This window comes from Dichelobacter nodosus, assembly GCF_001263335.1.
Taxonomy (GTDB): Bacteria; Pseudomonadota; Gammaproteobacteria; order Cardiobacteriales; family Cardiobacteriaceae; genus Dichelobacter; species Dichelobacter nodosus.
Genome location: NZ_LGVW01000006.1, coordinates 1 through 56,948, shown reverse-complemented (window position 1 = coordinate 56,948; position 56,948 = coordinate 1). Strand labels below are relative to the sequence as shown.

The window sequence follows — 56,948 nt, the reverse complement described above, 5'->3', positions numbered from 1 at the left end:
CGCTTTTGTACGCGATTTTGCCCAACATCACGCGCAACCGGTCGCCGTTGCCATCGATGCTCGTAATGCGCAAGATATCAGCGCGTTATCTGATAAATTGCAAACGATGAAAAGCGTAACGCGCATTCAAATTTTATTTCTCAACGCGCAAACAAACGTTTTAGCGCGCCGTTTTAGCGAAAGCCGCCGACCGCACCCGTTGCGCAATTTCGGCAGCGAACAAATTATTGAAGCGATTGAAAAAGAACGGAAATTACTCGGTTCTTTAAATAATATCGCCGACATGCTTATTGATACCAGCAATTACCGCGCCGCCGATTTGCGGCAGCAATTGATGCAATTGCTCAATACCACGGCGCCGCATTTATTAATCACGCTGCAATCGTTTGGTTTTAAACACGGCATTCCGGTGAACGCGGATTTTGTGTTTGACGTGCGTTTTTTACCCAATCCTTATTGGGAAGCGCGTTTGCGCGCATTTAACGGCAAGGAACAACCGATTATCGATTGGTTGGAACAATTCGCCGAACCGAGGCAATTCGCCCAAGAAACCGCGCATTATTTACAACATTGGTTGTCTTATTTCACCGGACAAAATAACCGCGCTTACCTTAATATCGCGATTGGTTGCACGGGCGGACAACATCGCAGCGTTTTTATTGCCGAATCAGTGGGCGCCATTTTGCGGCAAGATTTTCCCGATTTGCATATCGAGCACCGCGATATTGAAAAAAATTGAATTTAAAATAAAAAAGGCAGCGATTTTGCTGCCTTTTTCCGTTTTGTCGTTAAACCAGCAACATGCTGGCGGCAACTTTTTGCCGCGTTGCTTTTCCTGCCAAATGCTCCACTAATTGCAAAGCAAAATCAAAAGCACAAGCCGGCCCGCGCGCGGTGATGATGTTGCCATCAACAACGACTGCGGACGTTTGCACCTGTGCGCCGTCTAAATAGCACTCAAAACTGGGATAACACGTGGCTTTTTTGCCGCGTAATAATCCCAAATTGCCCAAAACCATGGGCGCGGCGCAAATTGCCGCAATTGTTTTGCCGCGATTGGCGTGCTGCATCAATTGGTTTTTAAATGCAGCGTGACCGTTAAAAGCGGTGGTGCCGCCAGGAATAACGAATAATTCGGCGCCGTCGTCAATATCTGCCAGCAAACAATCTGCAGTAACGGCGATGCCGTGCGCGCCGGTGACGGTTAAATCTTCTTGCAAAGAAACGGTTGCCACGTTGATTGCCGCGCGGCGCAAAATATCAACGGTTGCCAGCGCTTCGATTTCTTCAAAGCCGTTGATTAAAAAGAGATAAACTTGCGGCATTATTGTTCTCCCGCCGATTCTAAAGCGGCATTTTGTTGATCTAAACCGCTGTTGAGCGCTTTTTCGGCTTTGTGAACGGTTTCCTCTTGTTTTTTCAGCAAAATATTGTCTTGCGCGGTTTTTTGTTCTGCCTGATCGCAGGCGTTTAAAAATCCTAACGCAAATAAAATGGTGATGAGGTGACGATGCATAAAAAACTCCTTTTTTAAAAAGAAAGGTGATTGATTTTATTCGCTTTCTTCAGGATACGCTTCCATCGATTCCAGCGATAAATCATTTTGTTTTTTACTTTGTTGCTCGGCGGGATCAGAATCCAAAGATTCTAATTGCAGATCCAAAGCTTTTTCGAGGCGTTCGGTGCGATTTGACGGGTGAAAAATATCATTTTCATTTCTTTTGGGAATGACGCCCACGGTATCCGGATTATTTTCAATATCAATTAATGCGCGGATATTAGCGGGCAATTTGCTCACGCCCCAATCGGCTAATTTAATAAAATGCGGCACGAGCGTTGATTCTTGCCAAAATTTTTCTTTGGTTAACGCCGGCACGAAAACGCCGAAAAATACGATTAACGAACAAATAATTGCCCCGCGCGCCAAACCAAACAAAACGCCTAATAAACGGTCAAACCCCGTCAAACCCACAAAATCGAGCAAAGACGACAGCAAAATATTAAGCAATCCTACGGCGAATAATGAAAGAAAAAATAATCCGCCAAAAGCGGCAACGTAGCTGATTAAACGGTCGGAAATAATTTGTTGCACATAATTTGTTGCCACTGGTTCAGCGAAATGGTAAGCAACCCATATTGAAGCCGTCCACGCCACCAGTGATAGCAATTCTTTGATTAAACCGCGGCTGATGCCAACCAGCGCGGAAAAAAGCAAAATGCCTCCCAAAATTAAATCCATACCATTCATGCCTTGTAGAAATTGCATTCTCTGCTCCTTTTATCGTGAAACTGCTCGTCCATTAATACCCATGACCGACAAACGATTCAGTAAACCGTCAACATCGCCGCCGCGCACCGGTCCAATATAGACGCGGTGATAAGTTTTTCCTTGCACGGATACCGTTTCCATTTCCGTCGCCAATCCTGCTTTTTTGATTTCTTGCATACGGCGCTGCGCATTTTCCGGACTACCAAAAGATCCCGCTTGAATCCATATTTTTTGCGCTGATTCGCGGGCGGCGGTTGGTTCCGATGTTGTTGCTATTGTTTCTGCCGTTTTTGTTGCCGCCGGCGTATTCATCGGTTGATTTTGTTGTGGCGCATTTTGATTGACGAGTTTTGGCGCTGCTTCTTCAGGCGCCGTTGTGCGTTCTGACATTTCGCTGGTTTCCAAAGAAGTCAGCGTAATTGTGGCGCTGCCGTTTTGTGGATCGATTAACGGCGCGGTGGTGTCAGATTCGTGTTCTGCGGCGGTTTGTTGGGGTTCAGGTTGCGGTTGTAATTGTGGCGGAACGGGCGGTGAAAACCACAATTGAAAAAATACCACCATAAATACCGCTAAAAATAAAACGCCTAAAATGCGTGCAATCCATTGATTATTCATAATTTCTATAATTTCTCCGCCGATAAAATCTGCTGTACCGTATGAAAAGAACCCATCACAACGATAGTATCTTGAGTATCTTGCGCGTGGGCTTTTTGTTGCGCTGCCCGAAATGCTTGAATCACATCGGGACAAGTGGTGATGGCGTTTTCAGGAATACCTGCCGCTAAGGCATGCATTGCCAGCGTTGGCGCATCGGTTCCGCGCGCGCCCGTAAGTCCACCTAAAAACCAATGCTGCGCAAGCGATTGTAACTGTTTGAAAATAGCGTCGTGATCTTTATCGCGTAACATGCCGCAGACGAATAAAAACCGTTCGGGCGCGTCCAGCGTAGTTAAAAAATGCGCCAATATTTCTGCACTGTCGGCATTATGCGCCACGTCGATAACGATCCGCGGACGGGTATTTTTAACCATCAAACGCGCGAAATTATGCGCTTCTTTTACCGCGCGTTGCATTAATTCTGGTTTTAAATCAAACCAATGTGCCAAAATCACCGCCGCCGCCGCACAATGGCACAATTGATGCTCACCGCGCAACAGCGTTGGCAACGGCAAATCAAAATGATAATGCGCCCATTGAATATGAAAACGATCGTTTTGCGATTCCACGCGATAAGGGCATAGCTGCGCCTGCATACGTTTAACGGCATCAGCTAAAACGTTTGTTGGTTGTTCGGCTGCCATCGCCACCCATTGTTTTGCTCGCAAAACGCCGGCTTTTTCGGCGGCGATTTTATCGATGTGATCGCCGAGCCAATCCGTATGATCCAAACCAATGCGGCTAAAAATCACGGCATCAGCATCTAATAAATTCACCGCGTCTAATCGTCCGCCCAAACCCACTTCTAAAACGGCAATGTGCGGTGGACGTTGTGCCATCAAATAAAACGCCGCGAGCGCCGACCATTCGAAAAAAGTCAACGTGATAGTGCCGCGCGCGCGATCGATTGCTTCAAAAGCGGCGCACAATTCGGTTTCTCTGACCATGTGATCATTAAAACGAATACGTTCGCGGTAATCGATGACATGCGGGGAGGTAAAACTGGCAACTGAAATGCCGTGCGCCAAACAAATCGCTTCTACCCACGCCACGCACGATCCTTTGCCGTTCGTGCCGGCAACGGTAATGATGTGTTCGGCGATTTTGGGCGCGCCCAATTGTTGCCAAACGCGTCCGATGCGCTCCAAACCTAAATCCCACGTTTTAGGGTGCGCGTTTTCTTGCCAAGCAAGCCATTCGGATAGATTGCGTTTGCGCGGCAGCTCGCTCATGATTTTTCTACCTCGGAAACGTTTTCATCGGCAGCGGGTTCATCATTATTTTCGGTTTCCGTTACTTCGGTTTGCGGCGCGCCGTTTTCTGGTGCTTCTGATGTTGATTCATCGGTATCTTCAAGTTCGGCGGGCAAAGTTTCGCTTTCATTTTCTGAGATAAACGGCATTTCTTTTTTGCCCAACATTGCCAACAATAAAGCCAATTCCGCGCGCATATCGCGCCGGTCAACAATCATATCGATTGCCCCTTTTTCCAACAAAAACTCGCTTTTTTGAAAACCTTCGGGCAACGTTTCGCGCACCGTTTGCGCAATAACGCGAGGGCCGGCAAAACCAATTAAAGCATCAGGTTCGGCAATAATAATGTCACCCAACATTGCCAGCGATGCCGAAACGCCGCCCATCGTTGGATTCGTTAACACGGTGATATAAGGCAGTTTTGCTTGGCTTAATTGCGTTAACGCGGCTGCTGTTTTTGCCATTTGCATTAAAGACGTTAAACCTTCTTGCATACGCGCGCCGCCGCTGGTGACAAAACACACAAAAGGCGTTAAATGCGCAATAGCGTGTTCTACGGCGCGCACAAAACGTTCCCCCACAACCGATCCCATCGATCCGCCCATAAAATCAAAATCAAATGCGGCGGCGGTCAGCGGTTGACCGTATAAAGTGCCTGCCATTGCCAAAAGGGCTTCCGTTTCTCCCGTTGTTTTTTGCGCTTGTGTTAATCGGTCTTTATAACGTTTTAAATCTTTGAATTTTAAGAAATCATTGGAACGCAACGCGGCGCCGATTTCGAAAAGTTCGCCGTTTTTGTCGAAAATTTCTTGTAAGTAATTGCGCGCGGAAATGTGCAAATGATGACCACATTTTGGGCAGACTTGTAAGTTATATTCCAAATCTTGGGAATACAAAATTTCCTGACAGCCGCTGCATTTTTGCCATAAACCATCGGGAATTTGCTGATTTTTTCTTCTGGTTTTAATGCGTGAAGGCATTAAATTATCAAACCAACTCATAACGACTCCATCGTTTGTAGAAAGGAATATTTTGTTCAAAAGGCGACTATTTTCGAGAGTTTCGCGCAATTTCGCAACATAAGCCGTAAAACGTTCATCTCATTTGAGAAAATGATGACGCGAAACAATCGCAGTTTTAGGGAAAAATCGTGTTACAGTAACCGCGAACAATCATCTATTGGGTTGATGGTACCCAAAGGTTTTTTATGAAAAAAGTATTATTTTTATCCGCGCTGTTTTTGTGTTTGCCGGCGTGTCATTGGGATTTCAATGAAAAAAACGCGCTTGTTGAGGCGGCGCATCAGAAAAGTGCTGAAGAAGTGGCGCAGATTTTTTTAAAAGAATCTTTAAATGGCGATGTAAAAAAAGCGGTGCAATACGTTGATTTAACGGGACAAAATGAACAACAAATTGTTGCCGATTTCACCGAATTTCAACAATTGATTAAAGAAGCCGGCGGCGTGGATCGGATTTTGTTGCATCGGCGTTTATATGATGAAGACGCAAATCGCGCGGTGATTCCGGCAACGGTCACTTTTGTGCGTCCGCTGCATGATAGTTATTCTTACGATGTGACGTTGAATTTGGTCGCACAAAACGATACGTGGAAAGTAATGTTTCGTGAGGGCGAAATCGATACGGAACCGGTCGCCATGATTGATTTGACGACGCCGGTGGCAAAAAAATCCGAAAAAACAGTTTCTCAATCGCCGCGCGTGGCATCAACGAAAAAAGACGCGAAAAAATCGGTAGTTGCACATAAAAAAGCTTCAGCAAAAAGCAAAGTTGCGCAAAATAGTAAAAAAGCGGTCGCTAAAAAGGCGGCAAAAAATAAAACGGTGAAAAAATCGGCAGCCAAAAAACCGGTAACTCAAAAAACACCGCAAAACAAAGCCGCTAAGAAAAAGGCGAGTAAAAAAACGCCGGCGCCCGTGAATAAAAAACCAGCGGTTAAGAAAAATAAAACCAGCGCTAAAAAGAAATAAGCATAAAAAAACGCTGCCCAACGGCAGCGTTTTCAATTTTCCGCGGATTATTTCACGGCTTTTTTGATTTCATGGCTGGCTTTATCTGCCGCGTGAGAAACGCCTTGACCGGCTTTTTGTACGTCTTTACCAAAGCCGCCAACGGTATTGCAGCCAACCAATACGAACATTCCTAAAAGACAAGCAAACATCGCTTTTAATTTCATTAAATTTCTCCGGATGTGAATTATTTATTGTGTGCACGAAAAAAATCGTGCACGAAAAAAATCGTGACGAGTTTTTGGAATCATCTGGCTTCAAAAGCCGTCGTTATTCCTCGTAGAATTATCTACGATTCTATGTGTGGAATCCAAATTTTTTGCTGATCGTTAAAATCAGCCATCAAAAGCGTTTTAAAAATGAAAATAAGAAAAAGGAAAGCATCATGCCAATCAATGATACGGACAAAAATCATTTTATCGGCGCGTTTTTAGCACAAAGGGCGGGCGGTTGTTCGGAAAATTTTGTGCCTCATTTTGAACGCGTGATGACGGCAATCGCTGCCGGAAATACGGTAGTTGCCGCAGAAAATGCGATTGCCGACGGCGCGTTAATTGTAACGGCAGATGCGGCAAAAAAGGGCGCGGTGGCGCCGTTGGTTAGTGATGGTACTTTTTTATGGCTTTATCGGCTGTGGTTTCAGGAGTGGCGTTTGGCGAGTTGCATTCAAAAAAAATTAAATGCCGCCGACGATTCTATTTTGGAACATAATTCATTTGATGACGGTTTAAATGCCGAACAAAAGCAAGCGCTTAAAATGGGATTGACGCGGCAATTAAGCATTATTAATGGCGGGCCGGGTACGGGAAAAACGTTTACCGTGGCGAGAATCGTTGCCGCTTTATTGGCACGAGATCCCGATTTAACAATTGCATTAGCCGCGCCAACGGGAAAAGCGGCTCAACGTTTGGAAATCGCGTTGCATCAGGCTTTTATAACGGCGCAATTAACGCGTCCGACGCAACTTACCACCGCGCAGACGGTGCATCGTTTATTGGGCGTGGATAACACGGGAACGGCGCGTTATCACGAACATTATTTTTTACCGTATGACGTGGTGATTATCGATGAAGCTTCGATGCTGTCGCTAGAATTAGCCGCGCAATTGTTTCAAGCGCTGGCGCCGCATACCCGCATCATTTTATTAGGCGATGCGCAGCAATTAGCCGCGGTGGAGGCGGGCGCGGTGTTGCATGATTTGGCGCAACAATCAGCGTTAAATCATCATGTGGTGACGTTACAAGAATCACGGCGTTTTCATCAAACATCGGGCATTGGGATTTTGGCGCGGTGCACACAAAATGCATCGCAAACGGCGTTAACCGCGGCGTTAGAGCACGAAGATATTGCTTTATCACCGTTGGCGCGGCGCCCGAATTATGATCGTTTATATGAACCATATCGCGATTATGTGGCAAAGGTGGCGGCGGGCGCGGCGGTTGATGTTTTATTACAACAGTTTGATAATTATCGTATTTTAACGAAAACACGTTATGGTGCGTACGGAACGGCGGCGGTGAATGAGCAGATGAAAAAGCGGCATTTAGCGCAGATGGGCGTTAACGGAAAACGCGCTTTTTATCAGGGCGCTCCGGTGATGGTGACGCGCAATAATTATGCGCACGGCGTTTTTAATGGCGATATTGGCATTTGTCTTGCCGATGAGCGGGGACAGATGTTGGTTTATTTTCGTGAAGATTTCGCTGTGCCGTTATTGTTTTTAAAATCGGATGATTTGGATTTTGCTTATGCGTTAACGATTCATAAAGCACAGGGGTCGGAATTTGAGCAGGTAGCGTTATTGTTGGATAAACAGGAAGAAGGTTTGACGCGGGAATTAGTTTATACGGGCATTACGCGGGCAAAAAAACAATTATTGCTTGAGACGACGCCGGCAATTTTATTAAAAGCCATGCAAACACCCACGCAACGTTTAACAGGTTTATCCACTTTTTTTTAAAATTTAAATAATGATAAAACAATAAGATGATTGAAAATGGACTTTATTTTTAGAGAAAAACTTGCCGCCGCGGAGAAAATCATTATAATGCGCCATCTCGATTCATGATAATTGGATGCTTAGCTCAGTTGGTAGAGCAACGCCCTTACAAGGCGTGGGTCATAGGTTCGAGTCCTATAGCATCCACCAGTGCGGAGTGGTAGTTCAGCTGGTTAGAATACCTGCCTGTCACGCAGGGGGTCGCGGGTTCGAGTCCCGTCCATTCCGCCAATTTTTTCTCAATACTTGATTTAGTCAGGTATTTTTTTATGCCTCAATTTTTGGAGTGGTAGTTCAGCTGGTTAGAATACCTGCCTGTCACGCAGGGGGTCGCGGGTTCGAGTCTCGTCCATTCCGCCATGATTTCAACCGTTTGTGTTCATTAAGTGTCGCAAGCGGTTTTTTTATAAGTGGTTTTTGGAGCATATGTTCCGCTGATATTCTGATACTGTTTGGATTTAGCATTTTATATCACCGTATCGCAATAAAAGAACGATCAATCAAATTTAATTGAACAATTAATATTCTGACGGTTTGGGCAGCGGTAGCATATTTTGCAAATAACTGAAATGACTGTTACCCAGCAATTTTTAATTGATGATTTTTAATCGTGAGCAATACGCGATAGATCGTTGATGACTGCTTCAGTAGCGTGCACGACATAACACCCACACTCAATATCGGTAATGTTTTCATTGAGCAGCCGCACTATTTTCGTTGAATTGATAGGTTATTTTTTTATTTTGAGACCAAAATCTGCGTTGAGATTATCGTTCATCGTTATCATTTCTTTATTTAAAAAGATACACCCCACCAGTTGTGGGGTGTGAAGGCAATTCAGAGTGTCAAAAAATCCAGTTGAATAAATATCCCGAAAGGATGATGCACAGCGTTGTGACCCCGAAAAATATTCCTATCAGACGCCAAGTCATAACTTTTTTGAGCATCGTAGCTTCCGGTATGGATAAAGCAATGACTGCCATCATAAACGAAAGCGCAGTACCAAATGGAATCCCTTTTTCTACTAAAACTTGCATAATTGGAACTACGCCTGCAGCGTTGGCATACATCGGAACTCCAGCAAAAACGGAAAGTGGCACAGCGTACCAAGTTTTTTCAGAAATATAAGCTTCGAAAAAACCCGTTGGGATGAAGCCGTGCATAATAGCGCCAATAGCAATTCCGATAATGACATAAATGAGCACTCCGCCAACAATACTCCATGCTTCACGAATAATGGGAATAATGCGTTGACGAAATGGAGTTACAAAGGTATCAGTTTCTGCATGAGGAAGTTGTTTTTCGTACACTGCTTGTTTTGCCCAATCGCTCAAATAGGGTTCCAAATTCATTTTTCCAAGAATGCCCCCCGCAACAATACTCAATATAAATCCGGAAAAAGTATAAATTAACGCTACTTTCCAGCCGAATGTTCCCCAAAACATAGCAATAGCGATTTCGCTAACAAGCGGAGAACTGATAAGAAAAGTCAGCGTTATTCCCAGTGGTAATCCACCTTTTACAAAACCAATAAAAAGGGGAACCGATGAACAAGAGCAAAACGGCGTTACCAACCCTAGAAATGACGCGATGAAATAGTCAAGCCCATACATTTTATGCGTTGCTAAGTAACGCCTCATTCGATCAACAGGAACATATGAATTAATGATCCCCATTAAAATACTGATGCTGAATAACAGGATCAAAATTTTAATCGTATCGTAGAAGAAAAAATTAACGGCTTTGCCCCAATGACTTTCAAAACCCATGCCTAAAACACTGTAAACAAGCCAATCGGCAAAATTTTTAATCATAAACTCAAACTACTTTAATAAATCTACAATTTCCTGTTCAGAAGGTATTCTACCTTTGATTTTTACTTCACCATTAACGGCTACTGCTGGCGTGGATATTGCGTTGTATTTCATAATTTCCATGACGTCTTCCACTTTTTCAATCGTGGCATCAATACCCAATTGCGCCACTGCTTTTTTTACGATTTCGTGTGTTTTTACGCATTTTGAACAACCCGTTCCTAAAATTTGAATTTTCATTCGTATCAACCTCAATATTTTCAAACACAAATGCATCACGATTTCCATAAAATGGGCAACAACATATTTAGCCATTTTTCGAGCAATTTCATATCGTTACAATGTTTAAAGTCAATTTATGGAGATCGCCCACCGAAGTATAGCACCGTACAACACGACAAAGTAATATCACGTTTGTCAGTTGAAAAAGCAGCTTTATTCAGCTGCTTCTTATTGGTATTGATGAAAAAATATTTGCTGGATAACGCGTTTGCCCAAAAATTAATCTTGAATTAAAGAATACACGGCAGCCGTTCCCAACTTTTCGCGTCCTTTTAATGCCGTCAATTCGAGTAAAAACATCGCGCCGATAATTTCCGCGCCCAAAGATTGCAGTAAATTCATACACGCGTGCATCGTGCCGCCGGTTGCCAAAACGTCGTCAACCATCATAATGCGCATGCCTTTTTTAATGTCTTGTTTATGCACTTCCAAACAATCTTCGCCGTATTCCAAACCATAATTAATGTGCGCGACTTCCCGCGGCAATTTATGCGGTTTACGCAGCGGAATAAATCCGATTCCTAAACGATGCGCCAAAGCTGCAGCAAAAATAAAACCGCGCGCTTCCGGACAAGCAAGCACATCGGGAATCGCATTTTGGCGCTCGCAAATCATCGCCATTTCTTCAATTGCTGCTTTAAAACCCGCACCGTTAGCAAGCAGCGGCGTAATATCCTTAAAATTAATGCCGGCTTTAGGATAATCGGGAATATTAATAATGAGATTTTTCCAGTCCATGTTCATCACTCCTTCGATCATTAAAATCGTGATTCTATCACCGCGTTTAATAATTTATCTTTGTGCGCGTTATTTTATTTTTTGTTAACGAATGCCGCGCATATTCTTTTATATTGAAAGTCTCTTTCTAGGAAACTGCAATGCAATTGATCGACACTCATTGTCATTTTTATGAACTTAATCAACCGGAAAACCAATTAACCGCGGCGCAAAAAGCCGGCATCGCTAAAATCATATTGCCGGCGAGCAGCAAACAAACATGGTTGCCGATTGCCACGTTCGCGCAAAATGCATTTTTTTATCCCGCGTACGGTTTGCACCCGTTTTACGCATCAAATGACGATTTAACGGCATTAATACAATGGTTAAAAACGCATTCCTGCATTGCCATTGGCGAATGCGGTTTGGATTACAGCGCGGCAGTCGCCTCCGAACAGCAAAAAGCCGTTTTTCTCGCGCAAATTCAGCTCGCGTTACACTATGATGTACCGCTACTCATTCATGCGCGCAAAGCTTTGGAAGCGGTGTTACACATTTTGGCACAATTTCCAAACGTTAAATTTATCGTGCACAGTTTTAGCGGCTCCGATCAGCAATTAGCAAAAATTTTCGCATTAAACGGCATGATTGGAATCGGCGGCAGTTGTACCTATCCGCGCGCGCAACGTTTGCGCCGACAAATCGCCGCGCTTCCTGATGATCGTTATTGTTTGGAAACCGATGCGCCGTATCAACCGCTTTGTGGTTATCAAGGGCAAAAAAATCAACCAACGCGTTTAATTGAAATTGCACAAACCGTGGCAACTTTGCGCGGCTGCAATATTAAAACCGTTGCCGCGGAAAGTTATCGTAATACAATCGCCTTTTTTCCCTGTCAGCGTTACGAGGAATTTTATTGATGATAATGCACGCGCGAACACAATTATTAATTGGTACTCAAGGACTTGCGACTTTGCGCGCGAAAACGGTAATGATTGCAGGTTTGGGCGGCGTGGGTGGTTTTGCTGCAGAAGCCATTGCCCGCAGCGGCGTGGGGCGGTTAATTTTGGTTGATTATGATTGCGTTACCGTTTCAAATTTAAATCGGCAGTTGCTCGCTTTGCATTCAACGTTGGGACGCAAAAAAACGGCAGTGATGCAGGCGCGCATTCATGATATTTCGCCCGATGTGGCAGTAATCGTAAAAGATGTTTTTATTCAATCGGATAACGTGGCTGAATTATGTTCTGAAACGAAAGTGGATTATGTGTTGGATTGTATCGATTCGCTTACGAGTAAAGCTGTTTTGGTTAAAACCGCGCAAGAACAAAATATTCCGGTGATTTCGGCTTTGGGTGCGGGCAATTGTTGGGACGTCACCCGCGTTAAAACGACTTATTTAGATCAAACTACCGTTTGCCCGTTGGCGCGTGCATTGCGGCAAAAAATGAAAAAATTGGGCGGCAATTTACATTATCCCGTAGTTTTTTCGGACGAATTGCGTCGGCAGAAAACGGTTTCAGAAGAACAAGAACGCGCAAATGGCACCATTTCTTATCTTCCCGCGTTATTCGGCATCATGATGGCTGGTTATGCCGTTCGGCAATTGCTCGAACCCGCTTAATTTTTCAAGCGCTTGCTTGCGCAAAATGAGGGTTGTCGCTAGAATAGCGCGCTTTTCAATTCCTTAATCTGTTGGAGCTTTTTATGAAAAAAGATATTCACCCTGCATATCGTCCGGTTGTTTTTTATGACGCCAGCGCCGAATTTAAAATTTTGACCCGTTCTACCGTTGAAACCAAAGAAACCATTCAATGGGAAGACGGCAACGAATATCCGTTAGTGCGCATTGATGTTAGCAGCAAATCACACCCGTTCTATACTGGAAAACAAAATATCGTTGATACCGCTGGACGCGTTGACCGCTTCCGTCGTAAATACGGCAAGAAAAACTAATTGGCATAAAACCCCGTCCGCCGCGGTCGGGGAATTGCTTTTTTATTCAAAGAGAAACGGATAAGTTTTTTATGGCTTTGCCGTTTTTTTATTGCGCCGTGAAAAAGGGCGCTGTTTTTTTCACAATTTAACCGCAGTTTTTAAATGGGAAACTTTATCATTACTAAAATGATGTTGTTATGTAATAAAGACAATTAACCATTTGAACACTAAAAACTTATTTTTATTTTTGCGCGGCGGTTGAATTCCGCTTATCGGCATGACGCATGACAAGCGATTTGTTCTATTTTATGCTAACTCCTCCTTTAAAATAGAAGAGTTCCATGGCTTATTTATCCCGTTTTTGCTGTTTATGGGTCTTTTTTTGGATAACAACCATCAGTGCCCAAACTGCCTTACCTTTTAAAGACGTTTTTAAACCCATTATCAGCGCCGAGCAAAGCGCCGATAATCATATCCTCACCATTCGCATTGATGTTCCTGCCGGTTATTATTTATATCGCGATAAAATTCAGCCCGAACTCGCGGCTTTTCCGCAAGCGCGCGTGCAATACGGCGCCAGCGCGCAAATTCATGATCCTTATTTTGGGCGCGTTGATATTTTTGATCAGGCGCACCCCGCCGTTATTCAGATTCAAAATCCTGACGAATTAACGCCATTTTCTTTGCACGCGCAAGGTTGCCAAGAAAATGTGATTTGTTATCCGCCGGAGACGTGGAAAATTGATCCGCAAGCTTTGGCGGTTGATACGGATATCGCCGAAGCTTTTCCGTTTTTCAAAAAAAATACTGCCGTTGGCGCTTTTAATCCGATTACTTTGCCGCAGAATCACGTTATTTTAAAAAATACCGAAGAAAATCAATCGGTTTCATCGGAAACTGCACGCGTTAAATCGCCATCAGAACAAGCGACAGCGCCAAAAACCGTTGCCCAACGATTGCATGATCGATATTGGTTTTATTTGCCGTGGTTAATTTTATTGGGCATCAGCTTGAGCGGCACCGCCTGCGTTTATCCCATGATTCCAATTGTGACCAGTTTTGTGGTCGGCAAAAATGCTTCTTTTGCGCGCGGACAATTATTAATTACGGCTTACGTATTAGCGATGGCATCGACGATGGCATTATTGGGCGCCGTTTTTGGTTTATTTCAAATTAACTTGCAAGTTGTGTTGCAAAAACCGTTGGTTGCCGCGATCGCATCGGCGATTTTCTTGCTGTTGTCGTTGTCTTTATTTGACGTTTTAACGCTTTCCGCACCGCAACGTATGCAGCATTGGGTGGATCGTTTTTCGCAAAAACAAACCCGCGGATCTTTTTTGGGCGCCATCGTATTGGGCGCGTTATCGGTTTTGGTCGTTAGCCCTTGTGCCACGCCGGTTTTAACTGCTTTATTGTTATACACCACGCAAACCACGCCTTTTAAAGGCGCGTTGGCATTATTTTGTTTGGGATTAGGCATGGGTTTGCCATTATTTTTATTTGCCAGCGTTTTTCGCCGTTTTATGCCGAAAGCGGGCAATTGGATGCTGATTATTAAACGTTTGTTGGCGCTGATGATGTTAGCCATTGCCGTTTGGTTATTCGCGCGGATTTTGCCAACGGCTTATCAATGGGGATTGTGGGCGCTTTATTTATTGATTATCAGCACGTTATTAACGGCTCAATCGGAAAACGCATCTTTTATGCGTTTATTGGGCGCTAAAGTTTTTTTTGCGCTGGCAATTGCCGCCACGGTACAGTGCGTTGATAATATGGACGCTCGTTTCGATGAGGAAAAAACCGGCGCCGTTTTTCAAAAAGTCACAACGCTTGCCGCAATCGAAACTGAAATCAAAACGAGCAAACAACCCGTAATTCTTGATTTTTATGCCGATTGGTGCGCTTCCTGCCGTCATTGGGAACGCACGATTTGGCAAAATCCGCAATTTACTTCGTCTTTATCTGCCTATCGTTTATTAAAGGTGGATATGAGTGAGTCAAACGCTGATTATCAGCGGATATTAAATCATTTCTCGCTTATCGGGCCGCCCGCGGTATTATTTTTTCCTGCCGGCGGAACGATTGATGAGGCAATATATACGGTGATTGGCACGACAAATGCGGAAACGTTTGCGCGTGCGTTAAATCAGTTTGCAGATAAAAAATAAAGGAAGAAATATCCCCTAAAATGAGGGCAATAAACCCAACGTTATCAGTAAATGGAATAATGCGTCTTTAATGACTTCAGGTATAATGCCCAGCTTTCTTTAGCGTATTGCTGCACCCAACATCAAAAATAAATGGAATTCTCAATAATATGGCTCAAATATTGGTTCTCAATGGCCCTAATCTGAATTTATTAGGCACGCGCGAACCCGAAATCTACGGACAAAAAACGTTAGCAGAAATTGAAATACGTTGTCGTGCTTTAGCGGAAGAACTCGGGCATCAGCTCGAATTTTTTCAGCATAACCACGAAGGAATATTAATTGATTTAATTCAACAGGCTGGACATTATCAAGTTGATTTTATTATTTTTAATCCCGCCGCTTTTACGCATACCAGCATCGCATTGCGCGACAGCCTTTTAGCGGTGGAAATTCCCTGCATTGAAGTGCATTTATCTAATATCTACCAGCGCGAACTTTTTCGCCAGCATTCCTATTTTAGCGATATCGCGGTGGGTACCATTTCGGGATTGGGCGCAATTGGCTACGAACTTGCGGTTCTCGCTGCGCATCAACATCTCACAGCCAAATAACCGTTTAAACCGGAGAAAAACTTTATGGATATCCGTAAAATTAAAAAACTCATTGAATTACTCGAAGAATCAAATGTTGCTGAACTGGAAATTACCGAAGGCGAAGAAGCGGTAAAAATCAGCCGTTACGGTTCTCAACCGCCCATGCCGTTTATGCCCGCGCAATATCAAGTCACCCCCGCGCTGCACGCTGCCAGCATTGCCGCGCCAACAAGTGAAAGTGAACACATTCCCGTTGCCGCGCCGGCGCCGGCGGGCAAAGTGATTCGTTCGCCCATGGTGGGCACTTTTTATGCGGCTTCTTCTCCTGATACCGCTGATTTTGTCAGCATCGGTCAAGAAATTAACATCGGCGATACCGTATGCATCATTGAAGCCATGAAAATGTTTAATCGCATTGAGGCAGAATTTGGCGGCAAAGTAAAAGAAATTTTGGTGGAAAACGGTCAGCCCGTTGAATACGACCAAGCGTTATTCATACTTGAATAGGACGGCGCTAATGTTTAAAAAAGTATTGATTGCAAATCGCGGCGAAATTGCGTTGCGCATTTTGCGCGCCTGTCGGCAAATGGGGATTGAAACGGTTGCTGTTCACTCCAAACCCGATGCCAATTTAATGCACGTTAAACTCGCCGATGAATCAGTATGCATTGGTCCGGCGCCTTCAAGCGAAAGTTATTTAAATATGCCGGCAATTATTGCGGCAGCGGAAGTGACAAACGCCGACGCCATTCACCCTGGTTACGGTTTTTTATCAGAAAACGCTGATTTTGCTGAACGCGTTTCGCAATCGGGATTTGTTTTTATCGGCCCGCGTCCTGACACCATTCGCATGATGGGCGATAAAGTCGAAGCGATTAAAGCGATGAAAGCCGCAGGCATTCCGTGCGTACCCGGTTCTGGTGGCGCGCTCGGAAACGATGCAGAAAAAATTCTGGCAATGGCGCATCAAATTGGTTATCCCGTCATTATTAAAGCGGCAGGCGGCGGTGGCGGACGCGGTATGCGCGTGGTGCATAAAGATGCGGAATTAATCGATGCCGTTAAATTAACCAAAACCGAAGCCAAACAAGCTTTTGGTAACGATATGGTTTATATGGAAAAATACTTGGAAAAACCGCGCCACGTGGAAATTCAAGTGCTCGCTGATAGCCACGGCAATGCCATTCATTTAGCCGAACGTGATTGCTCTTTGCAACGTCGCCATCAAAAAGTGATGGAAGAAGCGCCGGCGCCGCAAATTACCGCAAAACAACGCGAAATCATCGGCAAAATTTGTACTGACGCGTGCAAACGCATCGGTTATCTCGGCGCGGGTACTTTTGAATTTCTCTATGAAAACGGGCAATTTTATTTCATTGAAATGAATACGCGGGTGCAAGTAGAACACCCCATTACTGAAATGATTACCGGCGTTGATATTGTGCGCGAACAAATTCGCATCGCATCTGGATTACCGCTTTCTTTTAAACAAAAAGATATCGTGGTTTCGGGGCATGCCATTGAATGTCGGATTAACGCTGAAGATCCCAAAACCTTTATTCCGTCTCCTGGAAAAATTACTGATTTTCACGCGCCCGGTGGTTTAGGCGTTCGCGTTGAATCGTATTTATATAATGGTTACGTAGTGCCGCCGCATTATGATTCCATGATTGGAAAATTGATTGCTTGGGGCGAAAATCGAGATATTGCCTTGTCGCGCATGCGTATGGCGTTATCAGAAATGGGCGTTGAAGGCATTAAAACCAATATCGCTTTGCATCGCGAATTATTAGAAGACGAACGCATTTGCGAAGGCGGCATGGATATTCACTATTTAGAACACAAATTGGGTTTGGCATGACACAACGGCATTGGTTAGAACTGACGCTCATCGCTGATAACGATGATGACGTTTTATTGTTAGAAACTGCGTTGGAATGCGCGGGCGCCGTTGCCGTTACTTATCAAGCAGCTAACGAAGAAGAAATTTTTGAACCCGAAATTGGCACCACGCCGATGTGGTCAAAAACCGGCGTTACCGGACTTTTTCCGCTGGATACCGATCCCAACGCCGTTATTGAATTATTAATGCAAGCATTAGGTGAAGATTATCCCATTGCGCAACATTTGCTTCCAGAAAGCGATTGGACGCGCGCGTGGTTGGAACATTTTCAACCGATTGCCTTTGGCAATCATTTTTGGGTGGCAGCAAGCGAGCACGTCATTGAAGAACACGATGCCAAAGTATTACGCCTCGATCCGGGGCTCGCTTTTGGCACGGGCACGCACCCATCAACGGCAATGTGTTTGCATTATCTCGTCAATCACGCGGCGTTACACGGTAAAACAGTTTACGATTACGGCTGCGGTTCCGGCATTTTGGGCATCGCCGCGGCGATGATGGGCGCCAAAGCCGTTTATCAAACCGATATTGATCCGCAAGCATTAACCGCCAGTTATGAAAATGCGCAAAAAAATCAAGTAGCAGAAAAAATATTTTTGTGTGAACAACCTGATCTGGCGCCGGCGGTTGATTTATTAGTGGCAAATATTTTATTAGAACCGTTATGTGCTTTGCGGGCGCAATTTGAAAAACATTTGCACGCGCAAAGCGTGATGATCTTTTCGGGATTATTAGAACGGCAACAACAAAAACTCGAGCAAGCGTATCAAGATCATTACCGCATTGAGCGGATTAATTGCCGCGCGGGTTGGATTTTGCTGCGGCTGACGAGTCTTTAAATGCTGACGCTCGGGCGTTTTCATTATTCAAAACCCGTGGTATTGCTCGCGCCGATGGCGGGAATTAGCGATTTACCGTATCGGAGTTTATGCCAACGTTTTGGCAGTCATTACACGATTGCGGAAATGGTGGACGCGCGCCCGCAATTTCTTGCGATGCCCGAAAGTCAGTTACGATTGCAATTTGATGACGATGCGCGTTTCCCGAAAATCGTGCAATTAGTTGGCGGCGATCCGTATTTAATGGCGGAAACGGCGCAAGTAATGCAGGCGCTGGGCTGCGATGTTATCGATATCAATATGGGTTGTCCGGCGAAAAAAGTGGGAAAACAAAATGCCGGATCGGCGTTGTTATCGGATTTGCCGCAAGTAGAAAAAATTTTGGCGCAGGTAACGCGCGTGGTATCCATTCCGGTTACTTTGAAAACGCGCCTTGGTTTTAATGAACAAACAATGACGATTGAAACCGTTGCTAAAATCGCAGAAAACACGGGAGTTGCGGCGTTAACGGTGCACGGCAGAACGCGCGCGCAGCGTTTTAATGGCACGGCGCACTATGATGAAATTGGACGCGTTAAAGCGCAAACCTCGTTGCCGATTATTGTAAACGGTGATATTACGACCACTGCGCAAGCGCAAGATTTAATTCAACAATTTGGTTTTGATGGCGTGATGATTGGACGGGCGGCGTGCGGCAATCCGTGGTTATTAGCGCATATGCGTTGCGCTTTGGATTGTGATTTTGCGCTGCCGGCGATTTCGCGGCGCGCGGTGATTAGTGAACATATTTCAGCATTGCATCAGTTATATCAACGGCAGGGATTGCTGATTGCGCGAAAACATTTGCATTGGTATTTAGCGCCGATGCCGCGTTATGATTTTTGGCGGCAGGAAATTAATACCGCAACCGATTTAGCAGCACAATTAGCGATTGTTGCGCAGGCAGTTGTCAATTAATCCATTGAAATTGAATAATAAAATGATAAAACGCAGCTGGTTATTGTTTTTGTGTTTATGGGCAAGTGGGTTGACAGCTCAACCGCGAGCAATTGCTACTTTTTCCGATGATACGCTTTATTTATTAGAGGTTGCGATGACGCCGGAGACGCGCGAACGCGGTTTAATGTTTCGCGTTTGGTTGCCGCCTTGGCAGGGCATGTTATTTATTTTGCCGCGGGAAGAACGCGCGACTTTTTGGATGTATCACACGCTGATTCCGTTGCATATTGGGTTTTATGATCAAAGCGGGCGGTTGATTAATGCGCATTTAGCAGCGCCGTGTTGGGTTGATCGGTGTCCTTTTTATGCGTCTGCGGCGCCGAGCGCTTTTGTTTTGGAAACGCGTCCAAAATTTTACGCGGGTTATACGCGCGCGGCGTTGAAAGAAGTTTATTTTATTAATTAACGGATTGTTGTTCTCGATAAATCATTGACCAACGAACAATTTTTTCCATATTTTGATCGGTATAATCCAGCAGTGCTAAATAATAAGCTTGTTGATAACGGCAACTTTGCTGCATATAAGCTTCATTTTGCGGCGCAATCACGCTGCTTTCGTTGATTTGAAAGGTTTTGGCGAGTTGCTCATGAATTAAACGCGATTGTTTGGCGGCATAGCGTTGTTCAACATAACTCAATCGCCGGCGCGGATCGGCAGTTGAAAAAACCAAACGCATGGCTTCTTTAACAATGCCGGAATTCGTCAGCATAAATTCGCCGTGAGAACTTGCCAAATTATCTAAAGAACGCTGATCTAATAACGCGCAGAGTTTTTGATCCTGTTTACCGAGCAAAGCGGCTTCATCATAACGATAACGAATAAAGCGGGTAATCGCTTCAGTAGAAGCATAAGGCACTTCACGAAACCATTGCTCGCGGAGTTTTAAAATCGATTTGAGCACTATTTCTTGATCGTTTTGCGTGTTTTGCCGCGCGTTTTGGCGAATGGCATTGAGCAGATTTTGATATAGCTGCGGTTGATATTTTGCCATCAATACGATAAGCGGTTGTTCTAAAAGCGTTACGCGCAACTGATGATCGCGATGCCATTGCACAATCAAAGGAATGCTTAACACCATGCCGATGCCCAAATATAAAGAGGCGAGCACGATAAAATGGCTTTGCTGCGGTAAATCGTTGCTATCGGGATCGCGTTGGTCGTATTGACAATACCAAATCGTGCGCGCGACGGCATACGCTAAAAAAGGAAAAAGGATCAGTAAAAATAAACCTAACCACATTATTTTTTCCTTTATGACTCGTCATCATCTGTATTTTGCGGCGGCAAAACTTCAACTTCCGCTTCACTGACCACGCCTTCTGCAAATTGTTTCACGCGCACGATGCAATCGGAAAAATGCAATTCGGTTCCGGTTTCGGGAAACGTGCCCAAACGTTCGATAATCAGCCCCGATAAAGTATTAGGGCCGTCGAGCGGCAATTTTAATCCTAATTCTCGATTTAATGACCGCAAACTGATGCCGCCGTCTACATCAAAAATCTGCGCTTGTCGTTTGATGATTTCCGGCACTTCCTCTTCTTCACTTTCAGAAGCGATATTGCCGACGATATGAATCAAAATATCTTCTAACGTAATGAGTCCTTGAATATCGCCGTATTCATCAATCACTAAACCGCTACGGGTTCTTTGCATTTGAAAATTTAATAATTGCCGGCGCAGTGGCGTTCCTTCAGGCACGAAAACGCAGGGGCGCAAAATTTCTAACAATGCTTCAGGTTGCAAACGGTTTTGATGATACAGCCCGATGACGTCGCGCAAATGCAACATGCCCAAAACTTGATCGATATTATCGCGGTAGGCAACCAAACGCCCGTGGCGAGAGTTGGTAATTTGTGTGATGATTTCGTCCCAATTGTCATTTAAATCAATGCCTTCTAATTCATTACGCGGCACCATCGCTTCATCAACGGACATATCCTCTAATTCTAAAATGCCCAAAATCATATCTTGCCGTTCGGGAGAATTGGTTGAAGTAGAGGAACTTAACACCACGGTTTTAAGTTCTTCCGTGCTCAAGGTATCTTCTTTTTTGTGGTTGGCATCAATGCCAAACGGTTTAAAAATCGCGGCGACTAATTTATTTAATAACCACACCATCGGTGAAAAAAACCAAACAATGCTTTGCATAGCGCGGGCAACGGGGAGCGCAATTTGCTCTGGATAAAGCGCGGCGAGCGTTTTTGGAGAGATTTCAGAAAATAATAAAATCATCACGGTCAAAATGACGGTGGCAAGCAAAACGCCTAAATCGCCGAGCAAACGCAATCCAATCATGGTGCCGATTGAGGTAGCAAGAATATTGACAAAATTATTGCCCAAAAGAATGGTGGCAAGCAGCCGATCGGTTTTGCGCAACAGCCGCGCCACGCGTTTGGCAGCGATATTGCCTTCATCAACTAAATGTTTCAATTTATAACGATTCAGCGACATCATCGCGGTTTCGGCGGCGGAGAAAAATGCCGATGCCAATAAACACAATATTAAAATAAAAAGTAACGCTCCAAGCGGGAGAGATTCCACGTTTTCCTGACCTTTTTTAGGATAAATTCATCATCATTGTACGCGACACGTAGCCGGTAAGAAGTAACCCGTAAGCAAAAAATAACCACCGCACGAGCCAAAGTCCGCCGCGGTTTTGCCAAAAATAAGCGTGTAATAAATAGCTTAAAACGGCAAAAGATGCGAGGGTTAATAGCGTGTTTTGCCATAAATGGGCGGCAAAAAGTCCGTCTACATAAAGCCAGCCGGTGAATAAAGAAAATAATAGCAATAACCAGCCCAACATGATGAAGATGATCGTCATGCGTTCGAGTTGGGAAAGCGATGCCATATTGATATTTTTAAGTTTTTTCTGTTTTAAGCGGTGAAATAAATACCAATAAAAAACGCTGTGGAGGCAGGCAATCGTTAAAACGCTGCCGGCGGCAGTTGAGATAAAAATGTGTCCAATAACGCCTTTTTCGTTGAGACTCAGCACTTCATGATTGCCGGCAAAACTGGCAAGAGTTACCAAAATTGCGTTAATCGCACCGATGATAACGCCCACCAAGGCCATTTGCGGTTGCCACAAACACAATAAACTGCAACACGTCAACAGCCACGCGGCGATGGAAAGAACGTTAAAAGGGGATAAATTGATGAGATGCGCTGATGGATTCGTCAGCGATGTTAATAATAATACGGCGTGCATTTGGCAAATAAAAACGAGCAACAACACCGCCCAAAACGGATTCATTTTTTGTTGACGTAGACGCCAAAAAGCCGCGCTCATTCCAAGATATAGACTTACCACCATCAGCGGCAGCCAAAGCCCCATAACAGCCCCTAAAAATAAAACAAAACGTTATAATACACGAATGAAATCTTGCATTGAATGCAAGCCGCTATCACAGAGAAAAATCAGGAATAATCATGTTTGATAATTTAAGCGATCGCCTACAGGCTACTTTTAAAAAATTACGCGGACAAAGCCGTATCAGTGAAGAAAATATTGAAAATGCTTTGCGTGAAGTGCGCATGGCATTGATTGAAGCTGACGTTGCGTTGCCCGTGGTGAAAGAAGTCACCGAAACGATTAAAGAAGCTGCAATTGGTCAAGAAGTTGGGCAAAAACTTTCGCCCGATCAAGCTTTTTTGAAAATCGTGCAAGCGGAATTAACCCGCATTATGGGGGAACAAAATGACGCGCTTAATCTTGCCACTCAACCGCCGGCGGTCATTTTGCTGGCTGGATTGCAAGGTTCTGGTAAAACCACTTCCGCGGCGAAATTAGCGCGGCGATTGATGAACGAAAAGAAAAAAGTGGCGCTGGTTTCTGTGGATATTTATCGTCCGGCAGCGATCAAACAATTGCAAACTTTAGCCGAACAAATTAATGCCACCTTCATTCTCTCGCACGAACAAGAAGCGCCGCAAGATATCGCCAACCGCGCTTTAGATTTTGCGCAAAAACAATTTTTTGATGTTTTAATTGTTGATACCGCGGGACGCATGCACGTTGATGAGCAATTAATGAATGAAATCAAATTATTGCATCAATGTTTGCAACCAATTGAAACATTGTTCGTCGTTGATGCGATGACTGGACAAGATGCCGCAAATACGGCAAAAGCGTTTCACGATGCCTTGCCGTTAACGGGGATTATTTTGTCGAAAGTTGATGGCGATGCGCGCGGTGGGGCGGCGTTATCAATTCGTCATATCACGGGAAAACCGATTAAGTTTTTGGGTATCGGCGAAAAAACCGACGCTTTGGAAGCGTTTCACCCTGACCGCATTGCTTCGCGCATTCTCGGAATGGGCGATATTTTGGGCATGATCGAGGATTTAGAGCATCAAGTTGATGAAAAAAATGCCCGCCGGCTTGCCAAAAAAATGATTCGCGGCAAAAGTTTTGATTTAGAGGATTTTCGTGAACAATTGCATCAAATTCAGCAAATTGACCTCGATAAAATGCTCGAAAAATTCCCTGGACTCGGTTCATTGCCCAGTCATATTAAAAACGAACATTTATCACCGAAAAAAATCCGGCAACAAGAAGCCATCATTTTATCGATGACTTTGGAAGAACGGCGTAATCCTGACATCATCAAAGGTTCGCGCAAACGCCGCATTGCCGCGGGCTGCGGTTTAGATGTGCCCGAAATCAATCGTTTGCTCAAACAATTCCGCGAAATGCAAAAACAAATGAAAAAATTTAAAAACAGCGGTTGGGCGCGGTCTTTACGTAATCAAGGCAATGTTCCAATGGGATCTTTGCCGTTTAAATAATCTTTATAAATCGCAAAGTGGCGCGCAAAAAAACTGGTCATTAATGACCAGTTTTTTTTGTGACTTTTTGTTTTTATTCACGACCGCTTAAAAATTCTTCGATTTCGCGAACGGTTTTTGGCGCATCGCTGGTGGTGATTTCAGGATCGCCTTTGGTGATGATGATATCGTCTTCAATGCGAATGCCGATACCACGCCAAGATTCATCAATACCCAAATCATCAGGTTGTAAATATAAACCTGGTTCAATGGTGATAACCATATCGGGTTGATATGTACGCGATTGACCGTTGACATAATAAGCGCCTACATCATGCACATCTAATCCCAGCCAATGTCCGGTGCTGTGCGGATAAAAACGTTTTACTTTGCCGCTATCAACCCATTCTGCCGCATCGCCGCCATCAACAATGCCCAAATCAAAAATGCCTTGCATTAAATCGATACTGGCTTGACGGTGTAATTCGTCATGCGTAATGCCGGCGCGGGCGGAATGAATGGCGTTGAGTTGTGCGTTTAAAACCACTTCATATAACGCTTGTTGGTTACGGGTAAATTTGCCGTTAATTGGAATCGTGCGGCTGATATCGCCGGCGTAACCGGCATATTCCGCGCCGGTGTCAAATAACACTAAATCACCGCTGCGCAGTGGGGCGTTATTGATTTCATAATGCAAACAACAGGCGTTACTACCGGCAGCGATAATGCTCGGGAATGACCAATGGCAACCGTGATAACGGCGAAATTCTGCTTCCATCGCCGCTTGCGCGGTATATTCATAAGCGCCTGCTTGAGCAGCACGCATTGCTGCACGGTGACCGGCAGCCGTGATGCGTCCGGCTTCATGCAACAGATTTTGTTCCTCAATGGATTTAAACATGCGCATTTCGCCAGCAATACGGCGGAGATCTTTGAGATCTTCAATTTCAGTGCCTGCTTTGCCTGCTAATTGGTTTGCGCTGCGGATAAATTGCATGACTTCTTGATCGTGTTCAGCTTTTTCTCCTAAAACAGCGTAAATATGATGGCTTGCTGCTAACAAACCGGTGATACGATGTTTTTCTGTTAAAGGATAGGCTTCATCAGCACCATAATCGCTGACGGCACCTTCTTGTCCGACAATTTTTCCCGTCCAAATTTCGCGACTGGGATCGCGGTTGGCGCAGAATAAAGTGTAGTGCACTTTTCCGGCTTTACGGCATAAAATCGCGGTGGTTTCTGGTTCTGGAAAACCTGTGAAATACCAAAAATAGCTATCGGGACGGAAAGGGTATTCAGTGCCACGATTTCTCATGACCAAATCCCCAGAATATAAGATGACAACAGCCCCCTCTGGCAAACGTGAAAATAATTGTTCACGACGTTTGGCAAAGGTTGATTGTGGTAATACAGTTTGAATCATAAGTACTCCTAGTAACTACAGCAAATCGCTGTTATCGGCAAAATCATAGCAGCGGACGGTTTATTTGTCAGTTTTCTTAATCAGTAGTGGATTGGGGAAAAGGCAAAAGCAGAAAAGAAAAAAGCCGTAGCGAACACTACGGCGCGATAATATTTGCTTAAAAAATATTATTCTTCGTCGTCGTAATCATCAAAGCCATCATCGTCGTAATCGTCGTCGCTATCGTCATCATCATAGAACCAGCCGTCTTCGCCGTCACGTTCATAGCCATCATGCCAATCTGCGTCTTCGTCGGTTTCGTCGTCATCATATTCATGATCGAAATCATCATAAGACGCTTCATCGTCGTAATCGTCTTCATCGATTTCATCATCATATTCTTGATCTTCGTCGTTGTAAGAGAAATCGTCTTCTTCGTAATCGTCTTCGTGTGCCATGATTTTTGCCTCCGTTTTAAAAACATATTTGATTTCAATGAGATAATGAACTCATTTTCTCGTTGATCATGGAAAGCGTATATTAATCATTGTTTGGCTATTTTCAACTGTTTTTCATGCAGACTCGCCAGATGGATTTTCCACCTGCGCCCAAACAACACTATGATCTGATGGTCGTTCATTTTGTCGGGTTTGCGTATCAATATCGGCGGCGATAAGACGCAATTTAGAAGAGATTAAAACTAAATCAATGCGCAATCCCAAATTGCGTTGCCACGCGTTATAACGATAATCCCACCACGAAAATTGCGTTTTTTCGGGGTGCATTTCGCGGAAACTGTCGCGCAATCCCAAAGCAAAAAGTGCGTGTAAAGCGCGGCGTTCGGCATCAGAACACAGCAATTTTTCTTGGAATTGTCTCGGGTCAAAAACATCACGATCCGTCGGTGCAATATTAAAATCACCGATCACCACCAGATGCGGATAATGCGCGCATAAATGCGCAATATAACGTTGAACGTGTTGCAGCCATTCGAGTTTATAGTGAAATTTTTCATCAAAAACGGCTTTACCGTTAGGCACATAAAGATTTAAGACGCGCATCGCTCCATAACTGGCAGCAATGGCGCGCGCGGCGGGATCGTGATAATCGGGAATGCCGCGCACCACGTTTTCTGGCGGCGTTTTGCTAAGTAGCGCCACGCCGTTATAGGTTTTTTGCCCAAACGTTTCTAAATACCAACCGGCATCGAGAAACGCTTTTTTATCGATAGCGGCATCTTCTTGCTTGAGTTCTTGAAGTCCTAAAATATCTAAATCATTATTTTTAAAATAATCAATAACTTGATTTTTTCGTACGTTGAGAGAATTGACGTTCCAACTGCCAATTTTTGTCATATATACCCCTTTTTTCTGATAAGGAAATGGTACAATTCAAAGCAAATAAAGGATCATTTTGATTTTAAAAATGGGGCTACGGGAATTTATGTTAACCGTTGTTTTTAAACGAGGCGAAAATCGTACCACTTTAATCTTATTTTTTATGAGGATTTTTTATGCGTGATATTCGACTGCTTTGCGAAGGTCAGCCAGCAGTAGGGGAAGCGGTCGCGTTAAGCGATGTTTCCCATCATCACGCGCTGAAAGTATTGCGGCTGCGTGAAAATGATGCGGTAGATGTGATTTGTGGCGATGGTTATTTTTATCACGGCGAAATAACCTGCATCGATCGCAAACAAACTTTAGTGCGCGTTTATAGCCGCAGTGAACATAGTACGCGCCCCAAAACAGAAGTGATTTTATTGCCGGCGCTTTTAAAAGGTGAACCGATGGATTGGGTTTTGCAAAAAAGCGTAGAGCTCGGCGTGCGCCGCGTGATTCCCATGAATACGGAACGCAGTGAACGCCGTATTGAAGGCGATCGGTTAACTTCTAAATATGAACATTGGCAAGGCATTTTACAAGCGAGCGCGTTGCAATGCGGACGGGCGGAGTGGCCGTTATTATCGTTGCCGATGAATTTTATTGACGCGCTAAAAACGATTGCAGACGAGAAATGGATTTTGAGCCCTCACGATGAAACCACGCCGGCGATAAAAGAAATGCCATCATCAATTGCATTAATGGTGGGACCGGAAGGCGGATTTAGCGAAGATGAAGTGCAAAGTGCGGTTCATATGGGCTGGAAAACGCATTGTTTTGGTTCGCGCATTTTGCGCGCGGATACGGCTTCCGTGGTTGCCGTTGTAAAAGCACAATTATTACTGGGGGCGTTGTGATGCGTATGCAACAACGACAAACGCCCATGCGGCAGATGATTCCGCTCAACAATACCATTAAATTACGCGCATTAGGGCAAGCGCGCAGCATGGAAACGCGGCAAAATTTGATGCTGGTTTTTAACGTTTGTCGAATTTTATTCGTTGTGGTTTTAATGTTTTGTTCGCCCACTTTTTTGGGTAAACAAATCGCATTGAAAGGCAATATTCCGGAATCGGTGTTGATCGTCGGGCTGATTTATATCGTCGTGATGGGACTTTTAACGCTTTATGCGCTCAAAGATGAAGTCAGCTCGGTAATTATTCTCGCCAACGCCATTGCTGAAGCGTTGATTTTGCAGTTGTTTTTTTGGCAGCTGCAACCTGAATTAAATTGGGATTTTCTCTCGGTTAGTTATGTGACAACTTTATTACTTTCGATATTGACTTTATCTTTTCGGCAAAGCATTGTTTTTTCGTTCGTCACTTATCTTTCTTTATTATTTTTGGTGGGATTGTGGCGGGTGACGCACGACACCGCGGCAGGTAATCCGATCAGTTTGGGACACAAATTAACCATTTTTTACCAAAATAGTTTGGAAAATATGCAACTTTTTCAAACGACATCGATTTTGTCATCGGCGATTTTTATTTTAGTCATTATGGTGGGTTATTTAGCCACGCAGGCGCGGGAAAATAAAATTCAAGCGTGGATTCAAACGATTTCTGCTAATCAATTGCATGAACTCAATGACACCGTTTTTTCTGAAATGCAAACGGCGTTAGTGGTGGTGAATTTGGTTGGAGAAATTATTTCAATGAACCATCAAGCGCGCTTATTATTTGATTTACCATCAGAAATGCCGCCGCCAACACAATTACAAAGTTTAAGTTCGGAACTTATTCAACGGCAAGCGCGTTGGGAACGCATTAAAGAAAATGACCATACGCCTTTTCAAATCAAAGGAGTGGATTACAGCGTAGAGTTTTCTTTTGTGCGCATGAAAACGTACGTGCCGCTGATTATGTTATCGTTTGAAGATATGCGGCATAGTTTTCAAAAAGTTAGAGAAAATCGTTTAGCGGCGCTGGGGCGTTTAACCGCCAGTATTGCGCACGAAATTCGTAATCCGTTGGGTTCGGTATTAAGCGCTAATGAACTCATCAAAGAGCAAACGCAAGATACGATGATTTTATATCTTGCTGAAAAGATTACGAATAACGGGCAAAGAATGAATGTGATTATCGACAACATTTTAAGCATGTTTAGCCAAAAAACGGCAACCATGCAACTCATCAAATTAAATCAATTCATTCATGAAGTTATTGAAGACGCCAGCAGTTACGATGCTTTAGAATCAATTCCAATTAGAACGGATATGAGCGCCGCGGCGGCGTACAGCATTTATTTTGACCGGGAACATCTGCGGCAAATTTTGCATAATTTAATGCTCAATGCCGTTGCCCATAGCGGTCGGCAAGATGTTGAAATTACTTTAAAAGCGCATTTTGCCACCAGCGGTCATTTTTTGTATTTAGACATTTGCGATAACGGTTTAGGCATTGCCGAAGACGATCAAGATCGTATTTTCGAACCGTTTTTTTCGAAACAGCAAGGAACGGGGTTAGGTTTATTTTTAGTACGCGAAATGTGTTTAGCAAATCAAGCCAAAATAGAATACGTTGATCGAGAAGAAGGCGGCGCCTGTTTTCGGATTACGATGGAACGTTATCAATTAATTGAATCATCTGCATCAGGGGGATAGAACATGAATCACGCGTTAGTTGTTGATGATGAAAAAGATATCTGCGAATTAATTGAAATGGCATTAATGGGACAATATATTGAATTTAAAAGCGCTTTTAATGTTAAAACGGCGATTAAATTATTAAAAGAAAATCGTTTTGACGTTGTTTTTTGTGATGTGCGTTTGCCTGATGGCGACGGTCTCGATCTGCTCGCCCATATTCAAAAACAATATCCCAATACGCCCGTATGCATGATAACGGCGCACGGCAATATGGATATGGCAATTCGGGCGTTGAAAATCGGCGCTTTTGATTTTATTAATAAACCTTTTGAATTGAAACAGTTACGCACAATTTGCCGTTCAGCGTTAAGCAGTCAACCTAAAAATAAAAAAGATAACGGGGAACCGCGAAAAACGGCATTAATCGGCGAGGCACCGGTGATGGAAAAAGTGCGGGCATTGATTGCAAAAGTCGCGCGGTCGCAAGCGCCGGTATTTATTCACGGCGAATCGGGTACGGGAAAAGAAGTTGCCGCGCGGTCAATTCACGAACAAAGTAACCGCGCCGACGGCGCTTTTATTGCCGTTAACTGCGGTGCAATTCCGGAAAATTTAGTGGAAAGTGAATTTTTTGGTTATAAAAAAGGTTCATTTACCGGCGCTAATCAAGATACGGATGGGTTATTTGTTGCTGCAAATGGCGGTACGCTTTTTTTAGATGAAGTTGCAGATTTGCCGTTATCGATGCAAGTAAAATTGTTGCGCGCGATTCAAGAGCGGGCGGTGCGTCCGATTGGCGGCGATAAAGAGGAAAAGGTTGACGTGCGCATTATTTCGGCAACGCACGATAATTTGGCAGAAAAAGTGCAATTGGGCGAATTTCGCGAGGACTTGTATTACCGTTTAAACGTTGTTGCATTAACGATGCCGCCGCTGCGCGATCGCACGGGCGATGTCAATATATTGACAGATTTTTTGTTAAAAAAATTAGCCGAACAACGCGGTTATCCGTTAGCGAAATTAACCGATGAAGCGCTTAATAAATTAAATTCTTATGCTTTTCCGGGCAATGTGCGCGAATTGGAAAACATTTTGGAGCGCGCGCTGACTTTTATGGACGGAGAACAAATTGAAGCCGAAGATATTCATCTTAATCTTGCATTGCAAGCGGCGATGAAACCGGCGGCAACCAATGAGGAAGAGGATATCTTTTTCGGCATTGAAACGAAATCTAATAAAGAAACGGAACCCAACGAAAATAACGATGGCGGTTTTCAAAATAATATTGGCTACGTTAGCAATAATCCGCCGCCGCTCAACGCGTTTTCTTTCCAATTTCACGATGAACAAACAAAGCAAACAACGGCGCCTTCATCTCAAACGCCGCCGCCAACGATTCAAAAATCTTCCGAACGCGTACATAAATCAGATGAAAAAGCGCAGGAAATGCCCGACGATCTCGAAGGGTTTATGCAAGAAATGGAGCGCAAATTGTTGATTAAAGCCTTAAAAGAAAACGGCAACAATAAAACGAAAGCCGCCGAATCTTTGGGCATTAGTTTTCGGGCAATGCGTTGTAAATTAAAAAAATTAGGAATTGATTGATGCAAGTTTTAAGCAATATTGATTTACGAGACTGGCACACTTTGGCAGCGCAATCGCAAGCAAAAACATTGTTACTTTTGCAAGAACCCGAAGAATTAAAAGCGAGCACGAGCGATGATTATATTTTAGGCGGCGGCAGTAATACGCTGTTTGTTGGCGAAATCGCGCAACGCATTATTCACCCGTGTTGGCGGGGCATCAGCGTTTTTGCTGAAACGCCCAGCCATGTGATTGTGCGGGCGGCGGCGGGCGAACGTTGGAATGACGTTGTTTGTTTTTGTTGTGAAAACGGTTGGTTTGGTTTGGAAAATTTAGCGGCAATTCCCGGCTGTATTGGCGCCGCGCCCGTGCAAAATATTGGCGCTTATGGACGTCAATGTGCTGATGTATTAGCGGCGGTGGAAGTCTACGATCGACAGCGGCAAGAGTTTTTAACCGTTTGCGGGCAAGATTGCGCTTTAGCATATCGCGACAGCCGTTTTAAACAGGATTGGGCGCATTATGTCATCGTTGCCGTGCGACTTTTATTGAAAAAACAAGGGGAATTGCATCTTAATTACGCGCCATTGCCGAGTATGCGCGCCACGTTAAACACCCCGAAAGACGTTTATCAAGCCGTTACTACGACTCGTTGGGATAAATTGCCGCAACCGAAAAAATTACCCAACGCCGGCAGTTTTTTTCATAATCCAATCATCAGCGCTAAACAAGCGCACAAATTGCAACGCCGTTATCCCGATATGCCGATTTTTGAATGTCACGGGCAGCAGGTGAAAATTCCGGCGGCGTGGTTAATTGAACATTGTGGTTTAAAAGGAGTTTATGAGGGCGCGGTCGGCATTTATGAACGGCATGCTTTGATTTTGGTTAATAAAGGCAGCGCGACGGGCGCGGAAATTTTGGCGTTTGCGCGCCGCGTGCAAAATGAAGTGTATAGCGCTTTTGATATTTCGTTGACGATTGAGCCGGTGATTGTGGGAGAAGAACGATGAGCACAATTGAAGCGGTTGCTTTTGATAAAGACGGCGTCATCTTTGATTCTGAACGCATTTATCAACGGTCGCTGACGCTGGCTTTAGAGCAACTCAATTTAACGATCGATGATGCGGTGAAACATTCTTTTATCGGCGGCGATTTGCATACCATTCGCCGCGTTTTGCAAAACATTTTGGGCGAACGCATGAATGTTGCAACGTTTCTAAAAGAATATTGGTTAGCAGAACGCGATCGCATTATTGAAGAAGAAGGATTGGATTTTATTGATGGCGTAGAAAGTTTGATTGAATCTTTATATGCACAAGGTTATCCGTTGGCGCTGGTGACTAATGATTCTTTGGATAATTTATTGGCAGATGTTAGCCGCAGTCGCCGCGATTTATTGAGTTATTTTTCGGTGGTGATTACGTTGGATAATGTGGTCAACGCTAAACCGCACCCCGAACCTTACGAACGGGCGAGCGCTTTTTTAGGCGTGGCGCCGGAGCAGTTATTAGTGATTGAAGATTCGGTAACGGGCGCGCGGGCGGCGGTGGCAGCTGGAGCGCGCGTGTTATTGTTGAACGAACATCAAACGCCCGTTCCGGAAGATTTAGCGGCAAATGTTCATAAAATTATTACTCATCACCGCGAGGTGTGTGCACAATTATGAATCCAGTACCTTCAGAAATTCGTTTATCGTCGGCGCGCGATATGTTAACGCTGACGTTTTCCGAACACGTTTATGAATTGTCTGCAGAATATTTGCGCGTCTGTTCGCCGTCAGCAGAAGTGCGCGGGCACGGCGGCGATTGGAAAACAATTGCTGGAAAAAAATCGGTACGCATTACGGCGATAAAACCAGTGGGACATTATGCCGTTTGTTTGCATTTTAGCGACGGTCACCGCAGCGGAATTTATAGTTGGGAAGTGCTTTATGATTTGGCGCAGCACCACGAACAATATTGGCAACGTTATTTACACGCTTTAAACGATCAAGAATTATCACGGGAGTAATGATGGAGAAAAAAACCACGCATTTTGGTTATCAAACGATTGATGAATATGAAAAAAACGCCAGAGTTGGCGCCGTATTTGATTCGGTTTCGGGCAAATATGATTTGATGAATGATGTGATGAGTTTGGGCATTCATCGTTTTTGGAAAGATTGGTTTGTGTGGCAATGCGATGTGCGCGCGGGGGAAACGGTTTTAGATTTGGCTTCTGGAACGGGCGATATTGCGCGGCGTTTGGGTAAAAAAATGAGTCGCGGCGGCACGATGACGGGGCAGTTAATCGTTTCCGATATTAATCAATCGATGCTTGAACGCGGCAAAGTGCATTTAATTGAAGCCGGATTTTTGCAAAACGTCACTTTTGTTTTGGCTGACGCCGAACATTTGCCATTTGCCGATGAATCGGTGGATTTGATTACGATGGCGTTTGGTTTGCGCAATGTCACTCATCAACAACAAGCGCTCAATGAAATGGCGCGGGTGTTAAAACCCAACGGTCGCGTTTTTATATTGGAATTTTCTCATATGCGCTCCCGATTGTTGCGCAAAACATATGATTGGTATTCGTTTAATGTTTTGCCACGTTTGGGCGGCATGATCGTAGGCGATCGGGAAAGTTATCAATATTTAGCCGAATCGATTCGCATGATGCCAACGCAAGAAGAGCTCAAAAATATGTTTGCTGCTGCGGGATTTGTTTCTTGTGAATATCAAAATTTGATGAACGGCATGGTAGCGATTCATCAAGGTTTTAAGCCGTATTAACTAAGGAGCAATAATGCTTAATGAACTTTTTACCGCGGCTTTTTTTGAAGAAGCGATTAATCAAGCTTTGCAACTCGATCCCAATGCTGCGGAAAAATTAGCCGTTTTAGAGGGATATCGTATTGCTTTGCGTTTGGAACATTTGCCAAATCCGTGGTTATTTGAAATTCGTCAGGCGCGATTTGTGATTGTTGATGGCGATATGACAACGGCAGATGTGCGTTTAACGGGTACATTTAGCGCGTTTTTGCAATTATTTCGCACGGGAAAAGTCAATAAACACGATAAATTATATATTGAAGGCGATTTGCACGCTGCACAAGCATTGCAACAGGTTTTATCGGCGTTAACGCTCGATTTTCGGAAATTATTATCCGAACGTTTCGGCGAAAAAGCCGGCGCGTTATTAACGGACGCTTTGGAACGTTTACAACGGTTTGGCGAAGAACAGCGCCAAAATATCGAAGCCGAAATTCGTCGTTTTTTTAATGAAGAAACAGGTAATTACGTTTCAAAGACACAATTTGATATTTTTGTTGCAGAACTTGCGCAATTGGAGCAAAAAATCGCCGAATTAGAAGCGCGTTTGACGCATTTGGAAGCCGGATATGATCGCAACGCTTAAACGTTGTTATGAAATCATTGCGGTGATTTTGTATTACCGTTTAGATGAATCGTTGCCTAAACAAGGAATTTGGCGCTATTTATCGTTGATGAAATATATACACCCCGCGCATTATCGGCGTTTGCCGGAAGATTTATCGTTGGCGGTGCGGCTGCGTTTGAGTTTAGAAAAATTAGGGCCGATTTTTGTGAAACTGGGACAAACTTTGTCAACGCGTCCCGATTTAATCGCCGCCGATATCAGCGTTGAATTAAGTAAATTACAAGATCAAGTGCCGCCATTTTCAGGCGAAATTGCGCAAAAAGTGATTGAAACATCGCTAAAAATGCCGCTGGAAGCGGTTTTTGCGCAATTTGATCCTAAAGCTTTGGCGTCGGCTTCCGTGGCGCAGGTGCACGCGGCGGTTTTGCATGATGGATCGCAAGTGGTAGTGAAAGTTTTGCGTCCTGATATTGAAGATAAAGTAAAACAAGATATTGCGTTAATGTATTTTTTAGCGCATTTGGTGAATATGAGCCGTCAATCGCGGCGGTTGCGTTTGGTTGAAATTGTGCGGGAATTTGAATTATCAATGCGCAGTGAATTGGATTTATTAAATGAAGCGGCGAGCGCCAGCCACGTAAAAGCCAATTTTGCCGATTCAACGATTTTGCACGTGCCGCAGGTTTATTGGCAATTTTGCCGCCCGCAGATGATGGTTCAGGAACGGATTTTTTACGTTAATATTTCCGATGAAGCGGCGATGAATGCTGCCGGCGTGAATAAAAAAGTTTTGGCAGAGCGCGGCGTGGAAATTTTTTTTACGCAGGTTTTTCGCGACAGTTTTTTTCATGCCGATATGCACCCCGGCAATATTTTTGTGGATATTTCTGATCCGGAAAATCCCAAATATTGCGCGATCGATTTCGGCATTATGGGCAGTTTAACGCCGGAAGATCAGCATTATTTAGCCGAGAATTTTTTAGCGTTTTTTAATCGCGATTATCGTCGCGTGGCGCAATTGCATCTTGATTCGGGTTGGGTGGCGCCGGATACGCGAATTACGGATTTAGAAGCGGCGATTCGTAAAGTTTCCGAGCCGATTTTTGGTAAACGCATCAAAGAGATTTCATTCGGCGCGTTTTTATTTAATTTGTTTCAAACGGTGCGGCATTTTGACGTTAAAATTCAACCGCAATTGGTTTTGTTACAAAAAACCTTATTTAATATCGAAGGATTAGGCAGGCGGTTGTATCCAGATTTGGATTTATGGACGACGGCAAAACCGATTTTAGAAAAATGGTTGGCGCAAAAGATTTCACCGCGGACGCAGTGGAAGAATATGCATCGCAACGCTCTTGATTATACGAATACGTTGCCCAAATTGCCGTTTTTAACTTATCGTTATTTGGAACAAAAAATTAATCAACCCGAGGTTAAATCTTCATCAAATACGATTGCGGGCGCTTTATTATTAATCGTGGCAACGGCTTTGGCATTGACAGTGACGATTACGGCATTATGGCAATTTTTATTATTGTTTTTGGTAGGCGGATTGGGCATTTATTTTTTATTTTGTGCCTGATTGTGCTGCGCTGTTTCTCCAATATGACGCGATAAAATATTGTGAAAATGCTGGACTTTTATATTATTTGTATTATTATTTTTTTTATCATTTGTATGACACTTTATAGTGTAAATACATGATGCGTTGTGCGTTAAATGGTATGGGAGGAATGTTTATGAGCTTTAATTTCGATGATTTAGAAGCATATCCAGCGGAACCTTTTAAAATTAAATCTGTTGAGCCTGTGAAAATGATTAGTAGGGCTGAAAGAGAAAAAGCAGCAAAAGAAGCAGGATACAACACATTTAACCTAAAATCTGAAGACGTGTACATAGATCTTCTTACAGACTCTGGTACAAATGCCATGTCTGATAAGCAATGGGCTGGCATGATGATAGGCGATGAAGCTTATGCAGGATCTAAAAACTGGATCTATCTTGAAAGCGTTGTAAAAGACATATTCGGATTTAAACATCTTGTACCTACTCACCAAGGTAGAGGAGCTGAAAATATCCTTTCCAGAGTTGCAATTAAAAAAGGTCAATATGTGCCTGGAAATATGTACTTTACTACTACCAGATATCACCAAGAATCAAATGGCGGCATATTTATAGACATAATAAGAGATGAAGCACATGATGCTCAGAAAGATGTAAAATTTAAAGGAAATGTAGATATTGATAAACTAAAAAAAGTAATAGATGAGCACGGAGCAGAAAATATAGCATATGTTTGCTTAGCAGTTACTGTAAATTTAGCAGGCGGACAACCAGTATCCATGCAAAATATGAGAGAAGTTAAAGAACTTTGCTCTAAACACGGAATAAAAGTGTTCTTTGACGCTACAAGATTTGCAGAAAACGCATACTTCATAAAAGAGCAAGAAGAAGGGTACCAGAACAAATCCATAAAAGAAATTGTTCGTGAAATGTTCTCATATTCTGATGGTGCTACTTGCTCAGGTAAAAAAGACGGTATAGTGAACATAGGCGGTTTCTTAGCTTTGAACGATGATGAATTATTCGGAAAAGCTAAAGAAATTGTAGTTGTATTTGAAGGTATGCCTTCTTACGGCGGTATGGCAGGTCGCGATATGCAGGCTATAGCTATAGGTTTACAAGAATCATTACAAGATGAATACATCGAATACAGAATTAAACAAGTAAGATACTTGGGGGATAAATTAAGACAAGCGGGCGTACCCATAGTGCAACCTACAGGCGGACACGCTGTATTCCTAGATGCAAGAGAATTCTGCCCTCACATACCACAAGAGCAATTCCCAGCTCAAGCCCTTGCAGCATTTTTATATATCGATTCAGGCGTGAGATCAATGGAGAGAGGTATAGTATCTGCGGGTAGAGATATTAAAACAGGCAAAAACCATACTCCAAAACTTGAAACAGTTAGACTCACTATTCCAAGACGTGTTTATACCTACAGACACATGGATATAGTGGCAGATTCTGTAATCAACTTATATAAAAATAATAAGGAAATTAGACCTCTTAAATTCACTTATGAACCTCCTCAACTTCGTTTCTTCACTGCAAGATTCGATTTTGCGGATTAATCGTCTTAATCAAACTATTAAAAAACTTCACCAACTGAATAAAAGGCTACTTTCAAGTGGCCTTTTATTTTGAACAAATTATAAAAATCATTTCGTTGTCTATAAACCAAAATAAAAAATAACTTCACAGGGATATTTTTTTAATATTGCATGAGAGAAATAAATCTTGAACTTTTGCCATCACTGAATATCTCCATAAAATAGATGACAGCAAATATACCGATGGTTACTAAACCTTTAATTTTATTTTATTACTCCTAATAGCTGAATTCTTCGGCTAATTTTGATTTTTGGATTAAATTTTTATATATCTTTGACGTTTCTTTTAATTCTTCATGTGTTCCAGTCGCCTCAACCAAGCCATCATCAATCACGACTATCTTATCAACATTTTCAATGGATTTTAGTCTGTGGGAAATAATAATAACTGTCTTATCCTTGATTAACGTATTCAAGCTATCTTGAATTTTTTTCTCATTGTCGACGTCCAAACTAGCGGAAATTTCATCCAGTATTAATATGGGTGCATCCTTTAAAAATGCCCTTGCGATAGATAATCTTTGTCTTTCTCCACCTGAAAGTTCTGCTCCATTTTCTCCAATTGGCGTATCAAAACCTTCAGGAAGTTTTTCGATAAAATCCATACAATTAGCAAGCTTTGCTGCTCTTTTGACTTCTTCATCAGTAGCCGTTTCTTTTCCTAGGCGGATATTCTCACGAATACTTGTATTAAACAAAGTTACATCCTGAAAAACTATAGATACTTTTGCAAACAACGAGTCTGTAGATATATTTTTTATATCCTTTCCACCAATTAAGATGCTACCTGTGCCATAGTCATAAAGTTTTGATATCAGCCTTAATATAGAAGTTTTGCCAGACCCTGATGCCCCAACAAGAGCAGTAACCTCACCTTGTTTCGCTGTAAAACTTACATCCTTTAAAACCTCTTTACTCTCATCGTAAGAAAAGGATACATTTTTAAATTCTATGTCGTAATTATTAAAACTTGCACTTTCTCCCTCTTGAATAAATGCACTGCTTATTTCTTTAATCCGCCTTACAGCAGGCTCTATATAAAACATTTCTATTGTTCCCTCTTTAGAAATATCGAAGAGTTCTTTTACTTTAATTGCTCCGATAATATAGCCGATTAGATATATTAGGCTTATTTCACCATTGATAAGCAAGTTGATTCCTACAGCTATAACTACAGCAACACTGATGTAAGAAAAAAGCGTAGATACAGCTAAAATAGCCATTGAAACAAATTCAACTTTAAAGTGTATCTTCTCGCTTTCTTCCATTTTTTCATATAAAGCCTTTTTCACTTTTGCAGATTGATTAAAACTACTGATTTCTTGTTGCAACTCTATGGTCTCTTGAAACATTTCTGAATTATCTCTTAATACATTAAAATAATTACTATATTCAGACACTTCCTTTTTCTGAGCAAGTGGTAAAACAGCAAAACTTAGAAGTGTCGGAATAATTGCAGCTAAGCCCAGTTTGAAGTTGCCAATAAGCATCGCAAGACCCATGAGTGGAAAAAATAGCCACATCCCAATTACCTTAGGTACCGAATGACTCATGGCGTGTTCAATTGCTTCCACATCAGACATTATAGTCTGCGATAAATCAGATAGATTATGCTTGGAAAAATATGCAATCGGTAAGTCAGCCAGAGTCTCTGCTATCCATTTTCTTAATGCTGCTGATTCTTTGTAAGTAGCTTCATACAAGCTCACATATTCATTTGATAAAAAAACATACATCACAATTAAAGTTAGTAAAGAAGCGATGATATATTTCCAAGTATCTATTACATTGCCTGAAACAAGCTGATTTGAAAGAGCCATTAAAATAAGCATGGGAGCTAAATTGATTAAGTATGTCATAAAGCAAAAATATGTTGCTTTAGTCAAATTCTTTGCTCCTTGCTCAGATAAGCAGTAGCGTTTCTTATAATAATTCTTCATTTGACACCCTCCACTCATTAGCAGCTTCGTATAGACTTAAAAGTTTATTGTATAAACCTTGTCTTTTTCTCAACTCCTCATTGCTGCCTCTTTGTATAATTTTTCCATTTTCTAAGACAATAATTTCATCTACATTTTTAATGCTTGTCATTCTATGAGCAATCACAATGACCGTCTTGTCTTTCATGAGATTTTTAAAAGCTTTTTGTAATTTATATTCATTATCCGCATCAATAGACGCACTTGCTTCATCCATAATAACAATTGGTGATTTTTTAAGTATTGCCCTTGCTATCGCAATTCTTTGCTTTTCGCCACCTGATAGATAAACACCTTTAGTACCTATAACAGTATTTTCTTTTTCCTTGAGCTTAGATATGATTTCATCACAGCCTGCGAGACTCATTGCCTCCATGACCTCTTCTTTTTTTGCATTTTCATCCGCTAAAGCAACATTTTCATATATAGTTTTTTTGAATAGTTTACTATCTTGAAATACAAATGAGATATTTTTAATAATTGCCTCTTTTGTATACTCTTGCAATGGATGACCTCCTATCTCAATAACTCCGCTATCCACCTTATAAAAGCCTGATAGAAGCTTAGCAATAGTTGATTTTCCCGAACCGGAATGTCCTACCAAGGCATATGTTTTTTTCTCACGAAGTGAAAAAGACAAGTTTTCCAAAACTCTATTGTCTCCATAAGAAAAACTCACATTGTTAAATTCAATATTTGAGTTATCGAAATGCTCTCTCTTACCATAAAAAAGCTTATCTTCCTGCATTTTTTTATATAGTGCTTCTAAATTATCAACTGCATAATTTGCAGAAAATATGTTTTGACTAGCCCACATGATTTTCATAAATGAAACCATCATCACACCACTTAAAAAAAATATCATAATTAGTTCTACTGCTAAAATCTTAGTATTGCTAAAGTCAGATAAAAATAAGCTTAATGGAATTGTGATAATTGCAATCAAGCCTAAAAATATAAGCTGATATATGACATACGGTTTTTTACAAGAAATCGAATAGTCATATGCATATTTTGAATAATTCATAATAGCTTCATAAAATGCCTTGAATGAATTAAGTTTGCTACCATATATTTTTACAACCTGCATTCCCCTTATATATTCCACAGTTTCGCAACTGAGCTTATCAAGAGAATCTTGGTATAGCTTCATAAACTCGCCACTACCCATCATGCCTTTCAAGATAAGAGCACTGACTATAGTTAAGATAATGATAACAATCCCCACATGAAAACTTATAACAAATGATAATAATAGGGTAAAAATTGGCACTAAAAATGCTTGCATGTTATCCGGAAGCATATGTGCAACTGCTGTATGAGTTTTAGCAGCATTATCGTCTATAGTTTTTCGTATATATCCCGATGAATTTAAATCGAAAAAACGAAAACCGGAATCCAGCAACCCGTCAATGCCTCTTTTTCTCAAGTTTGTTTCAAGTCTAAAAGCTAACTTATGCGAGGCTAGTCCTGATAGAATATATAACACGGCACTTGCTGTTAAACAGATGACAATTTTGATTGCACTGGCACTTGCATTTTCAAAATTTCCGCTTACCATTACGTCATAAAAAAAGAGATATATGTAGTAATACCCACAAACCGTAAGAAATGCTGAAATACCAGATACTATAATTGCTAAATATCCAATTGGTTTTTCATCTGGTACATAGGAAAATAATTTTTTATATATATTCATTTTTACTCCTTTGCATTTTCAAATATACAGATAAGGACTTTTTCTAAAATATGCCTATTCTTGGCAAAATTTTCTCTAGCTTCTAAAACATCAGAGCCCAAAATCATAGCGTTGATAAAATTTGTAATAAATTGAAAACTGTCAGCATCAGATATCCATCTTGGAGTTTGACTCATAAGTATTTTAAAGCTTTCTTTTGCCTGCTCTTGCAGCTGTATCATGAGATTTTTCAGCTCCGGATTTCTCTTTTTGGCAATAAGAAACTCAATATAAAGCGGCATGTAATGATTATCATCAATCATCTTTGTTACAAGCTCTTTAGCCATAAATTCATTTGTTACATTTATTTTTGATTTGCTCAAATGTTCTTTTATAATTTCGTTTCTATATTCAATTCCGGAAAGCATGATATCTTTAAAAATCTCGATAACATTTCCATAGTAGTGATAGACCCCCCCTTTTGATAAAGTAGTTCCCGCAATAATTTCTTCCATGGTTGTCTTTTCAAAGCCTTTATCAATAATTACTTTTGCTGCCGCGTTCATAATTTCTCTTTTTCGTTGTGCTTCACTAAGTCTTTTTGTAGCACACATTTTTTCTACCTCCATTCATACCGACGGTGACGTCGATATTGATGTTATACATCAGTTAGCCTAACCTAGCAATCCTTTTTTAAATTTTTTAATTCTCTTTATAAATTTTTGCAAACAAAAAGCGACTAAGATTCTATTCTTAATCGCTTTGTTTTATATTAATCAACTGTTTTGGCTATATAATTTACTTTTAATTATCGGCTTGCTTTTTAGTTATAACGAACATTACAAAGAAACCAGACATTATTGCTGTATATGCAATGTAGATAAAGAAATTTTATCACTATTTTTTAATCATTTTTTTCTGTTCCAACCGCATAAGCTTTTGCTAACTCAAAGATGATTTTATTGACAGTACTGCCACAGTATTTCGATGATATATTTTGTGTCAATTTTTGGTTATTTGCTTACGGGTTGCTACTTGAATAAGTATTAACGCAGATACTAAAACTCTGTTTAGTTATGAGATAGTACATTTGTTACATAAAAGATAGAAAAAAGAGAGCGCCGTAGTGTAGTAAATTTGTGAAAAACAATAAGCCATCAGAGGAATTCTCTTAATTAAAATTGTAACAGAAATAATGTGTTATCGTAAAAAAGTGGCATAATATACTATAAAATATAATGATAATGTAGAAGCTACAAGAGGCTCTCATAAAATAAGATAATGTGTAGGCTATTGGAAAAAAGATACGATCAAACCAATTGAATCTTTTATAAAAAATCAACTAAACCAAAATCAGCATAAGGAAGAATCGAAGTTAATTGCCTACATGCACAGATTTGCTCATGTCTATCGTAAATGTACCAATTTAGGTTATGAAAGAACTTACGATTCAATGTGTCGTTAGATAAGACTCGATAAGCCCAAAAAGAAAAAATATAAAAAATCTATTCGTTACACATACCTCGGACAACTTATTCAAGTAGATGTTAAATAATGTGTTCCAAACAATGGTATAGGTTTTTTAAGCGAATACTCAAGGTACTACCAAATAACAGAGCAATAGATGCCCATTCAAGAAAAGAGTAATGCTTCTAATAAATGAAAGTAGTACCTATACCACATCAAATTTTTTAAAAAACTTGGAAGAGAAAATGGGATTTAAAATAGAAAAAAATTCAGACAGACAATGGAAAAGAATTTTGTAACGATCCCTCAGATACAACAAGAAAATCTAGATTTGAGAAAACACTTAAGAAATTAGATAGATCATGCGTTCGAACATTACCATATAGTCCATGGCAAAATGGTTATGTTGAAAGAAGTCATAATATAAGAAATATTAAGATTTAAGAATCCTAACGAAGTAATAGAAGAATATTTTAAAAATGCTCCTTGCAATTACATTTTTCCTTGACTAAATACCCAGATAAAAACGACGGAAATTGTAGCATTTTTAAAAGCTATTTTTTTAGGAATTCAGGTAACAACTGTTTGATTTCCGTACATTCTTCAATATGACGCGATAAAATATTTACTTGACTTTATTTAAATAAACGGTGATAGTGCCGCCGATGACACAGTTGAACGGATTCAGTAGTAAAAATAACTATTGTTGGCAGCGTGAAACTGGCTTCTCATTGAGAAAATGAAGAAGTTTGCTTGAAAATTGAGTCTATTGGCGAGTCAAGCGGTTAAACCTTATTTGCTAGAGGGCAAATCACTGTCGATGTTGTTGCGTTGGGATATCGGGGTGTGAACAATCTGACGCAGTAGTATTTTTGTAAGGAATCAGTGATGACTAATATTTACGTAGGCAATTTATCTTATCGCACAACAGAAGATGAGCTGCGTAATGCATTTTCTCAATTCGGCGATGTTCAAAATGCCAGTATCATTAAAGACCGCGACAGTGGTCGCTCAAAAGGATTTGGTTTTGTTGAAATGCCAGATGCGGAAGCAGCCAAAAAAGCCATTGAAAGTTTAAATGATAAAGATTTGGGCGGACGGAATTTAAAAATTAATGAAGCGCGTCCGCGCGAAATGCGTCCCCGTCGCGATAAAGGATCAAATTCGCATTTTTAATAAAACCGAATTGAAGGTTGAAACGGCTGTTGTGGTGGCAGCCGTTTTTTTTGACGTCATGATAAAAAATATCAACATCTTGACCGTTAACAAGATGATTTTACGAAAAAAGATAAAACCCGCAAATTTTAGTTACGCGATCGAGTGGTGATTTTGCTACACTAGCTGACATTTTTTGACAGCAACAAAGGAAAATTGTATGCAATTTGTACTCGTTTTGAACTGTGGTTCTTCTAGTTTGAAATTTGCAGTGATGAATCCCACCTCCGGCGATGTGTTATTAAATGGAACGGCAGAGCGCCTTGGTCACGATGTTGGCTCATTAACCGTTAAGGACGAAAGCGGGAAAGCGGTGCAAGAAATTAAACCGGGAACGCATGCACAAGCCTTAGAGTTAATTGTAGAAACGTTAAAAACAAAAAATTTAATGGATAAAATTGCCGCAGTTGGACATCGTTTGGTGCACGGCGGTGAATTTTTTAAAGAATCCGTTGTAATTAATAATGAAGTGCGCGAAAAAGTTGCAGAATGCATTCGCCTCGCACCGTTACACAATCCTGCCAATATTACTGGCATCGAAGCAGCGTTAAAAGTATTCCCTAAATTGCCACAAGTCGGCGTTTTTGATACCGCATTTCACCAACAAATGCCGGAAAAAGCTTATTTATACCCATTGCCACGGAAATTTTATGAAGAATTCCATATCCGCCGTTACGGATTCCATGGCACTTCATTCCGCTACATCGCTTCTCAATTAGAAAGCGTTACCGGATTGAAAAATCCGCGCACAGTTGTGTGTCATTTAGGAAACGGCGGCTCATTGGCAGCAATCAAAGATGGACATTCTGTTGATACTACAATGGGATTAACACCACTTGAAGGTATTGTGCACGGCACCCGTTGCGGCGATATCGATCCGGCAATCATTCAAATTTTACAAAAACAATTCCACATTTCTGCCACAGAAATGAATGAAATTTTGTGGAAAAAATCAGGATTATTGGGACTTTCTGGCATTTCCAACGATTGCCGCAGTTTGGAAGAAGCCATGGCAGAAGGCAATGAAGCTGCCATTCGCGCTTTAGAAGTTTATTGTTACCGTTTGGCAAAACATATTGCCGCACAAATGGTGGCATTAAATGGCTGCGACGCTTTAGTCTTCACCGGCGGCATCGGCGAAAATTCTGCCTTTGTTCGCGCTAACACTATGGAACAATTAGCCTTTTTAGGATTTGAATTAGACAAAAAAGCCAACGAAGAAACCTCACGCGGTAAACAAGGCAAAATTTCAACCGCCAACAGTAAACCGGTTTGGGTCATTCCGACCAACGAAGAATTATTGATCGCGCGCGACACCGCCCAATTAAGCGGCATGACACGCTAAGGAGTCCATCATGACAAAATCAATACTTTTAGTTGCAACCCATCGTGGCGCGGGATTAACTTCTTCCGTTTTAGGATTGAGTCACGCTATTGAAAAATTAGGCGTAAAAGTGGCATTGCATAAACCCGTTTTGCAATGCGCTTGCGAGGCATCATGCGCTTGCAATTCTGCAGCAACCTGTACCGATCGCGCGTTATCCATTTCGCCAGAACGCATTCAACAAGCTTTAAAAAATCAGAAAATCGATGAATTGATGGAAGAAGCCTTACAACATTTCGTCGCCGCTAAAGCCGATGCCGATATCGTTGTGATGGAAGGATTATTGGAAACGCCTAACGCGCCGTATGCTCATTTAATCAACCAAAAAATCGCGCGTTCATTGGGCGCCGACGTTATCGTTGTGAGCAGCGCAGATGTAGAAAGTATCGATCGTTTAGAAAGACGTTTGAGCTTTGCCGGCGAATATTTTGCCGGACGTTTATTAGGCGCCATCATCAATCGCGTAGGCGGCGAAGGCAATTTAACGCAAGAATGTTTACAAAAAAGCAGCTGCTTTAATGATGCATTACCTTTACTTGCCACCATTTCTGAAAATGCAGAGTTAGCCGCACCGCGCGTGCTCGATTTGCAACGTCATTTAGACGCTGAAATATTATTTTCCGGCGAAATCAACAGCCGCCGAATTTATGACTACGTATTATTTGCGCGCAGCGTGCAAAATGCGATTCCTGTTTTGCGCGACGGCGTGTGCGTTTTTTCGCCTGCCGACCGTGACGATACTTTAATGGCAGTAACCACCGCCGTGGCTTCTGGTACGCATTTGGCGTGTTTGGTTTTAACCGGTGAAGAACGCAGCGATGATGCGGTTATGCGTTTGTGTAAACCATTGTTAGAAAAATCAAAATTACCGGTGTTGCGGATTAAACGCGACAGTTGGGAAAGTACTCGCGCGATGGAAGGATTTAATGCGCATCTCGCCGCAGATGATAAAGAACGCATCGAAAAAATCCGCACATTTTTTGTTGAGCACCTCAATAAAGAATGGATTAAAAATTATGTTGCGCGCGGCGACGAACAACGTCTTTCACCCGCAGCATTCCGTTATAACGTGGTGCAAAAAGCGATTGCAGCGAAAAAAACCATCGTTTTACCTGAAGGTGATGAACCCAGAACCGTGGTTGCTGCCAGTCAATGTGCGGCGCGCGGCATGGCAAAATGTGTTTTATTAGCTAAACCAGAACGCGTGCACGCAGTTGCCGCCGAACAAGGCGTTACTTTAGGCGACGGCATCTCCATCATTGATCCGGAACAAGCCCGCGAACAATACGTTGCCCGTTTGGTGGAATTGCGTAAACACAAAGGCATGGACGAGGCTACTGCCCGCAGTCAATTAGAAAATAATGTGATGTTGGGCACATTAATGTTGGAAGCTGGCGAAGTTGATGGTTTGGTTTCTGGCGCAGTACACACCACCGCCGATACCATGCGTCCGCCGTTGCAATTAATTAAGACGGCAAAAGGCGCGAGCATGGTTTCTTCCGTCTTTTTCATGTGTTTGCCGGAACAAGTTTTGGTGTACGGCGATTGCGCGATTGTTCCCAAACCAACTGTTGATGATTTGGCGCAAATTGCGATTCAATCAAACGATACTGCCAAAGCCTTTGGCATTGAACCGAAAGTGGCAATGATTTCTTATTCAACCGGTAATTCAGGTCAAGGTGAAGACGTAGAAAAAGTTAAAGCCGCAACGGCAAAAGTGCGGGAATTGCGTCCGGATATTATCGTTGATGGTCCAATGCAATACGACGCCGCGTCAGTGGCTTCAGTAGGTCGCGCTAAAGCGCCGAACAGCCCCGTTGCTGGACAAGCAACCGTATTCGTTTTCCCCGATTTAAATACCGGAAATACTACTTATAAAGCGGTGCAACGCACAGCGCACGCCGTTTCTATGGGACCCGTATTGCAAGGTATGCGTAAACCGGTTAACGATTTATCGCGCGGCGCTTTGATTGAAGATATTGTTTACACCATTGCGCTGACTGCCGTTCAAGCAACATTAGCTGAATAGTTTTTGCGCTTTTCAAACGAACCGCTCAACTGATGGTTGGGCGGTTCTTTTTTGGGCAAGTTTTTTTGATGCGAGTAAGATAAGATCTTAATTTTTTCAAGAGAGGAATAAATTATGGGCGCCAGTCCAGTTCAATTATTGATTGTGCTTTTTATTGCGGTGCTTGTTTTCGGCGGAAAACGGTTGCGGACTTTGGGTTCTGATGTTGGCGCGGCAATTAAAGGTTTTAAAGAAGCGATGAAAGAAGAACCGACAGAACCGGAAAAATTAGAGCAACAACCGCCCGTTATTGAAGTTGTGGCAACGCAAAAAGAAAAAACGAAAGGTTAGCCGTGTTTGAAATTGGCTTTTGGGAATTAGTTTTAGTTGCCATTATTGGCATTGTTGTGGTTGGTCCAAAGAGACTGCCGGAAGTCGTGCGCACGCTCGGGTTATTGTTGCGCAAAATGCGGCGCACGATTTCTTCAGTACGCGCTGATATTGAGCGTGAATTAGATTTGGAAGAAATGCGGAAATTGATGTCAGATGTTGATGAACCGTTAAAAAAACACGTCGATCAACTCAATCAATCCATTTGGCAAGCGGAATATGATTTACGGCAGGGCGGGAAAAATTTATTAAAAATGATTGATGAGCCGCCATATCAAGAACCGCCGCCCGCGGCACACAGCGTGCAAACTGACGCCGAAGCTTATCGCGACACCGGCATTGAACCTGCCGATAAATCGTCTTCACCGGAGCATCATCATGACGACGCCGCACGATGACGACGAATTAACCGATCAAGAAATGCCTTTGGTGGAGCATTTAATTGAATTGCGCCGCTGTGTGATTCATGCTTTGGTGGCATATGTCGCTGTTTTTGTGGCGCTTTTACCGTTTAATCACAAAATTTATCAATTATTTGCGTGGCCGGTATTATCCAATTTATTGCCAAACCAACAAATGCTTGCTTATCAGCCCATCGATATTTTTTTAACGCCGATCAAAGTTTGTTTATTTTTGGCGTTATTGCTGACGATGCCGTGGATTTTGTATCAAATTTGGCGATTTATCGCGCCGGCGATGTATCGGCATGAAAAGCGATTAATGCTGCCGATTGTGATTTCGGCAACGGTTTTGTTTTATCTCGGGGTTTTATTTGCTTACTTTGTGATTTTGCCGTTGATGTTTACTTTTTTCAGCGGCATTGAATTAGAAGGTGTGGCTTTTATGCCGGATATCACCAGCTATTTAAGTTTGAGCATTGCCATTTTTTTAGCATTTGGCGTGACTTTTGAAGTGCCCATCATCACAGTGATTTTAATTCGCCTCGGCGTTGTTGAAATTGAAACGTTAACGCGGCAGCGTCCGTATATCGTGCTGATTGCGTTTACTATCGGTATGTTTCTCACGCCGCCCGATGTTTTTTCGCAAACATTGCTCGCCGTTCCCATGTTAATTTTGTTTGAAATCGGCATCATATTTGCAAAATATTTGCAAAAACAATCGGCAGAAAAAGATTAACGGCGGTAATGAATACCGCCGTTTTTTTAACGCTCAATCCATAAATATTTACTATGCCAGTGATCCATCACATTTTCTTGATAACCGCGCACATAAGGTTTAACCATATGTTTGCTTACGAAAAAATAAATCGGAATCAAACTATAATTATCCAATAAACGCCTTTCCGCCTGTTGCAATAACGACGCGCGCGCGGTTTGATCTTGTTCGCCTGCCGCCTGCGCAATTAATTTATCGAATTCCTTATCTGCCAAACCTACCGTATTAGAACCGCCGCCGCTGACAAATAAATCTAAAAAAGTATTGGCATCGTTATAATCGCCAACCCACGTGCCGCGGAATACTTGCGTATCATAATTACGGCGATCGATTAAATACGTTTTCCATTCTTTATTTACCAATTGCGTTTGCACGCCCAAAGCCGATTGCCACATTGCAGCAATGGCAACCGAAATCTTTTTATTGACTTCATTGGTGTTATACAACAATTCAATTTTCAGCGGATTTTCTTTGCTGTAACCAGCTTCCGCGTATAACGCGCGCGCTTTTTCCAAACGTTGCTCGCGGCTTAATTGCGCATCAGCTGGAATATAAGGCGTATAACCTTGAATTTGCGGCACCACGAAATGAAACGCTGGTTTTTCGCCGCCGGCGGTAATGTGTTCCACAATCGGCTCACGGTCAACGGCTAAAGAAAGTGCCGCGCGCAGTTTCGGATTATCTTTAAACGGTGCTTTGGTTAAATTAAAACCAAAATAAAAAACGCCCAAATAAGGATTAATTTTTAATTCATCTTTTAAATGCGCACGAATCCACGGCATTTGTTCATTGGGCACATCAGAAGTTAAATCCAATTCGCCAGCGCGATAACGTTTTAGCGCTGCGCTTTGATCGGGCGTTGGATAATAAATCACTTCATCTAAACGTACGCTATCGGCGCCGTAATAAAGTGGCGATTTTTCCAAACGCAAAAAACCTTGCGGCTGCCAATCTTTTAAATGATACGCGCCGTTAACCACAATATTTTCTGGACGCGTCCACGCGGCGCCATGTTGTTCTACAGTTTTTTTCGGAACGGGATACGCTACCGCGTTAACCAACATATCTAAAAAATACGGCGTTGGGTGTTCTAAAGTGACCACCAAAGTTTTATCGTCTTTTGCCACAATGCCCAATTGATCAACCGGCAATTTGCCTTCATTAATCGCTTGCGCATTTTTAACGGGATAAAGAAAAAACGCGTATTTTGAACCAAAAGCCGGATCAACGGCGCGGCGCCACGCATAAACAAAATCATCAGCGCTTACCGGCGAACCGTCAGACCATTTGCTATCACGCAAATAAAAGCGATACGTTAATCCTTCATCGGCGATTTCCCAACGTTCTGCCACGCCTGCAACTAAAGAAGCATCTGCCGCTTCGTCCACCAGCCCTACAAACATATCACGCAAAATATGCATTTCCGGCATACCTTGCGCTAATTGAGGATCCAAAGAAGACGGTTCATCATCAATCGCGCGGCGCAGCGTTTCCGCGTTTAAAGAAGCGCTTGATAATGCGCCGAAAAGCAAAGATAAAGTCACCATAAAACGATATTTCATTAGAATTTCCTTCAATAATTAATGCGATTTTGTAGCCTAAACAGTTCTGGGATACAGCGCAAGCGATTTGCCGCGCATCATTTGCGAAAAAAAGAACACGAACACTGCCAGTTGCGTTATTTTCCGTTATCATTTGCCCTTTTTGGGCGCCGTTTTACCAAAATAAACCGCGCCGCTGACGTTTTGAGGAAAAAATGTTTCGATATATGCTTCGGCGGTTGTGCACTGCCGTTCCAACGTTATTGGTTATCGTGACGCTCGCGTTTTTTATGATTCGTTTAGCGCCGGGCGGGCCGTTTGATTTAGAGCGTAATTTACCGCCGGAAATTCAAGCGAATTTGCAAGCGATGTATCATTTAGATGAACCGTTGTGGCGGCAATATCTCATTTATTTAAGCCACGTGATGCGCGGGGATTTGGGCGCTTCTTTTCAATACGCCGATCGCAGCGTTAACGAATTGATCGCCTTTGGTTTTCCGGTATCGATGAAACTGGGCGCGGCGGCGATGACGTTGGCAACGATTTTAGGCACGTTTTTCGGCATATTTGCCGCGCTTCATCACAAACGCGCCGGCGATTATTTCGTAATGGGGATTGCGATGATTGGCATTACCGTGCCTAATTTTGTGGTGGGTTCGCTTTTATTATTAGTGTGTGCGGTTTTGCCGTTTGTTTATTGGGGTTTGACGATTGTTCCTGCCAGCGGTTGGGGCGAACATTGGCGGCAGATGATTTTACCAACGATTACTTTGGCATTGCCGCAAATGGCTTATATTGCGCGTTTGATGCGGGCTTCGATGTTAGAAGTTTTGCAGGAACCGCATATTAAAACCGCGCGCGCCAAAGGATTAACCGAACGGCAAGTTATCGTTCATCATTGTTTAAAACCGGCGTTAATGCCCGTTATCAGTTATTTAGCGCCGGCTTTGGCGTCCGTTTTAACGGGATCCATCGTGATTGAACAACTTTTTGCCATTCCCGGCATCGGGCGCTATTTTGTCAACGGCGCTTTAAACCGCGATTACACCTTAGTGCTCGGCGTGGTGATTTTATACGGCGCTTTAGTGATCTTTTTGAATTTATTGGTTGATTTGGCATATGCATGGCTCAATCCCAAAGTGAGATGGCAATGAATCGGGAAAGCTTATATTGGCGCGCGTGCCGGCGTTTTTGTCGTAATAAAATCGCGCTGTTGGCATTATTGATTTTGGTTTTTTTAACGATAAGCGCGTGTTGGGGCGAAAAAATACGTCCTTTTACCATCGACGCGGTTTTTTGGGACGCATTTTTAACGCCGCCCTCGCTAGAAAATGGACATTGGTTTGGCACCGACGGCAACGGTCGAGATTTATTTGTGCGCACGATGTACGGCATGCGCGTTTCGCTTTTAGTGGGATTATGCGCCACGGCGGTTAGTTTAATTATCGGCGTTACTTACGGCGTCATTGCGGGCTACGTGGGCGGGCGCATTGATAGCGTGATGATGCGTTTTGTTGATGTTTTATATGCGTTGCCGTTTATGTTTTTTGTGATTTTATTGATGGTTTTTTTGGGACGAAATATTTATTTAATGTTTGCCGTCATCGGCGCGGTGGAATGGCTGACGATGGCAAGAATTGTGCGCGGGCAAACGTTATCTTTACGCGCGCAAGAATTTGTGCAGGCGGCGGAAGTTTTGGGCGTTTCACCTTTGCGGATTATGTTGCGTCATATTGTGCCTAATACTTTGGGAACGGTTGTGGTTTATGCGACGCTGACCATTCCGCTTTCGATTTTAACCGAAAGTTTTTTAAGCTTTTTGGGATTGGGCGTGCAAGAACCGATGACGAGTTTGGGCGTTTTAATTGCCGACGGCGCCAAACAAATGGAAAGCGCGCCGTGGTTATTGGTTTTTCCGGCTTTAAGTTTGGCGCTGATGTTATTGTGTTTTAACTTTATCGGCGATGGTTTGCGCGATGCTTTATCGCCGAAGGAAGCGTGATGTCGCTGTTAACGATTGAACAATTAAGCGTTTATTTTCAAAATGATAAAACGCGTCATGGCGCCGTTGAGGCATTATCTTTGCATCTCGATCGCGGCGAATTTTGCGCATTAGTTGGTGAATCGGGATCGGGAAAATCGGTGACCGCGTTATCGGTTTTGCGTTTATTGCCGCCGCAAACAACGATTTATGCCCCCGATAGCCGCATTATTTTTGATGGCGTGGATTTATTGACGTGTTCGGAGCCGGATTTGCGCGCGATTCGCGGACGGCGTATCAGTATGATTTTTCAGGAACCGATGAGTGCGTTAAATCCGTTTATGAATATTGGCGCACAATTGACGGAAGCTGTGCGCGCGCATCAACCGCGGCTCGCTAAAAAAGTGGCGCGCGAAAAAATTATTGCGTTGTTGCAGCGGGTTAAAATCGATGCGCCGGAAATGATGCTGCGGCGTTATCCGCATGAATGTTCGGGCGGTCAATTGCAACGCATTATGATTGCGATGGTGCTGCTTAATCAGCCTGATATTTTAATCGCCGATGAACCAACCACCGCGTTAGACGTGACCATTCAAGCGGAAATTCTCTATTTATTACAACAACTTCAACAAGAATTATCGATGGCAGTTTTATTGATTACGCATGATTTACATTTGGCGCGGCATTATGCGCAGCGCGTTTACGTCATGCAGGCGGGAAAACTGGTTGAAACGGGTACGGTAGCGCAAATTTTTACCCAACCGCAGCAGGATTACACGCGCATTTTAATTAAAGCCGTGCCACAAACGGCGCCGGCGCCGCTTCAAAATGAGCGCACGATTTTAGTGCAAGCGCATCACGTGCGCGTTGATTTTATGCAACGGAAATTTTTGTGTTCAAAACAGCGTTTTTGTGCGCTGGAAGATGTTTCTTTTACTTTGCCGGCGGGGACAACTTTGGGCGTTGTTGGCGAATCGGGATCGGGCAAAACGACTTTGGGAAAAGCGTTGTTGCAAATGGTGCCGTATCGCGGTGATGTTTTCTTTTTAGAAAAAAATATCGCGCATTTAACCGCTGATGAACGGCAGCGTTTGAAAGCCGATCGGCAAGTGGTTTTTCAAGATCCGATGCGCTCATTGTCGCCGCGGTTGACGGTCGGGGAAATTGTCGGTGAGGGTTTACGCGTGCACGCGCCGGAATTATCAGCCAAAGCGCGCCGCGATCGGGTGGCAGCAGCATTAGCAGAAGTAGGTTTGACGGCGGAGATGATGCAGCGTTATCCGCACGCGTTTTCCGGCGGACAAAGACAGCGGATTGCAATCGCGCGCGCGATGATTTTGCAACCCAAATTTATCGTGCTCGATGAACCAACATCGGCTTTGGATCGCGTGATTCAAATGAAAATATTAGAATTATTGCGCGATTTGCAAAGTAAATATGGATTGAGTTATTTATTTATCAGCCATGATTTGGCGATGATTCGCGCGTTGAGTCATCAGGTTTTGGTGTTGCAAAGGGGAAAAGTGGTGGAGCGCGGCACAACCGAAGCGATTTTTTCGGCGCCGCAAATGCCGTATACCCAGCGTTTGTTGGCATCGGCTTTATATTGATTGTGGGAAATTTTATGGTGACGCGGTTTTATGTTTTAAATAGCCAAACGATAGCAGCGCGGTTGCATTTTGTGTGCCGTTTATGCGAAAAGGCGATGGCGGCGCGTCAGCATACGGCGGTTTTGTGTGCCGATGAGGCGATGGCGGCGCAGTTGAACGCGCTTTTGTGGTCTTTTCGTGCGGAAAGTTTTATTCCGCATGCGTTGAGTGATGATGCGTTGGCGGCGCACGCGGCGGTGATGTTATTGATTGCGCCGGAGCGCGCGGCGCAAACGAATGTTTTTATTAATTTAAGCGCTGATGAGTTGCCGGATATTCCGCAGGGCTGCCAGCGCGTTTTTGAAGTCGTTGATCAATCGCCGGCGGTTTTGGCGGTGACGCGGCGCCGCTTTAAACATTATCGTGCGCGCGGAATAACGCCGGAGACGGTTTTTATTTAGCAAAATTATTGTTCCAATTGCCGCAGTTTTTCGGCAAATTGGCGCACGTGTTCCCAATTGGTAAATTCAATGCAACTTTGATTGTTGACCGGCGATTTTCCTATTTTCATGATCAGTCGAATCATGATTTTATCGAGGTAGCGGTAGCGCGGCATTTCGAGTTTGCCGGCGAAAATGCCGATTAATTTGGGTTGCCACGGGCTTTTTGATAAAAAGCGTTTAAAATAAGGATTATTGTCGGGGCGCTGGCGGTTGGGTTTGCGCGCTACGATGCTGATGCTAAAAAACGCGGCGGGTTTTTGTTGTAACAGCGTTAGATGGCGGTTGATAAATTGATAGAGTTCTTTTTGATGTTTGCCGTAGCGAATGCTGGCGCCAATGATGATTTTATCGGCGGCGGCGAGATCGCGTTCTTGCGCTTGAGCAATGGGTATGATGCTGATTTGTTCGGTTGTTGATAAAACGCTTTGAATATAGTGACAAATTTTTAGGGTGTGCCCGTCCGTTGTTGAATAAAAAAGGGCGATTTTACTCATGATTTTTCCTTAACAAACAAATATGCGCCGTGGATTCTATCACGGCGTGGGTTTTTAGCTTGTTGGGATTGTTATTTGTGATTTTAAGCAATTTTGATTACGCGGAATTTTTTCAAATTCAAAAAGGTGTGGCATTAATTTTTAGGTTTATCAGCGGCAATGCATTTTTCTTTAATTTTTCTTATTTTTTTGAAGAAAAGTCCATAATGGATTTCATGATTTTCTTTGCGTAAATATTCTTTTAAATGAATTAAATAGGATTTATCATCATTGATGGAAGCGTCGGACGCATCGCATTTTTCGTCAATGAGGTTCAAAGTGTTTTCAACGGCTGTAATGAGTTTTTCTTTTTGAACTTCTTCTTTAATTTCTTCAAGGGTTTCATGAATTTTGTAGCATAAATCGGTCACGCGCGGATCATCATAAATTTCTTGATAAATATCAGTAATAGAGCAGGTTTTCAGCGCGGCGAGTAAGTCTTGATCTGCCGCGATTTTTTCTGTTTGAGATATTTGGTCTAAATGAGAAAACGTTTGCTAACTATTTGATAATGCGCTTCTTTTAAGCCTTGGCATGATTTATTATGTGCCGCATCAGCCCATGATTTTCCTATGTAATCCAAATCTATGTGATTCGAACCAAGATAGCCAGATCTACACAAGGAAGTGGTCTTTTCTAATGCGGTAATTGCTTGAGCAAATGGCTTTTCTATAATTTCTTTTAAGAATTTTTGCTCATTTTCCAATTGGGTACGCGCGCCTAACCACATGGTAGCAAGGGTTAACCAGAAATTATCACCAAATAAATCGTCAGTTGGCAATATTCTTCCGTTATATTTTTTTATCTCCGTGATATCTTTTTCCAGCAGGGATTTCACTTCATCAAGACCTTGTCGAGCGACAAGGGCAGAATATGATTTTTCGCAGTGTTCATCGTCTCTTAATTCTCTCAATCGTGTTAGCGGCGTATCAAAAGAAGCCAATTCTGTAACGCATTTTTTGGCAACGATAATCGCTTCTTCTGGTTTTTTGTAATAGTATTCTTTTTCACCGCAGGCGGTTAATAATGCGGCGCAACAGCCGAACAAAAAGAATTTTTTTCTTAATTGATGTGATTTCACCATCTTTAATCTCCATAATTATTTAATTTATCATTAAAATTTAATCGTAATATATTCAAAGTAAATTCATTTCATAGCTTATTATGTGAATTTAAAATATCAACCGTTGGTCGAATGGCTTTTTATTAATGAAAAAATCAATATAAGAAATTATTTTCTACTTAATTTTTTATGAAGTACGAAAAACAGCAAAAATATAGCGAATAGATGCGTTATTTATATTTAATTATTTAATATATTATTTTATTGATGTTTAATAATTTAATATGACGACAATCACGGCAAAGCGGACGACGAGCGCGAACTTCGCACCGGCTGCCGCATCTTCCAAAGCAAAGCCGATTTTGGGCGCATCGCCGGTGGACGGTGGTGGAGTGCCGTCTTTAAGCACTTCAAAATTGACGCCATCAGTAGCAAGCACCACGTCGCCGGCTTTGATGGCAGCTTTAGCGACGCCGATTTCGCGCGAGACGTGGGGATTGGCTTCCCAATGGAGGAACTGGGGACGTTCATAAGGAATCGTTTCAGTCATTTTGGCTCCTTAAAATAAAAAGCCCTCAAAACGAGAGCTGTTTAATTTAATTGATGTTATTTACCGAATTTTTTGAGCGTTTCTTCATTACTTCTTTTAATATATTCTTTGGTAATTTCTTCTTTTAAGCGGTCAAGCTTTTTGCAAAATGATTTTTCATCATTGCCTA

Annotated in this window: 58 protein-coding genes and 3 tRNA genes (1 of these 61 running past the window's edge); 37 read left to right on the top strand and 24 right to left on the bottom strand. The window is 42.6% G+C overall.

From position 1 onward, the window contains the following. On the top strand, positions 1–739 hold the 3' portion of the coding sequence (rapZ, locus tag AKG33_RS00535) for an RNase adapter RapZ (protein WP_228369818.1). It extends 110 nt beyond the left edge of the window; 739 of the gene's 849 nt are visible here — the last part of the coding sequence; the start codon falls outside the window, past its left edge; its stop codon occupies positions 737–739. Positions 740–788: 49 nt separating this feature from the next. Here rapZ and AKG33_RS00530 read toward each other — a convergent pair whose 3' ends face one another. From AKG33_RS00530 to accD, 6 genes are read right to left on the bottom strand one after another with little or no spacing between them, the layout of a single operon-like run. Continuing rightward, complete coding sequence (locus AKG33_RS00530) at positions 789–1,325, bottom strand: DJ-1 family glyoxalase III (protein WP_012030741.1); 537 nt, start codon at positions 1,323–1,325, stop codon at positions 789–791. Further along, positions 1,325–1,516, bottom strand: a complete 192-nt coding sequence (locus AKG33_RS00525) for a hypothetical protein (protein ID WP_012030742.1) — start codon at positions 1,514–1,516, stop codon at positions 1,325–1,327. Before AKG33_RS00525 ends, AKG33_RS00530 begins: the two co-directional genes overlap by 1 nt. A 36-nt stretch (positions 1,517–1,552) precedes the next feature. Next, entirely contained in the window at positions 1,553–2,266 is a 714-nt protein-coding gene (locus AKG33_RS00520; protein ID WP_012030743.1) for a CvpA family protein, read from the bottom strand. 12 nt (positions 2,267–2,278) lie between these two features. Further along, entirely contained in the window at positions 2,279–2,884 is a 606-nt protein-coding gene (locus AKG33_RS00515; protein ID WP_012030744.1) for an SPOR domain-containing protein, read from the bottom strand. 5 nt (positions 2,885–2,889) lie between these two features. Then, positions 2,890–4,158: a bifunctional folylpolyglutamate synthase/dihydrofolate synthase gene (locus AKG33_RS00510; RefSeq protein ID WP_012030745.1), complete on the bottom strand. Its 1,269-nt coding sequence runs from the start codon at positions 4,156–4,158 to the stop codon at positions 2,890–2,892. Beyond that, positions 4,155–5,180, bottom strand: a complete 1,026-nt coding sequence (gene accD, locus AKG33_RS00505; RefSeq protein ID WP_012030746.1) for an acetyl-CoA carboxylase, carboxyltransferase subunit beta — start codon at positions 5,178–5,180, stop codon at positions 4,155–4,157. The genes AKG33_RS00510 and accD overlap by 4 nt, the downstream gene beginning before the upstream one ends. 206 nt (positions 5,181–5,386) lie before the next feature. On the opposite strand from accD, the gene AKG33_RS07110 reads away from it, so the two are divergent. Then, positions 5,387–6,166, top strand: a complete 780-nt coding sequence (locus tag AKG33_RS07110; protein WP_081423583.1) for an NTF2-like N-terminal transpeptidase domain-containing protein — start codon at positions 5,387–5,389, stop codon at positions 6,164–6,166. A gap of 47 nt (positions 6,167–6,213) precedes the next feature. Here AKG33_RS07110 and AKG33_RS07105 read toward each other — a convergent pair whose 3' ends face one another. Beyond that, positions 6,214–6,372: an entericidin A/B family lipoprotein gene (locus tag AKG33_RS07105; RefSeq protein WP_012030748.1), complete on the bottom strand. Its 159-nt coding sequence runs from the start codon at positions 6,370–6,372 to the stop codon at positions 6,214–6,216. A 218-nt stretch (positions 6,373–6,590) separates the two neighbouring features. Here AKG33_RS07105 and recD point away from each other — a divergent pair, with 218 nt between their 5' ends. The 4 genes from recD to AKG33_RS00480 all read left to right on the top strand — a co-directional run bounded on the left by recD (position 6,591) and on the right by AKG33_RS00480 (position 8,564). Further along, complete coding sequence (gene recD, locus AKG33_RS00495) at positions 6,591–8,165, top strand: exodeoxyribonuclease V subunit alpha (RefSeq protein WP_012030749.1); 1,575 nt, start codon at positions 6,591–6,593, stop codon at positions 8,163–8,165. Positions 8,166–8,278: 113 nt separating this feature from the next. Beyond that, positions 8,279–8,354: transfer RNA gene (locus tag AKG33_RS00490), tRNA-Val, on the top strand. Between the two features lie 4 nt (positions 8,355–8,358). Next, positions 8,359–8,435: transfer RNA gene (locus AKG33_RS00485), tRNA-Asp, on the top strand. A gap of 52 nt (positions 8,436–8,487) precedes the next feature. Beyond that, positions 8,488–8,564, top strand: a tRNA-Asp gene (locus AKG33_RS00480). Positions 8,565–9,049: 485 nt separating this feature from the next. Here AKG33_RS00480 and AKG33_RS00475 read toward each other — a convergent pair. The 3 genes from AKG33_RS00475 to AKG33_RS00465 form a co-directional block, all read right to left on the bottom strand. Then, positions 9,050–10,018 carry a permease gene (locus AKG33_RS00475; protein WP_012030750.1) on the bottom strand — a complete coding sequence of 323 codons (969 nt, stop codon included), beginning with the start codon at positions 10,016–10,018 and terminating at the stop codon, positions 9,050–9,052. Between the two features lie 9 nt (positions 10,019–10,027). Further along, positions 10,028–10,333, bottom strand: coding sequence for a thioredoxin family protein (locus AKG33_RS00470; RefSeq protein WP_012030751.1), 306 nt, complete (start codon positions 10,331–10,333; stop codon positions 10,028–10,030). Positions 10,334–10,519: 186 nt separating this feature from the next. Further along, complete coding sequence (locus tag AKG33_RS00465) at positions 10,520–11,044, bottom strand: adenine phosphoribosyltransferase (protein ID WP_012030752.1); 525 nt, start codon at positions 11,042–11,044, stop codon at positions 10,520–10,522. Positions 11,045–11,178: 134 nt separating this feature from the next. On the opposite strand from AKG33_RS00465, the gene AKG33_RS00460 reads away from it, so the two are divergent. The 10 genes from AKG33_RS00460 (at position 11,179) to AKG33_RS00415 (ending at position 19,845) form a co-directional block, all read left to right on the top strand. Beyond that, complete coding sequence (locus AKG33_RS00460; protein ID WP_012030753.1) at positions 11,179–11,937, top strand: TatD family hydrolase; 759 nt, start codon at positions 11,179–11,181, stop codon at positions 11,935–11,937. Beyond that, entirely contained in the window at positions 11,937–12,641 is a 705-nt protein-coding gene (locus AKG33_RS00455) for a tRNA threonylcarbamoyladenosine dehydratase (protein ID WP_012030754.1), read from the top strand. Before AKG33_RS00460 ends, AKG33_RS00455 begins: the two co-directional genes overlap by 1 nt. An 83-nt stretch (positions 12,642–12,724) precedes the next feature. After that, positions 12,725–12,973: a type B 50S ribosomal protein L31 gene (locus AKG33_RS00450; protein WP_012030755.1), complete on the top strand. Its 249-nt coding sequence runs from the start codon at positions 12,725–12,727 to the stop codon at positions 12,971–12,973. 323 nt (positions 12,974–13,296) lie between these two features. Then, on the top strand, positions 13,297–15,123 hold the full coding sequence (gene dsbD / locus AKG33_RS00445) for a protein-disulfide reductase DsbD (protein WP_012030756.1): 1,827 nt from the start codon (positions 13,297–13,299) through the stop codon (positions 15,121–15,123). Positions 15,124–15,272: 149 nt separating this feature from the next. Beyond that, on the top strand, positions 15,273–15,716 hold the full coding sequence (gene aroQ / locus AKG33_RS00440; RefSeq protein ID WP_012030757.1) for a type II 3-dehydroquinate dehydratase: 444 nt from the start codon (positions 15,273–15,275) through the stop codon (positions 15,714–15,716). Positions 15,717–15,740: 24 nt separating this feature from the next. Further along, positions 15,741–16,205, top strand: coding sequence for an acetyl-CoA carboxylase biotin carboxyl carrier protein (accB, locus tag AKG33_RS00435; RefSeq protein ID WP_012030758.1), 465 nt, complete (start codon positions 15,741–15,743; stop codon positions 16,203–16,205). A gap of 10 nt (positions 16,206–16,215) precedes the next feature. Continuing rightward, complete coding sequence (gene accC / locus AKG33_RS00430) at positions 16,216–17,559, top strand: acetyl-CoA carboxylase biotin carboxylase subunit (RefSeq protein WP_012030759.1); 1,344 nt, start codon at positions 16,216–16,218, stop codon at positions 17,557–17,559. Next, positions 17,556–18,440 carry a 50S ribosomal protein L11 methyltransferase gene (gene prmA, locus AKG33_RS00425; protein ID WP_012030760.1) on the top strand — a complete coding sequence of 295 codons (885 nt, stop codon included), beginning with the start codon at positions 17,556–17,558 and terminating at the stop codon, positions 18,438–18,440. Before accC ends, prmA begins: the two co-directional genes overlap by 4 nt. Continuing rightward, positions 18,441–19,397, top strand: a complete 957-nt coding sequence (gene dusB / locus AKG33_RS00420) for a tRNA dihydrouridine synthase DusB (protein ID WP_012030761.1) — start codon at positions 18,441–18,443, stop codon at positions 19,395–19,397. A 22-nt stretch (positions 19,398–19,419) separates the two neighbouring features. Beyond that, positions 19,420–19,845 carry a DUF192 domain-containing protein gene (locus tag AKG33_RS00415; protein WP_012030762.1) on the top strand — a complete coding sequence of 142 codons (426 nt, stop codon included), beginning with the start codon at positions 19,420–19,422 and terminating at the stop codon, positions 19,843–19,845. Here the strand turns inward: AKG33_RS00415 and AKG33_RS00410 are convergent. The 3 genes from AKG33_RS00410 to AKG33_RS00400 are packed head-to-tail and all read right to left on the bottom strand — an operon-like array spanning position 19,838 to position 22,777. Next, the gene (locus AKG33_RS00410) at positions 19,838–20,680 is read right to left on the bottom strand and encodes a hypothetical protein (protein ID WP_012030763.1); all 843 of its coding nucleotides are present in this window, start codon (positions 20,678–20,680) and stop codon (positions 19,838–19,840) included. The two genes, AKG33_RS00415 and AKG33_RS00410, sit on opposite strands and share 8 nt — an antisense overlap. A gap of 11 nt (positions 20,681–20,691) precedes the next feature. Continuing rightward, on the bottom strand, positions 20,692–21,981 hold the full coding sequence (locus tag AKG33_RS00405; protein ID WP_012030764.1) for an HlyC/CorC family transporter: 1,290 nt from the start codon (positions 21,979–21,981) through the stop codon (positions 20,692–20,694). A gap of 16 nt (positions 21,982–21,997) precedes the next feature. Continuing rightward, positions 21,998–22,777 (bottom strand): hypothetical protein, encoded by a 780-nt coding sequence (locus tag AKG33_RS00400; protein ID WP_012030765.1) that lies wholly within the window; start codon positions 22,775–22,777, stop codon positions 21,998–22,000. A 95-nt stretch (positions 22,778–22,872) separates the two neighbouring features. On the opposite strand from AKG33_RS00400, the gene ffh reads away from it, so the two are divergent. After that, on the top strand, positions 22,873–24,231 hold the full coding sequence (gene ffh / locus AKG33_RS00395; RefSeq protein WP_012030766.1) for a signal recognition particle protein: 1,359 nt from the start codon (positions 22,873–22,875) through the stop codon (positions 24,229–24,231). A 73-nt stretch (positions 24,232–24,304) separates the two neighbouring features. On the opposite strand, the gene AKG33_RS00390 is transcribed toward ffh, so the two are convergent. The 3 genes from AKG33_RS00390 to xth form a co-directional block, all read right to left on the bottom strand. Continuing rightward, the gene (locus AKG33_RS00390) at positions 24,305–25,633 is read right to left on the bottom strand and encodes an aminopeptidase P N-terminal domain-containing protein (RefSeq protein ID WP_012030767.1); all 1,329 of its coding nucleotides are present in this window, start codon (positions 25,631–25,633) and stop codon (positions 24,305–24,307) included. 167 nt (positions 25,634–25,800) lie between these two features. Beyond that, positions 25,801–26,070: a hypothetical protein gene (locus AKG33_RS00385; protein ID WP_049752484.1), complete on the bottom strand. Its 270-nt coding sequence runs from the start codon at positions 26,068–26,070 to the stop codon at positions 25,801–25,803. Between the two features lie 114 nt (positions 26,071–26,184). Further along, a complete protein-coding gene (gene xth / locus AKG33_RS00380; RefSeq protein WP_012030769.1) occupies positions 26,185–26,967 on the bottom strand; it encodes an exodeoxyribonuclease III in 783 nt (260 codons plus the stop codon). 158 nt (positions 26,968–27,125) lie between these two features. On the opposite strand from xth, the gene AKG33_RS00375 reads away from it, so the two are divergent. The 10 genes from AKG33_RS00375 to AKG33_RS00330 all read left to right on the top strand — a co-directional run bounded on the left by AKG33_RS00375 (position 27,126) and on the right by AKG33_RS00330 (position 37,683). Continuing rightward, complete coding sequence (locus tag AKG33_RS00375; protein WP_012030771.1) at positions 27,126–27,848, top strand: 16S rRNA (uracil(1498)-N(3))-methyltransferase; 723 nt, start codon at positions 27,126–27,128, stop codon at positions 27,846–27,848. A 5-nt stretch (positions 27,849–27,853) separates the two neighbouring features. Beyond that, the gene (locus AKG33_RS00370) at positions 27,854–29,593 is read left to right on the top strand and encodes a sensor histidine kinase (protein WP_161802444.1); all 1,740 of its coding nucleotides are present in this window, start codon (positions 27,854–27,856) and stop codon (positions 29,591–29,593) included. Positions 29,594–29,596: 3 nt separating this feature from the next. Further along, complete coding sequence (locus tag AKG33_RS00365) at positions 29,597–31,183, top strand: sigma-54-dependent transcriptional regulator (RefSeq protein ID WP_050707762.1); 1,587 nt, start codon at positions 29,597–29,599, stop codon at positions 31,181–31,183. After that, the gene (gene murB / locus AKG33_RS00360; protein WP_012030774.1) at positions 31,183–32,175 is read left to right on the top strand and encodes a UDP-N-acetylmuramate dehydrogenase; all 993 of its coding nucleotides are present in this window, start codon (positions 31,183–31,185) and stop codon (positions 32,173–32,175) included. The genes AKG33_RS00365 and murB overlap by 1 nt, the downstream gene beginning before the upstream one ends. Then, positions 32,172–32,831 carry an HAD family hydrolase gene (locus tag AKG33_RS00355; protein WP_012030775.1) on the top strand — a complete coding sequence of 220 codons (660 nt, stop codon included), beginning with the start codon at positions 32,172–32,174 and terminating at the stop codon, positions 32,829–32,831. The genes murB and AKG33_RS00355 overlap by 4 nt, the downstream gene beginning before the upstream one ends. After that, entirely contained in the window at positions 32,828–33,175 is a 348-nt protein-coding gene (locus AKG33_RS00350) for a gamma-butyrobetaine hydroxylase-like domain-containing protein (protein ID WP_012030776.1), read from the top strand. Before AKG33_RS00355 ends, AKG33_RS00350 begins: the two co-directional genes overlap by 4 nt. Positions 33,176–33,177: 2 nt before the next feature. Next, a complete protein-coding gene (gene ubiE, locus AKG33_RS00345) occupies positions 33,178–33,939 on the top strand; it encodes a bifunctional demethylmenaquinone methyltransferase/2-methoxy-6-polyprenyl-1,4-benzoquinol methylase UbiE (protein WP_012030777.1) in 762 nt (253 codons plus the stop codon). A 13-nt stretch (positions 33,940–33,952) separates the two neighbouring features. Further along, on the top strand, positions 33,953–34,564 hold the full coding sequence (locus AKG33_RS00340; protein WP_012030778.1) for a ubiquinone biosynthesis accessory factor UbiJ: 612 nt from the start codon (positions 33,953–33,955) through the stop codon (positions 34,562–34,564). Continuing rightward, positions 34,548–36,128: a ubiquinone biosynthesis regulatory protein kinase UbiB gene (ubiB, locus tag AKG33_RS00335; RefSeq protein ID WP_050707761.1), complete on the top strand. Its 1,581-nt coding sequence runs from the start codon at positions 34,548–34,550 to the stop codon at positions 36,126–36,128. The genes AKG33_RS00340 and ubiB overlap by 17 nt, the downstream gene beginning before the upstream one ends. A gap of 157 nt (positions 36,129–36,285) precedes the next feature. Then, on the top strand, positions 36,286–37,683 hold the full coding sequence (locus AKG33_RS00330; protein ID WP_012030780.1) for a tyrosine phenol-lyase: 1,398 nt from the start codon (positions 36,286–36,288) through the stop codon (positions 37,681–37,683). 257 nt (positions 37,684–37,940) lie between these two features. Here AKG33_RS00330 and AKG33_RS00325 read toward each other — a convergent pair whose 3' ends face one another. From AKG33_RS00325 to AKG33_RS00315, 3 genes are read right to left on the bottom strand one after another with little or no spacing between them, the layout of a single operon-like run. Continuing rightward, a complete protein-coding gene (locus AKG33_RS00325; RefSeq protein ID WP_041729436.1) occupies positions 37,941–39,662 on the bottom strand; it encodes an ABC transporter ATP-binding protein in 1,722 nt (573 codons plus the stop codon). Continuing rightward, complete coding sequence (locus AKG33_RS00320) at positions 39,646–41,400, bottom strand: ABC transporter ATP-binding protein (RefSeq protein ID WP_012030782.1); 1,755 nt, start codon at positions 41,398–41,400, stop codon at positions 39,646–39,648. Before AKG33_RS00320 ends, AKG33_RS00325 begins: the two co-directional genes overlap by 17 nt. A 2-nt stretch (positions 41,401–41,402) precedes the next feature. Next, positions 41,403–41,993: a TetR/AcrR family transcriptional regulator gene (locus AKG33_RS00315; RefSeq protein ID WP_041729438.1), complete on the bottom strand. Its 591-nt coding sequence runs from the start codon at positions 41,991–41,993 to the stop codon at positions 41,403–41,405. Positions 41,994–43,734: 1,741 nt separating this feature from the next. Between AKG33_RS00315 and AKG33_RS00310 the strand changes: the two genes are divergently transcribed. The 6 genes from AKG33_RS00310 to tatC all read left to right on the top strand — a co-directional run bounded on the left by AKG33_RS00310 (position 43,735) and on the right by tatC (position 48,980). Further along, on the top strand, positions 43,735–44,022 hold the full coding sequence (locus AKG33_RS00310; RefSeq protein WP_012030784.1) for an RNA recognition motif domain-containing protein: 288 nt from the start codon (positions 43,735–43,737) through the stop codon (positions 44,020–44,022). Between the two features lie 199 nt (positions 44,023–44,221). Beyond that, the gene (locus AKG33_RS00305) at positions 44,222–45,406 is read left to right on the top strand and encodes an acetate/propionate family kinase (RefSeq protein WP_012030785.1); all 1,185 of its coding nucleotides are present in this window, start codon (positions 44,222–44,224) and stop codon (positions 45,404–45,406) included. A gap of 10 nt (positions 45,407–45,416) precedes the next feature. After that, the gene (pta, locus tag AKG33_RS00300) at positions 45,417–47,474 is read left to right on the top strand and encodes a phosphate acetyltransferase (protein ID WP_012030786.1); all 2,058 of its coding nucleotides are present in this window, start codon (positions 45,417–45,419) and stop codon (positions 47,472–47,474) included. Between the two features lie 114 nt (positions 47,475–47,588). Further along, on the top strand, positions 47,589–47,804 hold the full coding sequence (locus AKG33_RS00295; RefSeq protein WP_012030787.1) for a Sec-independent protein translocase subunit TatA: 216 nt from the start codon (positions 47,589–47,591) through the stop codon (positions 47,802–47,804). A gap of 2 nt (positions 47,805–47,806) precedes the next feature. Continuing rightward, positions 47,807–48,241 (top strand): Sec-independent protein translocase protein TatB, encoded by a 435-nt coding sequence (gene tatB / locus AKG33_RS00290; protein ID WP_012030788.1) that lies wholly within the window; start codon positions 47,807–47,809, stop codon positions 48,239–48,241. Continuing rightward, positions 48,222–48,980: a twin-arginine translocase subunit TatC gene (gene tatC / locus AKG33_RS00285; protein WP_187145772.1), complete on the top strand. Its 759-nt coding sequence runs from the start codon at positions 48,222–48,224 to the stop codon at positions 48,978–48,980. The genes tatB and tatC overlap by 20 nt, the downstream gene beginning before the upstream one ends. A gap of 26 nt (positions 48,981–49,006) precedes the next feature. Here the strand turns inward: tatC and AKG33_RS00280 are convergent, their stop codons facing one another. Beyond that, positions 49,007–50,581: a peptide ABC transporter substrate-binding protein gene (locus tag AKG33_RS00280; RefSeq protein ID WP_012030790.1), complete on the bottom strand. Its 1,575-nt coding sequence runs from the start codon at positions 50,579–50,581 to the stop codon at positions 49,007–49,009. A 194-nt stretch (positions 50,582–50,775) separates the two neighbouring features. On the opposite strand from AKG33_RS00280, the gene AKG33_RS00275 reads away from it, so the two are divergent. Genes AKG33_RS00275 through AKG33_RS00260 form a run of 4 tightly spaced genes read left to right on the top strand, consistent with a single transcriptional unit; the run spans position 50,776 to position 54,591 of the window. Further along, positions 50,776–51,714, top strand: coding sequence for an ABC transporter permease (locus AKG33_RS00275; RefSeq protein ID WP_012030792.1), 939 nt, complete (start codon positions 50,776–50,778; stop codon positions 51,712–51,714). Next, positions 51,711–52,562, top strand: a complete 852-nt coding sequence (locus tag AKG33_RS00270) for an ABC transporter permease (RefSeq protein ID WP_228369820.1) — start codon at positions 51,711–51,713, stop codon at positions 52,560–52,562. Before AKG33_RS00275 ends, AKG33_RS00270 begins: the two co-directional genes overlap by 4 nt. Continuing rightward, positions 52,562–54,151: an ABC transporter ATP-binding protein gene (locus AKG33_RS00265; protein WP_012030794.1), complete on the top strand. Its 1,590-nt coding sequence runs from the start codon at positions 52,562–52,564 to the stop codon at positions 54,149–54,151. The genes AKG33_RS00270 and AKG33_RS00265 overlap by 1 nt, the downstream gene beginning before the upstream one ends. A 14-nt stretch (positions 54,152–54,165) precedes the next feature. Next, positions 54,166–54,591 (top strand): DNA polymerase III subunit chi, encoded by a 426-nt coding sequence (locus AKG33_RS00260; RefSeq protein WP_012030795.1) that lies wholly within the window; start codon positions 54,166–54,168, stop codon positions 54,589–54,591. A 5-nt stretch (positions 54,592–54,596) separates the two neighbouring features. Here the strand turns inward: AKG33_RS00260 and hemG are convergent, their stop codons facing one another. The 4 genes from hemG to AKG33_RS00240 form a co-directional block, all read right to left on the bottom strand. After that, positions 54,597–55,127 carry a menaquinone-dependent protoporphyrinogen IX dehydrogenase gene (hemG, locus tag AKG33_RS00255; protein WP_012030796.1) on the bottom strand — a complete coding sequence of 177 codons (531 nt, stop codon included), beginning with the start codon at positions 55,125–55,127 and terminating at the stop codon, positions 54,597–54,599. Between the two features lie 134 nt (positions 55,128–55,261). Continuing rightward, the gene (locus AKG33_RS00250; RefSeq protein WP_041729441.1) at positions 55,262–55,537 is read right to left on the bottom strand and encodes a hypothetical protein; all 276 of its coding nucleotides are present in this window, start codon (positions 55,535–55,537) and stop codon (positions 55,262–55,264) included. Positions 55,538–55,644: 107 nt separating this feature from the next. Continuing rightward, the gene (locus AKG33_RS00245) at positions 55,645–56,250 is read right to left on the bottom strand and encodes a hypothetical protein (protein WP_012030797.1); all 606 of its coding nucleotides are present in this window, start codon (positions 56,248–56,250) and stop codon (positions 55,645–55,647) included. Positions 56,251–56,500: 250 nt separating this feature from the next. Next, positions 56,501–56,779 (bottom strand): DUF2190 family protein, encoded by a 279-nt coding sequence (locus AKG33_RS00240; protein ID WP_012030798.1) that lies wholly within the window; start codon positions 56,777–56,779, stop codon positions 56,501–56,503. Positions 56,780–56,948: the final 169 nt, after the last annotated feature.

Excerpts from the sequence above, each read along its gene's own strand:
- prmA (WP_012030760.1), top strand. The coding sequence starts at position 17,556 with ATGACACAACGGCATTGGTTAGAACTGACGCTCATCGCTGATAACGAT.
- AKG33_RS00415 (WP_012030762.1), top strand. The coding sequence starts at position 19,420 with ATGATAAAACGCAGCTGGTTATTGTTTTTGTGTTTATGGGCAAGTGGG.
- accB (WP_012030758.1), top strand. The coding sequence starts at position 15,741 with ATGGATATCCGTAAAATTAAAAAACTCATTGAATTACTCGAAGAATCA.
- AKG33_RS00530 (WP_012030741.1), bottom strand. The coding sequence starts at position 1,325 with ATGCCGCAAGTTTATCTCTTTTTAATCAACGGCTTTGAAGAAATCGAA.
- recD (WP_012030749.1), top strand. The coding sequence starts at position 6,591 with ATGCCAATCAATGATACGGACAAAAATCATTTTATCGGCGCGTTTTTA.
- AKG33_RS00410 (WP_012030763.1), bottom strand. The coding sequence starts at position 20,680 with ATGTGGTTAGGTTTATTTTTACTGATCCTTTTTCCTTTTTTAGCGTAT.
- tatC (WP_187145772.1), top strand. The coding sequence starts at position 48,222 with ATGACGACGCCGCACGATGACGACGAATTAACCGATCAAGAAATGCCT.
- AKG33_RS00455 (WP_012030754.1), top strand. The coding sequence starts at position 11,937 with ATGATAATGCACGCGCGAACACAATTATTAATTGGTACTCAAGGACTT.
- hemG (WP_012030796.1), bottom strand. The coding sequence starts at position 55,127 with ATGAGTAAAATCGCCCTTTTTTATTCAACAACGGACGGGCACACCCTA.
- AKG33_RS00370 (WP_161802444.1), top strand. The coding sequence starts at position 27,854 with ATGCAACAACGACAAACGCCCATGCGGCAGATGATTCCGCTCAACAAT.
- accD (WP_012030746.1), bottom strand. The coding sequence starts at position 5,180 with ATGAGTTGGTTTGATAATTTAATGCCTTCACGCATTAAAACCAGAAGA.
- AKG33_RS07110 (WP_081423583.1), top strand. The coding sequence starts at position 5,387 with ATGAAAAAAGTATTATTTTTATCCGCGCTGTTTTTGTGTTTGCCGGCG.
- AKG33_RS00510 (WP_012030745.1), bottom strand. The coding sequence starts at position 4,158 with ATGAGCGAGCTGCCGCGCAAACGCAATCTATCCGAATGGCTTGCTTGG.
- AKG33_RS00475 (WP_012030750.1), bottom strand. The coding sequence starts at position 10,018 with ATGATTAAAAATTTTGCCGATTGGCTTGTTTACAGTGTTTTAGGCATG.
- xth (WP_012030769.1), bottom strand. The coding sequence starts at position 26,967 with ATGACAAAAATTGGCAGTTGGAACGTCAATTCTCTCAACGTACGAAAA.
- dsbD (WP_012030756.1), top strand. The coding sequence starts at position 13,297 with ATGGCTTATTTATCCCGTTTTTGCTGTTTATGGGTCTTTTTTTGGATA.
- dusB (WP_012030761.1), top strand. The coding sequence starts at position 18,441 with ATGCTGACGCTCGGGCGTTTTCATTATTCAAAACCCGTGGTATTGCTC.
- aroQ (WP_012030757.1), top strand. The coding sequence starts at position 15,273 with ATGGCTCAAATATTGGTTCTCAATGGCCCTAATCTGAATTTATTAGGC.
- AKG33_RS00520 (WP_012030743.1), bottom strand. The coding sequence starts at position 2,266 with ATGCAATTTCTACAAGGCATGAATGGTATGGATTTAATTTTGGGAGGC.
- AKG33_RS00515 (WP_012030744.1), bottom strand. The coding sequence starts at position 2,884 with ATGAATAATCAATGGATTGCACGCATTTTAGGCGTTTTATTTTTAGCG.
- AKG33_RS00305 (WP_012030785.1), top strand. The coding sequence starts at position 44,222 with ATGCAATTTGTACTCGTTTTGAACTGTGGTTCTTCTAGTTTGAAATTT.
- AKG33_RS00400 (WP_012030765.1), bottom strand. The coding sequence starts at position 22,777 with ATGGGGCTTTGGCTGCCGCTGATGGTGGTAAGTCTATATCTTGGAATG.
- AKG33_RS00340 (WP_012030778.1), top strand. The coding sequence starts at position 33,953 with ATGCTTAATGAACTTTTTACCGCGGCTTTTTTTGAAGAAGCGATTAAT.
- AKG33_RS00390 (WP_012030767.1), bottom strand. The coding sequence starts at position 25,633 with ATGATTCAAACTGTATTACCACAATCAACCTTTGCCAAACGTCGTGAA.
- AKG33_RS00350 (WP_012030776.1), top strand. The coding sequence starts at position 32,828 with ATGAATCCAGTACCTTCAGAAATTCGTTTATCGTCGGCGCGCGATATG.
- AKG33_RS00375 (WP_012030771.1), top strand. The coding sequence starts at position 27,126 with ATGCGTGATATTCGACTGCTTTGCGAAGGTCAGCCAGCAGTAGGGGAA.
- ffh (WP_012030766.1), top strand. The coding sequence starts at position 22,873 with ATGTTTGATAATTTAAGCGATCGCCTACAGGCTACTTTTAAAAAATTA.
- AKG33_RS00460 (WP_012030753.1), top strand. The coding sequence starts at position 11,179 with ATGCAATTGATCGACACTCATTGTCATTTTTATGAACTTAATCAACCG.
- ubiB (WP_050707761.1), top strand. The coding sequence starts at position 34,548 with ATGATCGCAACGCTTAAACGTTGTTATGAAATCATTGCGGTGATTTTG.
- AKG33_RS00315 (WP_041729438.1), bottom strand. The coding sequence starts at position 41,993 with ATGTGTGCTACAAAAAGACTTAGTGAAGCACAACGAAAAAGAGAAATT.
- AKG33_RS00385 (WP_049752484.1), bottom strand. The coding sequence starts at position 26,070 with ATGGCACACGAAGACGATTACGAAGAAGACGATTTCTCTTACAACGAC.
- murB (WP_012030774.1), top strand. The coding sequence starts at position 31,183 with ATGCAAGTTTTAAGCAATATTGATTTACGAGACTGGCACACTTTGGCA.
- AKG33_RS00260 (WP_012030795.1), top strand. The coding sequence starts at position 54,166 with ATGGTGACGCGGTTTTATGTTTTAAATAGCCAAACGATAGCAGCGCGG.
- AKG33_RS00330 (WP_012030780.1), top strand. The coding sequence starts at position 36,286 with ATGAGCTTTAATTTCGATGATTTAGAAGCATATCCAGCGGAACCTTTT.
- AKG33_RS00355 (WP_012030775.1), top strand. The coding sequence starts at position 32,172 with ATGAGCACAATTGAAGCGGTTGCTTTTGATAAAGACGGCGTCATCTTT.
- AKG33_RS00450 (WP_012030755.1), top strand. The coding sequence starts at position 12,725 with ATGAAAAAAGATATTCACCCTGCATATCGTCCGGTTGTTTTTTATGAC.
- AKG33_RS00365 (WP_050707762.1), top strand. The coding sequence starts at position 29,597 with ATGAATCACGCGTTAGTTGTTGATGATGAAAAAGATATCTGCGAATTA.
- AKG33_RS00465 (WP_012030752.1), bottom strand. The coding sequence starts at position 11,044 with ATGAACATGGACTGGAAAAATCTCATTATTAATATTCCCGATTATCCT.
- AKG33_RS07105 (WP_012030748.1), bottom strand. The coding sequence starts at position 6,372 with ATGAAATTAAAAGCGATGTTTGCTTGTCTTTTAGGAATGTTCGTATTG.
- AKG33_RS00265 (WP_012030794.1), top strand. The coding sequence starts at position 52,562 with ATGTCGCTGTTAACGATTGAACAATTAAGCGTTTATTTTCAAAATGAT.
- AKG33_RS00270 (WP_228369820.1), top strand. The coding sequence starts at position 51,711 with ATGAATCGGGAAAGCTTATATTGGCGCGCGTGCCGGCGTTTTTGTCGT.
- AKG33_RS00245 (WP_012030797.1), bottom strand. The coding sequence starts at position 56,250 with ATGGTGAAATCACATCAATTAAGAAAAAAATTCTTTTTGTTCGGCTGT.
- accC (WP_012030759.1), top strand. The coding sequence starts at position 16,216 with ATGTTTAAAAAAGTATTGATTGCAAATCGCGGCGAAATTGCGTTGCGC.
- AKG33_RS00275 (WP_012030792.1), top strand. The coding sequence starts at position 50,776 with ATGTTTCGATATATGCTTCGGCGGTTGTGCACTGCCGTTCCAACGTTA.
- AKG33_RS00320 (WP_012030782.1), bottom strand. The coding sequence starts at position 41,400 with ATGAATATATATAAAAAATTATTTTCCTATGTACCAGATGAAAAACCA.
- AKG33_RS00310 (WP_012030784.1), top strand. The coding sequence starts at position 43,735 with ATGACTAATATTTACGTAGGCAATTTATCTTATCGCACAACAGAAGAT.
- AKG33_RS00295 (WP_012030787.1), top strand. The coding sequence starts at position 47,589 with ATGGGCGCCAGTCCAGTTCAATTATTGATTGTGCTTTTTATTGCGGTG.
- AKG33_RS00280 (WP_012030790.1), bottom strand. The coding sequence starts at position 50,581 with ATGAAATATCGTTTTATGGTGACTTTATCTTTGCTTTTCGGCGCATTA.
- ubiE (WP_012030777.1), top strand. The coding sequence starts at position 33,178 with ATGGAGAAAAAAACCACGCATTTTGGTTATCAAACGATTGATGAATAT.
- pta (WP_012030786.1), top strand. The coding sequence starts at position 45,417 with ATGACAAAATCAATACTTTTAGTTGCAACCCATCGTGGCGCGGGATTA.
- AKG33_RS00325 (WP_041729436.1), bottom strand. The coding sequence starts at position 39,662 with ATGAAGAATTATTATAAGAAACGCTACTGCTTATCTGAGCAAGGAGCA.
- AKG33_RS00240 (WP_012030798.1), bottom strand. The coding sequence starts at position 56,779 with ATGACTGAAACGATTCCTTATGAACGTCCCCAGTTCCTCCATTGGGAA.
- AKG33_RS00470 (WP_012030751.1), bottom strand. The coding sequence starts at position 10,333 with ATGGCTAAATATGTTGTTGCCCATTTTATGGAAATCGTGATGCATTTG.
- AKG33_RS00525 (WP_012030742.1), bottom strand. The coding sequence starts at position 1,516 with ATGCATCGTCACCTCATCACCATTTTATTTGCGTTAGGATTTTTAAAC.